Here is a 56,352-nt window from a genome sequence, read left to right on the forward strand (position 1 = left end):
AGCGCCTGCAAGGCTACTGGCATGGCATCTTGGCCCGCTGCCGCCACCCATTGAACACCAGCGTGGTCGAAGGCATCAACAACACCATCAAGGTCATGAAGCGCCGCGCGTACGGCTATCGCGACGAGGAATACTTCTTCCTCAAAATCCGCGCAGCCTTCCCCGGAATTCCTCGATGAACCTAATAAAATGGGGCGCAAATTTTACTCAAAGGCTGCGACAGCAAGACTCGCGTGCCCCGGTTGGCGCGGAAAGGTGTCACTGGACAGTCGACTCGTGGCAGCCCACTTCGCGCCGAGACGCCATCGCACGACGCGGAGGCTTCGGCTTGGTAAGGCGACTTAACTAACGCCACAAGCTAATTAAATTATTCGCCATAAATTTTACTTAGATGGTGTCCGCCGACAACCCCGCGCGCGTTGCTGCGCCCAGTCCCGTGAACGTCCCGGTATTGCGGTTAAGGCAAGTTACGCCAAGAGCGTGCAACTCAGTCGCAGGGCGGGCTTACATAACGGCAGGGATGAGCGGTCACACGGGCGGCGATCGGTCCTGCCAGGCTGCCCCGCTCTGACCCGTCCCTCACTCTGCCGTTGTCGTTGAATGGGGCGGGCCCGGGGCCGAAGGTGCTTCGCTCCGGTCGCTTTAGCGTGCCCGCCCGCGTGGCTTCAAGCCGAAAGTGGGATGAGATGGAAAAAATGCAATAAATAGAGCACATCCCGAATATTGCCTGATAGCTGGTATTATCAGGTTTAATTTTTTCGATACTATACGGGGTTTCGCACACTTCACTTGGAGTTTGGACCGGTAGAAGGGATGCCGGGAACGGCGCTGGGGATCGGAAGAAGGGACGTCCAGGCCGCGTATGAAGAGGCATTTCAGCGCCGGACATGAGAAGTCTAGCGGGAAAATGCGCCGACTTCCAGCACTTGGCGGACAGCGTTGCCCTCACCTTCCCCAAGCCCCGCCCGCTACGGCCTTGTTTGCGTTAAATGTTATCAGGTAAGAAGGGCCCACCGACTAAAGCCTCAACCCTCTGTTATGGCTCAACACAACCACGTCGCTGCTGACACCCCGCGCTATACCCGGGCCGACTTCACGGCGCTACGCTTTCGGCTCAACCGCATCCCGACCGCAGACATCCTGGTGCGCGTCTATGACGAAGACGCTTTGCTCGCCGCCGGCATCGAGACCTCGGCGCAGCTGGAAGCCAGGCTCGACGCCATGCGCGACCATCTGGTCGAGCGCGTTTGCCTCAGCAATCCGTATCTTTCGGCGAGCCTGGCAGACGCCCGCCGTTTCAATCGCTGGCCTAAGACCGCCATCGACTATTTGGTGCGTGCCGCCGACCAGGATTTCTCCCAGCCGAAGCCTGATGATCCGGTGTCGGCATGGCTGCGTCCCATCGTCTTCCAAGCGTTGCGGCACGAGAACATCCTGACTGTCGCCCAGCTGCATGCCTATATCGCGCTGCGGGGTAGGCGCTGGTATTTGCCCGTGCCGCGGCTGGGTGCCGGCAAGGCCCGTGCGATCGAGCGCTGGCTGCAGGCCCATGCGGCCACGCTGGGCCCGCTCGTCATCGTCGACGACACGCCCCAGTCCGGATCGGTCGACCTGGGCGCCGAGCTCGCGCGCAGCCTGGTGCCACTGGAGCGGATACAACGGATCGTGCCGGCGCTCGACGGCAGCCAGGGCCGTAACCGGGCGCCGGGCTTCTGCCTGATTGCTGCGCGTCATGATTTGGAGGCTATCCAGGCTTACCTGTACCGGTTCCGTGACCGGGACAAAACCGCGCGCGCCTACCAGAAGGAATTGGAGCGCTTCCTGCTCTGGTGCGTGGGTGTGCGCCGCACCGCGTTGTCCAGTGTCGGCGCCGACGATTGCGAGCACTACAAGGATTTCCTGGCGCAGCCAGATCCATCCTGGATTGGCCCCAAGGCGCCACGCACTTCGGCGCGCTGGCGCCCGTTTGCCGGCGCCCTCAAGCCGGAATCCCAGCGCTATGCGGTGCTGGTGCTGCGAGGCTTCTTTGCCTGGCTGGTAGGCGTGCGATACTTGGGCGGCAACCCCTGGCTGCTGGTTCAGGACCCGGTGACGGCGCGCCGGGAAGTGCCGATCGCCGTCGAAAAGGCCCTGCCTGGCCAGCTGTGGGAGGCCCTCATACGGCCCGAAGGGATCCTCGACCGGCTCTGCGCGAAATGGTCCTCGCCGCCGCAGGCAGCGCCGCTGGCTGCAAAAGACGGCGATGCACCAGGTGCCCAATACCGTCTGGCGCGCGCGGCGGTGTTGCTGTTGGGGTGCAGTGGCGCTCGCCGCGAGGAGGCGGCCCGTGCGCTTCGATGCCACCTCCAGCCGGTCCCGGAACAGGCCGGCATCCCCGCTGGGCTGTGGGAACTGACCCTGCTGGGTAAGCGCAACAAGTGGCGCACCGTGTTCCTTCCAGCGCGAGTCATCGACGCCTTGCGCGCGCACTGGGCCGACCGCGGCCACGATTTCGAGAATCCAGACCAGCCGTTGGCGCTGCTCTCGCCAGTGGTGGTGCCTTTGACGCGTACGGCGCAGGCGAAGCACCTTAGCCTGGAGGACGGCGATCCCGTGCTGAATGGCAAGGGATTCACACCCGATGGGCTGTATCAACTGCTGACGACGACACTGCTGCGTATCGCCGACGACGCCACGCTTCCGCTGGCCGCGGCAGAGCGTGAACTTCTGCGCCATGCGGCGCCTCATGCGCTGCGGCATACCTTTGCCACCTATGCGGTGGCAAACGAAATGCCTGCGGACGTCCTCCAACGGCTATTGGGGCACGCCTCACTGCAAACGACCTCTCTGTATGTCCGCGCTGAACGGGCGCGAGGCCTCGCCGCAGTGTCGAAGCTCTTCCCCAGTTAGGGTGCCTCGGCCGAAGCCTTCGATTAGCGCTGAGGCCTCTGCCGTGTCCACCAATGTCTTGCGTGCGATCGTTGGTGGCTGCGGCGTAGGACGCCATTCGTCTGTGCCCGCACCACCAGCTGGCGCTTCCTCTAAGCGGTTGGCGCCAAGCCCGTTCCTCATCGCTGAGGCCGGCCCGTTGACCGTATGTCGGGGAAACCGCGCTGTGTTCAGGTTAATGTGGAGTTGACGCGCGCTACGTCAGTCGCGACGTGGGGCCTGCGGTGGCCATCCGCAGCTGAGCCGGGGCGCGACTGTCCCGACTTGGGACAACCGCCGCCTCCCAATTCGAACAACTTGAGACATCTTTGCCACAAGCAAAGGTTGCGCCCTAGAGGCGACCGGCCGACAAAGATTCCGCGCCGAAGTGTCGCAACTTGGGACAGCAGCCCGGGACAGCGGCGGCACACCGCGTATCGGGATGCCCTTGTGTCAGTGTCCCAAGTCGGGACAGTCTCGGCTGCATCGGTCTGCCGCAGCCGTGGGACGGCGAGGGTCCCGCGCTCTAGGCAGGGAGTTGGACGCGGCTAAGCCGACTCAGGTCCCAAGTTGGGGCAGATACTCTCGCGCCGACGCGTGTCACCATGCGGCCTGTCACACGTGGCTCAGAGGGTGGGATCTAGCGGCAGGCACCACGCTGGTCAGCCGAGCCGGGGCGCAGATGTCCCAACTCGGGACAGTCGCCGCCTCCCAATCCGAACAACGCCAGGACATCATTGCCACAGGCAAAGATTGCGCCCGGGATGCGACTGCTGGCAAGATTTCCCGCCGAGGTGTCCCGACTTGGGACAGTGCAGGCCGGGACAGCGGGGCGGCACACCGCGTCTCGGGAAGCCCTAGTGTCAGTGTCCCAAGTCGGGACAGTTCAGCTGTTCGCCTCGCCCGTGGGACAGCGAGGGCCCGCGCTCTAGGCAGGGAGTTGGACCCGGCTAAGCCGACCCAGGTCCCAAGTCGGGGCAGCTGCTCTCGTGCGCAGAGGCGTGTCACCTTGCGGCGTGTCAGACGTAGCTCATAGGGCGACATCGATTGCCGGATCCCGCGACATCGCACTTCAGCCCATTCCCGGCACAAGGCCGCTTGACCCCTGTCGCCTCGGCTGCCGCAAACGGGGACTGCCCTTCGGAAGTCTTTGCACGGGTACAGGACGTAACAACCGCGTCGAATCTCTTCCTCAACAAGTGTCCCAAGTCGGGACAGGTTTGGTTGCTGCCCGCGGCGGTGCAAGTGCGATGCTGGCCTGCAACGAGCCCGGTCGTTGCCGTCGTTTAGGGCAAGGCGCGACCGAAGCATCGGGTTGTAGTCGCAGTGATAGCAGCTGAGGGTTCATCGGCGACAGGCAGTCGCACGTTTCACCGGGGGCAGACAGGGTCTCCTAGCGGAGCGTTTCTCAGGGAGCGAAGTCCAAGCGGACCATCTGGCGCCCACGCCGCTGCAGGCAAAGGCAGCACGGCTACAGCAGCGGCCCGCGCGTCTCAGCGCGAATTTCCCAATCGCCACCCTTCGACGACTGTCCCAAGTCGGGACAAGCTTCGCCGGCATGTCCTTGTTCCACGCGGGCACATCGCGGCAACCACGACGGATCGCACCGTGGATTGGCTCGCGGAGACTCGAACCTGATGCCCCAAGTGGGGGCAGTCCCTTCAATGCAACGTTGGTGGACCACCCATTTTGGCAACCTTCGTTGATCGGCGTGATTCGCGTCAGGGGGACATTTGGCTGCGGTACGACATGGGGTTAGCCGTCGCCCTGCATGAGTCTTGGGGGTTCGGCGCCGGCGCTTCGTGGCGCTGCGGCCTACCCACGGGCAGCCCGGCGCTTCGGAATATAGCTCGCGGCAGCGCGGCTGCAACGATGCCAGTGTCCCAAGTTGGGACAGTTTCTCGCCAGTTCCGTGGCGGGTCGCCTTGCCGTCTGACAGGACAATGCCCACGCAGCGAATGCCGTGGGCAAGGCGCAATCAGTCCAACCCGAGGCAGCACCCACGACAGGGCGCGGCCCGTGAGGCTTGGCCCTGCGATTGTCCAGACTTGGGACAGTTCCTGCGCGGCAGCACACCCGGTTCAGTGCCCCCCGTACCTAGCTGTCCCGAGTTGGGACAGTTTCGGCGTCTGCATGGCATCGGCTGCCGAAGGCAGAGCTGAGATGGAGCGGCCCGTGCCTGGCGTTGGAATCGCTGGCCTCGACCCGGTCCGGCGGACAGACCCCGCGTGAAACACTGTTGGGCACGATCCCAGTTGTAGCAGACTCCGAGTGTCCCAAGTCGGGACAGTTTCCCCGCTTTCGGTCGCAACACACTTAGCCCGCCTGGCGGCAGGTTGCCGGACCGCTTTGGTCTCACAGCTTGCACGATTGACAGCGATTCCGCATGCCGCCCGCCTACACTCCATCGGCGCCCGGCAGTGGCCCCGTTGGGATGCAGGCGTTCGTTCGTCGTCGCAGCGCGATCGAGTCCCCCAGTCATGCTGTGGGCGGGTGTCCTAACTCGGGACAGTCTCGCGCTCTGGCCTTCCGGCCACCGTGCGGTGGTCAAGGCCACCACCAATGGTGCCACCGCCCGCCTGCGTAGGGTCACGCTGAGACGGCACGCCGGAACAGAGCCGACTGTCCCAACTCGGGACAGCTGCCCCGGAGCGTCGCACCCAGCGCCCTCGCACCTTCGGAAACGTCCGTACAGCAAAGCGCCAGTCGACCATCCACTTCCCAAGGCATGTGGCCGGTGTCCCAACTCGGGACAGTTGCGCAATCCCTAGCGACCTTATCATTGCAGGCGAAACGAAGCCTGCCTGATACCACAGCACCATGTGCTAGCGGGCTCGCCGTTGGCGGCCAAACAAAAAGCCCGCCATGTGGCGGGCTTTTTGTCGCGTCGCGTCAGACTACTTCGGCTGGTGGTGAAACGTCTCGCTGATCAGCTGGCGGATCTGGGTCTCCAGCGCCTCGCTCAGTGCACCGAGCTTGATCTTAACCGTGAACCCATTGGCATCCTTGGTAATCGAACCGGCGTGCTCTTTGCCAGCAAAGAACTTGTCGATGCTTCGTTCGCTCGCGGAATTGGGGGCAACAACTCGACGGGTTGCCAGCGCTTTGATTGCCCCAGCCACTTTACCCTGGTCCATCTTGCCAGCCGCCACCAGCGGCCAGATTTCCTTCGCCGCTGCATCGCCCGCCTCACCATACTTGCGGATGGTCATGACGATCGCTTCGGCGGCCGTCCCGCCGAGCAGGGTAGGCTGAAGGTCCAGATCCCGGATCACATAGTCGGGAAGTTGCGCGAAGCTCAGGAATCGGTAGAGACCGCTCCTGGACAGCCCGAGGGCCTCGGCCAGTCGTGAGCGGGATGGGAACTCCTTCTCGGTTTGGCGAATGGAAAGCGCAATCTCATAGTCAGAGAGATCGTCACGGCTAACGTTCTCTACGAGGGCCAGCACCGCCATATCGGCGTCAGACGGATCAGCGACCACCGCTTTGATGGTATCGGCACCAAGCATCTTGTGGGCGCGCCACCGGCGTTCACCTGCCACGATCTGGTAGCCCGCTTCGGCGCGGCGCACCACGATGGGTTGCATCAACCCCACCTCGCGGATGGACTCAGCAAGGTCCGAGAGTTTGGAATCGTTGAAGACGCGCCGAGGCTGCCAAGGGTTCGGCATAATGTCAGCGACAGCTAGTTGCGATGTTACCCCTGCGGCCTCCAGTTCCTGCACACGCATCTGTGCCACGGCCAGTGCCCCAGCCAGGCCAGGTGCGGTCTGCGTACGGTCGTTACGCTTGATCTCGTCCTGTTGAATTGCCGATGTCTTCCGGATACCAGCCGTCTTCGCCAACAGCTGCTCTCGCATATTGCTCATTGCGCGCTCCTCCATTTTTCTGCGTAGATTTCATCCAACCATCGGCAATAGTCCACAATCGGCTGGCGCACCCGCTGCAGCGATTTTGCTGCGCTATGGGTACTACTCACGTCGAATACGGTCGAGAACGCCAAGGCGCCCGTGCTCATCACAGAACTGGCTGGCACCTCGATTGAATGCAGCCAGCTTTCATAGGCGCTCTGCGCCCACGCCCGAACAATCGGTGCCGAGGACGTACGCCCATAATCGACCCGCGACAGCAGCAACGACACAAAGTCGTACTTCTTGTCCGCTTCGTATTTGATGAAGCTCTTGGAGACATCCGAGAACAGACGCCAGAACGACAGGGAGCTAATGAAGTCCAGGTTCTCCGGGACCATCGGCATGACCATCGCGTCCGCCGCTAGCAGGGCATTCAAGTTCATATAGGAAAGCGACGGCGACGTGTCCATGAGGATGTAGTCGTAGTGCCTCCGTAACGGCTCCAGTCCCTCCCTGAGGACGGTCCAGAAGCGGAAGCCCGGCTTGACCTTCTGCATGGCAGGCAAATGGAACTCCGCGCCGATCAATTCGGTGTGCGCGGGAATCAGATCTAGGCCGTCCCAGTACGTCGATTGCACCTGGCCGAGCAAGCCGCCCTCGATCTGCTGATCGTAGATATACGGCAACACGGAGTCTTCCGGCGAGACGTCTTTCTCGGCGTACAGCCCACATAGTTCGGACAGCGACGCCTGTGGATCCAGGTCCACCACCAGCACTTTCCTGCCGCGCAACGTCAGTCCTTGGGCGAGGCACATCGTTGTCGTAGTCTTGGCCGACCCGCCCTTTAGCTGCGCCGTGATGATGATTTTCCCCTCGGGCTCGCGCGTACCGGTGACTAGCGGTGTCTGATAAATGTCCGAGACTTTCTGCACCCACGTGCGAGCTTCCTCCAAGGTGAAGGTGCGGGTGCGTCCGGTCCCCGCCGCAGTGCCTGGCGGCAACTCGCCATCGCCCTTGGTGGCAAGGTATTGCACCTGGGAATGCGAGATGTTGCACATCTCGGCGATCTCCCCGGTCTTGAATACCGGCGCCGTTTTTCGAGGGCGCGGCGCAAGAATCGTTTCGCGAAGTTCATCCGTAAAAATGGTGACCTTTTCCGCGAACTGGGAGATCTGCTCTAGCGGGACAGTCCGGTCGACTGCAGGAAGTTGGCTCGTTTTCACCATTCTGAGGTTTTTCCACAAAATTCTGGAAAGCTCAGAATACAGGAAATGCTTGAGTAATGCCGCATAAACTGTTGTTTTTGAAGCCAACTTTTCTAAAAAAGCCCTCGTTTTGCTCAAATTTTAGGCAAATAAGGGGCGCCTAGCCCTGCACAACCAGTTACGGCAGGTTTCCACAGGCAGTCTCTACGTATGCCGGCGCGGCAACCGAGCACAAATGACCTCACCATGCCCGGCCGAAGCCAGCGAACGGTGCCGCTAATTGCTTGATGCCGGAAGCCCAATTCTCGGATTCTGCACAATTGACCTCACCTTCCGCGCGACCCCTGGTCAGTCGCGTCCGACTGAGCTAGGCCTTCGCGGCGTCAGAGTCCGCCAACATCCGCTTGGTTTGCGATGGATCCGGGACGAATTTTGCGCAGGGACGGCAAAGGTGAGGTCCATTGTGCGCGCTGCGCACGGGAATTTTCCGCGTCGCACAATGAACCTCACCCTGCGCGAAAAAAACCTCAGCGGCGACTTGCACAACCAACCTCACCTTCGGCGCAGCACAAAAAACCTCACCATCGGATGGTGCTACACGGATGACAAATCGAGCGCAGGGGGCCGCGATTGCGAAGCATTGGACAATGCGGGCAATGCGGTCTGCCCAATCCACGGTATCGCCGGCTCGGCGAATCGGGACGTCATGACCAGATCTCTCCGTTGTTCCCTGTGTTTTGAGAGCGACAGCAACTTGTGCGAGCGCGTGCGCGTGCCTCCTGCTGGTTTGTTCGGTTTTTTTTGAAGTAAACCCACCGACAAACAAACAGAAGAAACCAAAGCCGTTTCACATCAAACACTTAATGTCGGCAAGGTGAGGTGCAATGTGCCAAAGGTGAGGTGTGTTGTGCCGCGACAGTGCGGTTTGTTGTGCGACCTAGGTGAGGCCCATTGTTCCTCAAGGTGAGAGTTCTTGTGCCGAGCCAACAAAGGTGAGGTACGTTGTGCGGGACCTGTGGATATCCCCGCCGGGCATCGGCTGGACGCCACGGTAGCCGCGGCTCGCCTTGCGCAACGGTGAGGTCCATTGTGCGTAGGGTGAGGTTCGTTGTGCTGGCACCGTAAGGGCAAGATCAGGACCCTCCTACCGGGTCTCTATGGTGAGGTTCATTGTGTTGAGAACCTCACCATCACGTGCTAGAGTCACCCCAGCCCAAAAGAGTGGAACCAAAAGTATGGCGGCCGAGAATCCAGTGGAGATCAAAGCGAGGACCACGCCTCGGCAAATGGCGCTCGCGCTGTTCGAAGACATGTTCGACCTCGGCATGTCCGTCAACGAGGCGAACCGCGAAATCGGCTATCAGCGCAATAACTTCTTCACGGAAATCGTGAACATGGGACTGGCGGCGCGGCGGTTCCTCGATGCCGCCTACTTCATCGTCGCCCAAGAGCCGGAAATCCCCGATCAGTATGACGTTGAGCTGAATTACTTTAAATGGCTCATGCGCTATGACAGCCGCAACCTAAAGCATCTGCGCACTATCGCCGATGAAGCCCAGAACGCGAAAATCCGCGTTACCAACACGCCCTCGGACCGTGAGCCGGCCGAGGATGACATCTGGGTACAAGTTCAGTTGATCGGCATGGTGGCGATGCACCGTGGCCGTATCCGCTTCGATGTGCACCACAGCCTGATCCCACATATTCGGGACCCACGCAAGTCACACTGGCTGAGCCTGCGTATCTCGACAGCGTTCACGCGTAGCCTGGCGCGCGCCATCTACGACAAGGTATTACCCAGCGTGCCGGCAGGGCGCACTGACTGGATCAAGCTTGACGAGATGCGGACCTGGCCCGGCAAGATGGGCGCGAACGCCAGCATCTTCAAATACTTCAAGCGCGACTGGCTCGAGCCGGCAGTCCGGGAAATTAATGAGATCTCGGACATCGAACTGTCCTACGAAACCAGAACGGAATCTACCTCGTCGAAGAAGGTGGACCGGATCCGCTTCCAGTTGCAGCGCAAGGACACGGCGGACGCAGTGATGGCGAGCCTGTCTGACGCGAGCCAAATCTACAAGATCCTGAAAGACGAGTTCAACCTGTCGACACGCCAGTTCACCGAGATCTCTGAGAACCGGGAAACATGGAATGATGACCGGATTCTGCAAGCAATCGAGTACACGCGGTTCAAGCTCAATCGCGGCCAGGTGAAGAAGAGTCCGTCCGGCTATCTGATGAAGGCGTTGCGCGACAACTGGCGCATGTCCGAAGCCGAGCGGACCATGGTGCAGGTTCAGACCAAGCTACTGACAGAGGAAACGGAGCAGGAAGCCCTCAAGGCCGCCGTAAAGACGTCCGTGGAGCGTAGCGTCGCTTCGCGAGAGGACGAAACGCGCGCGCGCATGAATGATGAATCTCGCCAAGGACGCGAGCACTTCACGGCGTCTGATGCCAAAGCTCGCCGCGAGCATGTCCGGGCCTGGCTTACGTCGAGGGAGGGCAAGCTTGTGCTGAGGCGGATGAAGCTGGAGGCGTCGTCCATCACGGAGGACATCATACTGACAACGCCCGATCTGTCCTGGTACCTGGGACAGTTTGTCTTTGGCCGAATCAAGTCCCAGGTCGCGCAATGACCCCTGCTTTGCGGCGGGCGACTTCCGCGCGTGCTCCTCAGTGCCTTGTGCTTCGAGATACGCGCGTACGGTCTCCAGCGTGGCTCCCCCCACGCTTCCAACAAAATAGGCGCGACTCCAGAACAAAGGCTTTCGATAAAACGTGGCTAAGTGCTCGGCGAATTGGTTGCGAGCCCGACGCGCGTTCGCGGTCTTGAGGTTGTTGACCAGGACTGATATGTCGAGCGCCGGGTGGATATCGATCATTACGCGAACTATGCGGACAAGCGCCGCGCGGGACAAACGAACAGCCGGACTGCCGTCAAGGCGGTCGGCTGACGGGAGCCAACTGGGTCTGTTTTACTTCGGCGATTCTTGGGAAAGTGGGTCAGTTTTAAATCGGCGTTGCCCCTTTGCTGGCAAGGCGACCAGCAGACCATCCGCTTAACTATGCATGGTTAAGGAATAAGTCCACAGGCTCCAGGTCTTTTTTCGTTTGTTAAAATCGCTACGGGCTCTCCACTTTTCCTTGCAAATCCGAGTGCCGCGTCGTACTTGTGCGCGGCGGACATGTCGAGGACTGGCGCGCAGGTCGATTTAGGGCACTTTTGAGCAATGTCATCCCTTCTTGCACTTGCTCCCGTTTGCAGCAGCAAAAATACCGGATCACTGCGCCACATCTCTGGCGTCGTCATGTAGTGGTCGACGCATCAAGGCCTGCCTCTAAGACAAAGCGAGAGGTGGGATTCTTCTTGGCCATCGATAGCCGCAGATCTTCCCGCGCTCTGGTCACCGCCACATAGAACAGGCGACGCTCTTCCGATTCGGTGCTTTTCTCATCGGGCACCACGGTTTCCTCGGCCCGGATGATCCATACCCGATCCCACTCTAGCCCCTTGGAGCTGTGCATGGTTGTTAGGATCAACGCATCCGGCGCCGGCTCATTGTTGCTGCGGCGCAGGAACTCCAGCCTGTCGGAAAATGGACCATTGAGTCGGGACAGTACGTCGAACGTCGTGGTCGTGGCACGACGGGCAGGCTCCGAGTCGGTCTGGTGCATCATCCACCCGTACACTCCTTCCAGCACCAGCGAATAAAATTGCCTGTCGCAGAGCGATCGCCACTCGACAAGCCGTTTCATAAGTTCCCGATAGCGATCCGCCGACGCCTCGGAAAGGCCCAGTTCCAGGAGCTCTTTTCTTTGGCGCTGTTCTGTATTTGCGCGGCCCTTGCTGTGCAGGAGCCGTAGTTCTTGGGTATCAATCCCGACAAAGGACAGCAGCGCGTCCACACCGGTACTCCTCGTCTTCTGGACCAGTTCCAGAAGATTGCACATGAGGGCAGCTTCCGGCCGGTTCAGAATCGACTTGCCGGACGCCCGAAAATACTTGACGCCATGCGATCGGCATATCGCCTCGACGGGGTCGAGAATGCGGTTGGTACGCGCAAGGACTGCCGCCGATTGGCCATTCCTTACCGCCGCCGTCAGATGCTCCATCGCTGCGACAGCCTCGGCATACTCATCAGCGAACCGCTGGAACTGAACCAGCCCGCCGGGGCCCTTATGCGCAACCAGTTCCTTTGGGATCCGGTCGCGGTTATTCCGGATGATTCGGTCCGCCGCCCCAAGAATCTCTGCGTGGCAGCGATAGTTGTTGCCTAACACCACCGACTGCGCGTCAAACTGACGAATGAAGGACTCCATTCCGCGGAAGCCCAGCGCCGACCTGAAGCCATAGATGCTCTGGTCGTCATCGCCAACAACGGTCACAATTGATCCGGCCTGAGCATGCGAGGCGATCCATTGATATTGGAGAGGGTCAGTGTCCTGAAACTCGTCGACCAGAAGGTACCTGAACCGATACGGCTCGATGGTGCCGTTCTGCATACCTTCCACGGCTAGTCTAAGCACGTCCTGGAAATCAATCTTACCGTTTCGCTCCAGTGAATCCTGGTAGCCACGGTAAAGCGCTTCTTCGGCGGTGCCGTCTGCACATGTCCTGCGCGGTCAGGCCGGTTTGCCGGGCGGCGCCTTCAATGGTCTTGCCGAGGCGGTCCGTATTGAACGGCCCCGGCAGCATGTTGTTCACCGTCACCCCGTGTTGCGCGACCGCGCGCGCCAGTCCTGCGACGAAGCCTGTCAGGCCAGAGCGCGCCCCGTTGGAGAGACCCAGCACGTCAATCGGCGCCTTGACTGCGCCGCTGGTGATGTTGATGATGCGGCCCCACTTGCGCGCGATCATGCCGTCGACGGTGGCCTTGATCAACTCGATCGGCGTCAACATGTTGGCGTCGAGCGCGGCCATCCACGCGTTGCGGTCCCAGTCGCGGAAGTTTCCCGGCGGAGGACCTCCGGCATTGTTGATGAGGATGTCGAGATTGCCGAGCCCAGCCACCGCGTCCAGTGCCGCGGCGCGGCCCTCGGGCTTCGTGATGTCGGCAGCCACGGTGATCACGCGGTGGCCATGGCGCGCACGGAGCTCGCTGGCGGCCTTCCCCCAGCGATTCGGCGTTGCGCGCCACGATCACCACGTCTACGCCCTCGGCGGCCAGTGCGTCGGCAAGGCAAAGCCGAGGCCCTTGCTCGCGCCACACACCAGCGCGCGCTTGCCTTGCAGTCCCAGATCCATTTCGTTGCTCTCTCTTGCTGCTTGGTTGACGGTATTCGTTGGCAGTCGCCTTACAGGCTAGCCGTGCGAACGCGGCCGGTAGTCGATCAGGCTCGAGAACACCGCGATCAGCACCGCCATGACGACGAAGAACAGGAGCGCCAGAAAATACGAGCCTGACCACTGGACGATCCCGCCGATCAATATCGGCACCACCACGCCGGCCATATTGCCGCAGAAGTTCATGGTGCCGCCCAGCACGCCGCTGCGCTCGGGGCCGCCGACGATGGCCGGCAGGCTCCAGTACATGCCGCAGAACCGGATGAAGAACATCGCCACGCACAGCAGCAGGACGACCGTGCCGGAGCTGGCGATGTAGGCTGCAGCGAGGATGCAGGCCGCTGCCACCAGGGACGATCCGCTGAACATCGTGCGCATTACAACATTGGGCGATGCGCCCGAGGCCTTCCACCGGTCGCCGATATAGCCGCCGATGAGCTCGCCGACGAAGCCCGACATGAAGATGATGAACGTGGCGCCGCCCATGGCGGCGATGTTGAAGCCGTGCGCCTTGTGCAAATAGCTCGGCATCCACGTCAACAAGCCATAGAAGACCGCGAGGATGCAGCTGTAGCCGGCGAACATCGCCAGCACCGAGCGGTCCCGCACCAATTCGCGCATTGGCACGCGCGTGGTGGCGGCGCTGGCTGGCGCGTTGCCGCGCACGATGTGTTCCAGTTCGGCCGCGTTGACGCCCGGGTGGTCCGACGGATGGTTGCGGATGTAGCGCCACGCCAGCAAGCCCGCCAGCATGGTACCGACGCCGGCGATCACGAACGCGATGCGCCACGAGCCGAACCAGGCGATCAACCCCGAGATCAGGATCGCTCCCAGGGCGCTGCCAAGCGGGGCGCCGCCATCGACGAGCACGGCGCCGCGACCGCGCTCGTGCGGGGTCAGCCATGTGCCGATCAGCTTGGCACCGGCCGGCATGATCGGCGACTCGGACACGCCTAGGCCCATGCGCGTGAGCAGCAGCACGATCCAGTTGTGGGAGGCGGCGCCCAGCGCCTGGAAGGCACCCCAAGCAACCGTCGCCGTGGCGATGATGCCGCGCGTATGGTACCGGTCCAGCAGCACGCCGGCTGGGATCTGCATCAGTGCGTACGACCAGAAGAATGCGCTCAGCATCAGGCCTTCTAGCGCCGGAGACAGGTTGAATTCTGGCGCGATCAAGGGCAGCGCGACCGACAGTGAGGCCCGGTCGATGTAGTTGATCGCTGTCAGCAGCAGCATGATCAGGAAGATGCGCCAGCGCACGCTGGTGGGGCGCACGGCCTCGCTGACCGTTGGCGACGACAGGGCAGGGGAGTGTAAGGACGGCATGGTTGTCTCGCGTCGTTGTAGTGGTGCGGCGTGTTGGTTTGTTTCCGCACGGCACTGTAGGGTCGCCGCCAGCCCTTGCCAAATGACTCTTTGTGATTGCGTGATAACGAGCGGGATCGGCATGCACGGACAGTCATCCGATCGGTGTTTCCCTGCATGGGTTGTCCGCCTGGGTAACCGCATAAGGGGCCGTTATCAGCCAATCCAGTCTTTTCATTACCGGGATCGCCCGGGGCTTTGTACTGTTCGGGGCACGGAGACATCGAACGGAGAATGCCCATGATTCCATTCCAATATTTCTTCCCGACCACGCTCAAATTTGGCAATGGCCTGGCCAGTCGGGCCGGCGAGTTACTCAAGCCCTTGTTCCGCGGCAAGCTGCTGGTGGTGACTGACGAAGGCCTGATCAAGAGTGGTGTGCTGGAAGGATTTTTTTCCTCCCTCAGCGCAGCGGACGTCGCCTATGACGTCTTCTCGGGCGTCGAGGCCAATCCCAGCACCACCGTGCTGGAGCGCGCCGTGGCCTTCCTGAAGGACCATGGTTGCAGCGCAGTGATTGGCGTCGGCGGCGGCAGCAGCATCGATACCGCCAAGGGTGTCGCCGCGATGGCGACCAACGAAGGCACCATCCTCGACTACGAAGGCTACGACAGGATTCCTAACGCACCGCTGCCGATTTTCGCGATTCCGACGACGTCGGGCACCGGCAGCGAATGCACCGCCTCGACGGTTTTTACGAACAAGGAGACGCTGTTCAAGACCGTGATCATCAGTCCGCGGCTGTTTCCGCAACTGGCGATCCTGGACGCCGAACTGACGCTGAACCTGCCGCCGGCCATCACCGCCGCGACGGGCATGGATGCGCTCACCCATGCGATCGAATCGTATGTATCGAAGCAGGCGAATCCGGTCAGCCAGGCGCTGGCGCTGGGCGCCGTGCGCCTGATCGGGCGCAGCCTGCGTAAGGCCTACTACGTCGGTTCAGACCTCGCGGCCAGGGAGGACATGCTGCTGGGGTCGTTTCTTGCTGGCGTGGCCTTCTCGCAGTCGAAGCTGGGCAACGTCCACGCGATATCGCACACGATGGGCGGCGTGTTCAACATCGCCCATGGCATCGCCAATGCGGCGCTGCTTCCCTATGTGATCGCGTTCAACGTGCCCGCATGTCCGGAGCGCTACCGCGACATCGCCGAAGCGCTCGGTGGGGAGGCGGCGGGCGTCGATGTCGAAACCGCTGCGCGGTGCCTGGTGGCGCAGATCGTCGAACTCAACCGCGCGCTCGGTATTCCTTCAAACATCCGCGAGCTCGGTGTTGACCTTGAGTACCTGCCGCAGATGGTTGCCGACTCGATGCGTAGCGGCAACGTCCTGGTCAACCCGCGCCTGACCACGGCGGGAGATATCGAGGGAATCATCGTGGCGGCGCATGCTGGCAACCTTTGAGCGGCCCGCAGCGGCCCCATCATCCTGGAACAGGAGTCTCCATGTTTTATGAAATGCGGACCTATACGGTCCGGATCGGCAAGATGAAGGAATACCTGCAGCACTTCGAACAGGAAGGCCTGCCGGTGATTTCCCGCTACGCCACGCTCGTCGGCTGGTGGTACACCGAAATCGGTGAACTCAACCAGGTGGTCCATATCTGGGCCTATGAAAGCCTGGACGATCGCATAAAGCGGCGCGCGGCACTTTATGAAGACCGCGACTGGCTCGAGAAATTCATTCCCAAGGCCTTCCCGATGCTCGAGGAGATGGAGTCCAAGCTGCTGATGCCGGCTGCGTTCTCACCGATCAGATGAGGTGTTGCTGCAGCGCCTCGGCAAGCAGCGCTGCACCCGGTGAAAGGTGCGCGCCGGCACGGTTCACCACGCCGTAGGGCTCCTCGATGGCCGGGATCGCGACCGGTAGGCGCGCCACCAGCCCGAACTGCTCGCCAAATGCCGCCACTTCGCGGGGGATCACGGCGACCAGCTCGGCATTCGCCTGCAACATGGTGAGGGCCGCGAATGTCGATGCGGTTTCGATCGGATAGCGTGGCACGTCGATGCCGGCGTCGGCGAGCGCGCGCTCGAGCGCGAACCGCATCGGTGTGTTGACGGGGTAGGCGACCCATGACGCATCCGCGAGGTCGCGCAGGGTCAGCGTCTTCCTGCGGGCGAGGGCATGCGTGCGCGCGACTACCACCGCAAGCGGCTCGGGTTCGAGCGGCACGCAGTCGTAAGCCTCCGGACGCCGGCTGCCGCCGCTGCGGCAGATGGCCAGATCGAGCCGCCCCTCGTCGATCAGCGCCAGCAGGCTGGCGCTGGTCCCTTCCACGATCTCGATCGAAAGATGTGGCTGACGATGGCGCAGGTCGGTCAGCGCCCGCGTCAGCAGCGGCACTGCCCCCATGATGACGCCGACCGCAAGGTGGCCCCCGTGTCCCTGCGTCAGCGCAGTGACCTCGGCATGCAGGTGTTCCAGGTCACTGTAGATCAGGCGCGCATAGCGCGTGATGCAGCGTCCGAGATCATTGGCGACCAGTCCTTTCGGCTGCCGTTCGAACAGCGGCATTCCGAGAATGTCCTCGATCTCGCGCAGCACCTTGGTCGCGCCGGGTTGCGAGATGGCGATTTCCTCGGCTGCCTTGTGCAGCGAGCCATGGTTCTCGAGCGCGATCAGCAGCCGCAACTGCTTGAGGCGAAGACGCGATGCAATGTTGGCGAGGGTAGGAACAGCCAGCGGCTTCATGGCAACGACAGGACCGAAAGGCGACACTATAGCCTTTTGCGGCGTTGGACGGTGGTCGCCTGCACCTCCTCACGCCATCTCAGGGAGCGACGGCGCGTCGGCCCGCCTGCGCCGTTGCGATCTCCGGCACCACGCCGCTCGCCTGCAGCAACGTCTTACGGAAGATCTCCACCAGCGGTCGCAGGTTGACCCTGTGCCACGCCGCCCACAAGGGCGTACGGTAGCTGAACCACGATAGCTCGTGCAGCACCACGCCCGCCGGTGCCTGGTGGCGCAGGCTTTGCTGGATCGTGGTCACGCCGAGTCCCGCGGCCACGAGTCCCAGGGCGGCCAGCGGTTCGGTCGCCTCCATCGTGATCGTTGGCGTGAAGCCGGCCCTGGCGCAAGCGGCGATGAACGTGTCATGCCGCAGCGCGGTTTCCTGGTGCATCACGCCGATCCACTTCTGCGCAGCCAGGTCGTCCGGGCTAAGCTGCTCCGCCCTGGCAAGCGGGTGCCCCTCAGGCAGCGCCAGCAGCATCGGGTCATTGAGCACCTGTGCGGCCTCGAGATCCGGATCGTCGCGCGCCGGCGGCTCGCACACGAGTGCGATATCCAGGCTGCGCTGGCGCAGCCCTTCGAGTTGGGCGCCTGACTGCTGGTTGTACAGCGCGATGTGCACGGCGGGCCGGTCCTGGCGCAGCGCGCGCAAGGCGTTCGGCAGGATGCCCGAGTGCATCGCGTATTCCAGATAGCCGATGCAGAGACCGCCTTCGTCGCCGCGCCCGAGCCGGCGCGCCAGCGATTCGAGCCGGTTGGCATGCGTGAGGAAGGCGCGGGTCTCGGCCAGGAACGTGCGGCCGTCGCGCGTGAGCCGGATGCGTTGCTGGGAGCGCTCGAACAGCACCAGGCCGAGCTTTTCCTCGAGCTGGGCAATCTGCCGGCTAAGTGGCGATTGGGAGATATGGAGCCGTTCTGCCGCGCGTCCGACGTGCTCGTCTTCGGCCACGGCCACGAAATAGTGAAGTTGGCGGATATCTAGCATGTCCAGTCCTGAATTTCAGACCTCTGAGGAATCAAGTCTCGCCAATTCTGTCTTGGACAGACTTAACTTGGCAACCCTAGACTGCCTTCACCCCAACTTAAACTTGTGGAGCAGTCATGAGCATCAAAGACATTCTCGCCGGCAACGTGCTCGGCTTTGGTACCGCCCCGCTGGGCAATATGTTCCGCGACATCCCGGAAGCGGAGGCGCAGGCCACTGTGGACGCGGCCTGGGCGCAAGGCGTGCGCTACTACGACACCGCGCCGTTCTACGGCGCGGGCCTGGCCGAAATCCGGCTGGGCGACGCGCTGTCCCGGCGCCCGCGCGATGAATACGTGCTCAGCACCAAGGTCGGGCGCCTGATCCTGGACGAAGTCGAAGACGCCAGCGCGCGGGCGCTGGGCGAGAAGAGTGGCCTGTTTGCCGCCGGCCGCCCGAACAAGCTGGTCAACGACTACTCGGCGGATGCCACGCTGCGCTCGATCGAGGACAGCCTCAAGCGCATGAAGGCCGACCGCCTCGACATCGTCTGGGTCCACGACATCGCCCAGGACTTCTACGGCGACGAATGGCTGGCTTACTTCGAGACCGCCCGCAAAGGCGCTTTCCGAGTGCTGACCCGACTGCGCGAAGAGGGCGTGATCACGGCCTGGGGCTTGGGCGTGAACCGCGTAGAGCCGATCGAACTGACGCTGGACCTGACCGAAGCAGAGCCCGACGGCTTCCTGCTGGCGGGCCGCTATTCGCTGCTCGACCACGAGCGCGCGCTGCAGCGCCTGATGCCCAAGGCCGCGGAGCGCAAGCTTGAGATCGTGGTCGGCGGCCCGTACAGCTCGGGCATCCTGGCCGGTGGCTCGCACTTCGAATACCAGAAGGCGCCGCCCGGGATCATCGACAAGGTCGAGCGCATCAAGGCGATCGCGCAACGCCACGGCGTCGGCATCAAGGCCGCTGCGCTGCAGTTCGTGCTGGCCAACCCGGCGGTCGCCGCCGTGATCCCGGGTGCGAGCCGGCCCGAGCGCATCGCCGAGGACACCGCCGCGCTGAAGGCTGTCATCCCTGCCGATTTCTGGCGCGAACTGCGCGAGCAGCGCCTGGTTGCGGCAAACGCGCCGCTGCCTGGCGACAGCAACTGATCCAGGACCACATTCGATTCAAGGAGTCCACCATGGCACAAGCTTCTGCAATGATCACGCTGGCGGTTGCACCGGACCGCGTCTGGCAACTGATTGGCGGCTTCGATTCGCTGCCCGACTGGCTGCCGTATATCCCCAAGAGCGAATTGAGCGAGGGCGGGCGCGTGCGCCGCCTCGTCAATCCGGACGGCGACGCCATCGTCGAACGTCTCGAGGCCTTTGACCAGAGCGCGCGCAGCTACACCTACTCGATCCTGGAGGCGCCGTTCCCGGTCACCGGCTACCGCGCCACGCTGCGCGTGGTCGGCATCGACGGGGGTCAGGCCTCGCGCGTCGAATGGTCTGGCCAGTTCAGGCCGGCAGGCGTGAGCGATGACGATGCATCGCGGCTGTTCGAGGGCATTTATCGGGATGGCCTCAAGGCACTGGAAGCAACGCTGGCCGCAGCCGCATCATGAAACGCCTGTTGGCCTTGTCGATCGCCTTCGCGGCCATGATCGGCCCGCTTGTGCCGGCGCAGGCGCAGGCCGCTACCAGCGTACCTGGCGAAGGGCGCGTGTCGTACCAGTACGGCGAGTAATTCTGTGAGATGGCGACGCCGTCGCGCCGCGTCGCTGCACCCCATTAGCCGGAATTCAGGCACCGGGGTGCAGTGTCATGACGACGGAATCTTCATTAGACCGTTATCGATGGAAATCCGATTTGCGTCGACGGCGCGAAGCTGCAGAAGGGAGCGACTCTGCCGTGGTCGGTGCGGCTTGCCAGGGCCTGCCGTCATGGAGAACGGGATGAATCATATGACTGTCCGGCAGCGGCTTGGCGCCTGAAGCAAGGTTCTCCCTGGCCGGCAAGCGAGGTTCGTCACCGGCTCGGGAGGCTTGCCATTTCACTGGATTGGAACGACGCGCGTGGACGCTCGCACGGCGCTCACAAAGCAGCCAGGGCGCGCCTTTCTGCCCTGCTGAGCCACACCATCAGGAATCCCGCTGCGGCCAGCAGGCCGCCAGCGACCGGCACTGCGCGATAGCCGAGGTCTAGGCTGATGACCCCGCCACCGAGTGCGGCGCCCAGGGCATTCCCGAGATTGAACGCCCCGACGTTGATCGATGAGGCGAGTCCTGGTGCTTCCGCGGCGGCTTCCATCACCCGCATCTGCACCGACGGCACGACGGCGAAGGTCGCGGCTCCCCAGACCAATAATGCAAGGGCCGCAGTGAGGTGGTGGGAGAGGGCAAAGGGGAGCACCAGCATGATGATGGCGAGCGCTGAGAGGACGATCTTCGTCGCGCCGTCGAGCGACCAGTCCGCGAGCCGTCCCCCTACATGATTGCCGACTGTGAAGCCAACGCCGATCAGGACGAGCGATAGTGTGACAAAGGTGCCGGATGCGCCGGTGAGATCGGCTAGCACCGGCGCGATATAGGTGTAGAGCGTGAACATGGCGCCAGCGCCCAGGACCGTGGTCGCCATCGCCAGCAACACAGGCGGGCGGGTGAGCACGGCCAGCTCCCGACGCACGTTGAGCGGGGTTCCGCTCTCGCCCTGCGGCAACGCCAGCCAAAGCGCAGCAATGGCGACCAGCCCCAGCACAGCGGTGCCGGCGAACGCCAGGCGCCAGCCGACCTGCTGGCCAAGCCAGGTTGCCGCCGGCACGCCAGCGATATTGGCGATGGTCAGACCCATGAACATTGTTGCCACGGCGCTGGCCTGCTTGTCCTTCGGCACCACGCTCGCGGCCACCACGGCGCCGAGGCCGAAGAAGGCGCCATGGTTGAGACTGGTGACCAAACGCGATGCCAGCAGCGTGGCGTAACCCGGCGCGAGCGCCGACAGCAGGTTGCCAAGGGTGAAGATGGCCATCAATGCCATCAGTGCGGTGCGCTTGCCGAAGCGGCTGAACAGCAGGGTCATCACCGGTGCGCCGACCATCACGCCAACCGCGTACGCGGTAATCAGCATCCCCGCGGTGGGGATGCTGACGTTGACGCCTTCGGCGATCACGGGGAGCAACCCCATGGGCGCGAATTCAGTGGTACCGATCCCGAATGCGCCGATGGCGAGCGCAAGCAGTGCGGTATTGGATTTCATCGTGGCAGATCCTTCAGAATGTAGTCGGCGACAGAGCCGTGGACAGGCGTCCAGCCCAATTCGTCTCTGGCCTTGTCCGCGCGAACGCGGCAATTGGAGCCAAGGCTGAATACGGCCATGCGGCGCCCCCAATGGGCGATGGCCGCGTTCGCGGTCCAGTCCTGCGCCGGGGCGAGATCGAGCCTCGTGCCGATGGCATCGGTGATTTCCTTGAGCGAGGCTTCACCGTTCTCGACAAAATAGAAGCTGCCTGCCGGGGCCCGTTCCAGGGCCAGCAGGTAGAGGTCGACGAGATCGGCGATATGGACGTTGGACCAGCGGTTGAGTCCACGCCCGATATGGCGCGCAACGCCCGTTTCCTTGGCCAGCGCCACCAGTGCCGGGATCTGGACGCTCTGCGCTGCGGGACCGAGATGGTTCCCATAGACCAAGCTGTTGCATAACACGACCGTATGGACGTCCGATCCTGCGTCCTGGATGCGCTGGTTGATGGTGAAGCGGGGCACTTTGTCCGGCGCCGGCACGAACACGGTGTCCTCGGAGAATATCGCGTCGGAGGGCTCGCCCAACGCTTCATCGCCGACCAGACTGGTGCCGCTGGTGTGGACCAGGCGCTTGCCCGAGCCGGCAAGCGCCTGCAGGAGCGCTTCCACCGCTGCGCGATGATCGCTGTCCGCCGCGTTGACGACAGCGTCGGCGGCTTCGGCTTCGACCGCCAACAGTGCGCTGTCGTCGAGTGTGCCGACTACCGGCTCGATGCCGAAGGCGCGCAGTTCATCGGCACGTGCGGGATTGCGGATCAGGCCCCGTACCGTGTGGCCTTTGCGTGCGAGTGCCGCGGCGACCGAGCCGCCGATATAGCCGCTGGCGCCCGTGACGAACAACTTCATGCCGCGGCCCTGCCGTCGTAGTCGGGATAGTCCGTGTAGCCCTCGGCACCACCGCCGTAGTGGAGGGAGCGAATGGATGTGGCAAGGGGCCAGTCATTCTGAAGGCGTGCGACCAGGTCGGGGTTGGCAATGAACGGCTCGCCGAATGCCGCAATGTCGATCCGACCATCGGCGATGAGATCCTCGGCGCGCGCGCGCGTCATGCCGCCCGCCAGGATCAGCACGCCCTTGAATCGACGGCGGAACTTTTCCAGGAAATCACCCGGCGTGGCCGAACTGCCGCGCGTGCTCTGATCCATCAGGTGAACGTAAGCGATATTCCGCTTGGAGAGTTCATCGGCAAGATGGAGATAGGTGTCCTCAAGCTCAGGGTAGGCGGCCATGTCGCCGAGGCCGCCATAAGGCGACAAACGGATGGCCGTGCGTTGCGAACCGATCCGCGCCGTGACCGCGTCGATGGCTGCCAAGGCGAAACGGGTGCGGCTTTCCAGGGTGTCTCCGCGGAATTCATCGGTGCGATCGTTCACCGTCGGGTTCAGGAACTGCTCGATCAGGTAACCATTGGCGCCGTGCAGCTCCACGCCGTCAAAGCCGGCCTCCATTGCATTGGCGGCAGCCTCGGCAAAATCGGCGATCACGCCATAGACCTCGCCGGTCGTCAGTGCGCGAGGCTCGGACACATCGACCGCACCCGGCGTGCCGTCGGCGGTATAACCCCAGGCCTTGGTGTCTTTCGCGGTCTGGCCGGTTGCACTGACGGGCTGAATGCCACCGGGCTGGATCGAAACATGGCTCACACGGCCGACATGCCAGAGCTGGGTGAAGATCGTGCCTCGCTTCGCATGGACGGCATCCGTGACCTTGCGCCAGCCTTGCACCTGTTGCGGTGTGTAGAGGCCGGGGTTGAACAGGAAGCCCTGTGCACTGGGCGATATCACCGTCCCTTCAGTCACGATCAGGCCAGCGTCAGCACGTTGGCTGTAGTACAGCGCGTTGAGATCGTTCGGAACACCATCCGGATTCCGGGAACGGGTCAGCGGCGCCATGGCGATCCGGTTAGCAAGCTGGCGCTCGCCCATGGTGAAGGGCTTGAACAGTAGACTCATTTGTGGACCTTGGTCAGGGAGGGGTGCGGCCACTGGGGTACTTGGCCGCGGGCTCGGGAAGTTCGTCGATGGACCGCAGTTTGCGCGGTTTATATTTGTTGATTAAGCCGTGTATGCGTCAAATACTTTTGATTTCATATCAAATGTCAGGGCCCGTCGTGCCAGGAGGGCAGCGCGGCATGCGAGGCCGCGGCCCAGATAAGCACGGTGCCCGCGATGGCCAGGCACCTATGCCGAAAAGTGCTCACCGGCGCCATTGGCGGTGCGAGCCCCGTCTGAATAGGCATCGCGCGGGCTGTTGCCGCGCGCACCATCCAGGTACGGGTCTGCCTTGCGCGCAGGACTGGCCGAGACACCGGTCCGGTCGAGTCCGGCTACCACTTTAAGGTCGGGATGCGATTCGGCTGCGTTGGCGCCATCGTAGAACGGGTTGCGACGGTCATTGCCACGCGCACCGTCCAAGTAGGGGCCAAGCTTGCGGGTGGCAATGTAGCCATCCCGATTGGTGATTCTTGCGCTATCGGTATTGCCGTCCCGGTTGCCGATGCGGGCGCCGTCCGTGTAGGCGTCACGAGGCGTGTTCACGCGGAACGCGTTGCCGGCGGTTTCCGGCTGGGTGGCTGCGTGGGCCACGCCGACTGTCAGGGCGGCGGCCAATGTGATGGCCGTGAGGATGGTCTTGGCTTGCATGTTGCTCTCCTGTTTAATCCGATCGGCCGGGCAACCGTTGGGTTTGGTCGCAGGGGCTGTCATCGAATTGCAGCTTTTAAGCGATATATCTACTGATAGATAGATTGGTGGATCAAAAAAACTGCCTGGTTTCCCTGTTAAGGATCCAGGCATTGCCCCGGGGGTGACTGGAGTCTAGGTAGGGGCGGTATGTCTGTCCAAGACGGAATACGTCAGACTTAAGACCTTGTAGGTCTTGGGGCCGGCTTGCTAGGGGTCGGGGGTGAGGGCCGGCGCCTCAACGAAAGCCTGATGCCGCCCGCTCTAACCCCGTCCCAGTCCGGCAGATCAGCGATGCCCGCCTACTTTTCGACGAGACGGCCCATTGTCTCCGGCACAACCGCTGCGCCAACCAGATAGACCAGCGTGACGGCCGCGAGGAAAACACCAAGGATCACCGGCAGGTCGGCGGGTGTGCCGGCGGCGAGCGAGGCCAGCGTCGGCATCATCCCGCCGAGAGCGAACCCGATGTTCCACGACAATCCTGTGCCGGAGGCGCGAATGCTGGTGGGAAACCTCTCGTTCAGGAAAATGAGGATGGGCGCGAAGCCGGCGCACCCTAGCATGCTGAGCGCCACCGCATAGGCGCCGCGCAGGGTGGCGGTTGGCGCGGCCGGCATCCATTGGTAGAGCAGCGGCATCAGCACCAGGCTGAGCGCGCCGATCAGCAGGAAGGCGCGCTTGCGGCCTACCAGCGTGCTGAAATGCCCCGCTGCCACCGATGCGACGATCACACCGAGGCTGCTCAGCATCAGGATGGCCGAAGACTCGCCGGGGGATGCCTTGACCACGACCTTGAGAAAGGTGGGGAGATATCCGGAAGTCAGGTAGTAGGCGCTGCCTGCGCCCACGGTCAGCAGGATGTTAACCAGCAGGATGCCACGATACTCGCGCGAGAACAGCGTGCGCAGCGGATGGGCTTGCGGCTTGGCGTGGCCGCTTGCGGCCTTTGCCGCCTGCAGCTGCTTCCACAGCGGCGACTCTTCCAGCGAGTTGAAGATGACCAGCCCCAGCACCGAGCTGACGATGCCGGCAAAGAACATGCAGCGCCATCCCCAGACCTCGAAGGCGTCGCCTGGGAACAGCGCCGTCATTGCCATGTACGTGATCGACGCCAGCAGCGCGCCGATGCCCGCGCCGCCGCCGCCTACCAGGCCGGACACCGCGCCGCGCCACGACGGCGGCACCGATTCCGTGCCAATGGTATGCGTCGAAGCGACCACGCCGCCGACGAACACGCCCTGCACCAGCCGCAGGAGGATGAACAGCGCCGGCGCGAAGAGGCCGATCTGGGCCACCGTCGGCAGCAGCCCGAACGCCGCCGTCGACAGGCCGACGCCGGTCACGGCCACCACCATGGCACCCTTGCGCCCGTGCCGGTCCGCGTAGGCCCCGAAGATCGCCGAGCCGAGCGGGCGCATCAGCAGCGTCACCGCGAACGACGCGTACACCGCCGCCAGCGACAGCATCGCATGCTCGGACGGAAAGAACAGCTTGCCGATCACCGGCGCCACGAACAGCAGGATAAACAGGTCGAACAGGTCGAGCGCCCATCCCATGCACGAAGCCGTCACCGCGCCCAGCACCTGCCGGTTGTTTGCGGCCAAGGACGCCGCGTCTTGCACGCCGCTGGTCGGCACCTTGTCATTTGCCAGCACTTCCATCGTTGTCTCCTCATCTTTTGAATGAACGGTTCCCCGCGATGCCCCGCCGGGGCCATCGTCGATGCGTCCGTCTCTCCGGCTTGGCAGGCGGGTCAGCCCCGCCCGCGCCCGCGCTCAGCTGCCGCGGAATTCGGGATTGCGCTTCGCGTGGAACGCTTCCACGCCCTCGCGGAAGTCGTCCGAGCTGCGCAGGCGGCTGTAGCAGTGCCCTTCCAGTTCGATGGCGATCGACAGCGGTGCGTCCTCGGTGTCGTTGAGCAGCTTCTTGGCGGTGCGCTGGGCCAGCGGGGAGAAAGCGCGCAGCTCGTCGACCAGCGCATCGGTGGCGGCTTCGAGCTCGGCGTCGGCCACGCAGTCCACGGCGATGCCCCACTCGTACGCCTGGCGCCCCGGGATGCGGCGCGAGCGCATGACGATGTCCTTGGTGCGGCCCACGCCCACCATCTTCTGCAGCCGCGCCGAGCCGCCGGATCCAGGAATCTGGCCAAGCTTCTGCTCGGGCAACGCGTATTCCGTGGAGTGGGTGGCGATGCGGAAGTCGCACGCCAGCGACAGTTCGAAGCCCACGCCGAAGCAGTAGCCCTGGTTGGCCGCGATCACCGGCTTGCCGCAGCGCGCCGGCGCTGCAACGTTCCACGCGAGGTTCGACACATGCTCCGGCGACGCTTCCAGGAAGCCCCGGATGTCGCCGCCGCTTGAGAAATGCTTGCCCTGCGCGCGCAGCACGATGACGCGCACGCGGTCATCGGCGTCCAGCGCCTCGAACACGGCACGCAACTGGTCGCGGGCCGCCATCGAGATCACGTTGTACGGCGGGCGATGCAGGATGATGTCCGCGCGCTCGCGGGCCGGGTCGACCTCCACGGAAAAGCCGTCGAGGTCCTGCAGGCGCTGCTGGTCGGGATGGGTCAATGCGAAGGCTTGGGTCATGTCGTTACTCCTTGATGGGGTCGCTGTGGGGAAGAGAGGAAAGCGCGTTGTATTCGCCCGCCGACAGCTTGCGGCGCAGGATCTTGCCGACCGGCGATTTCGGGATGTCGGCCACGAACACGTAGTCGCGCGGTCGTTTGAAGTTGACGAGGTCGGAGCTGCGGCAATAGTCGTCGAGCGCCCCGGCGTCGACGCAGCCGCGCGGCTTGACGAATGCCACCACCTTTTGGCCCCAGCGGGCGTCGGGCACGCCGGCTACCGCCACCTCGTCCACGGCGGGGTGCAGGGACAGCACCGATTCGATATCGGCGGGCGAGATGTTCTCGCCGCCGCTGATGATCATGTCGTCGACCCGCCCGGTGACGAACAGGTCGCCGTCTGCGTCGAGGTAGCCGATGTCCCCGGTGAAATACCAGCCGTCGCGCAGGGATTTGGCATTGGCGTCGTCGCGGTTCCAGTAGCCCTCGAAGGCCTCGTCGCCGCGCAGGTCGGCGATGATCTGGCCTTCCTCGCCAGGCGCGGCCAGCTCGTCTGGCGAGGCCGCGTCGAGCCGCGCCACGCGCAGCCGCGTGTTGAGGCCGGCGCGGCCCGCACTGCCGGGTTTGCGCGCCGCATGCTGGTCGACGCTGAAGGTGTACACCTCGGACGAGCCGTAGTGGTTGACGAACAGCTCCGGGCAGAACACCTGCTCGAGACGGGTCAGCAGGCCATCGTTCATGGCGGCCCCGGCGAAGCCGAGCTTGGTAACGGTGCGAACGTCGATGCTGTCGAAATCCGGCTCGGCCAGCAGGTCATGGTAGAGCGTGGGCACGAGGTAGAGGCAGCTGACTCGATGGCCGGCAATCGCCTGCAGCGCCTGCGACGCGCTCCAGCGCCGCACGCAGACAAAGAGGCCGTCCACCAGCGCCATGGCCAGCAGGGACCGCACGCCCATCGTGTGGTACAGCGGCATCACCCCCAGCGTCCGTTCGCCGCGCCGGTACAGGTTCTGCGCGACGTGCGCCAGCGCGGCCGCGCGCTCCTGCCGGTGGCGGCGCGGCACGCCTTTCGGCTTGCCGGTGGTGCCGGAGGTGTACAGCATGAGCGAAATGTCGCCAGCTTCAGCCAACGTGGTGTCCCGCCGAGGCGTGGCACGGAGCAGGGTGTCGAACGACAGCGAGCCGCCGGGCGCGCCGTCCAGCGCGATGCAGGGAATGTCCTGCGCGGCGGGGCTGTCCAGCACAGCGTCGGCGCTGACCGGTTCAAACACCAGCGCTTTGACGCCAGCGTCGCGCACGCAGTAGTCCAGGTCGTCGGGCTTGGCGCGCCAGTTCAGTGGGACGATGACCACGCCGGCGAACTGGCAGGCCCAATGCAGCGTGGCCAGTTCCCAGCGGTTCTGCAGGATGGCGAGCACGCGGTCGCCCGGCCGCAGGCCGAGGTCAAGCAAGCCGGCGGCCACGCTGCGGATGCGCGCGAGCCATTGCGCGTAGGTCAGCAGCAGGTCACCGTCGACGATGGCGGGGTCGTGGGGACTGCGCTCCACGCTCTGCAGGAAGGTGCGGCCGAGGTCAAGCATCGCAGCACTCCTCGGCAACCGGTGCTGCATGCCGGTGCGAGCGCGCGCGGCTGGCGGCCACGTCGAGCACGGCAGCGACGATCGGCGTGTAGCCGGTACAGCGACACAGGTGGCCGGACAGCATGTCGCGCACCTGCGCTTCGGTCGGCTCGGGTACACGCTCCAGGTAGTCGGCACACGACATCAGGATGCCCGCAGTGCAGAAGCCGCACTGCAGCGCATGGTGGCGGCGGAAGGCTTCCTGCAGATCGCTCAGGCCTTCGCGCGGGGCGAGTCCTTCGACGGTATCGATGGCGCGGCCATTGGCCTGCACCGCGAGCATCAGGCAGGAACGCGCGGCGACACCGTCCACCCGCACTGTGCACGCGCCGCAGACGCCGTGCTCGCAGCCGACGTGGGTGCCGGTGGCGCCGAGTTCGTGGCGCAGGAAGTCGGACAGCAGCTCGCGTGGCGCGCACGAGGCGCTGCGTTCGGTGCCGTTCAGGGTCAGGGTGACGCGGTGGCGCTCGTCGCGCCGCATCACCGGGGGCGCACCCGAAGCTGCGCCATTAAGGGTCTTGCTCATTTTGCCTCCTCGATTGCGCGCATGCCCAGTTGCCGCACCAGGTGGCGGCGGTACTGCGCGCTGACATGGGCGTCGTCCTGCGCGCCCAGCTTCCAGCTGAAATCGTTGATCGCTTCCGCCAGCGCCTTGCCCTGGAGGCGCGGCCAGGTCTCCAGCACCGCCCGGTCGGCCACGCCCCCCACGGCCAACGCAATGGTGTCGTCCGTGACGATGGCGGCGCACGCCACCAGCGCGAAGTCGCCATGGCGGGCGGAGAACTCGGTAAAGCCGTAGCGCGCGCCGGGCCGCCGCAGGGGGAAGCGCACCGCTTCCACCAGCTCGTCGGGCTCGCGCGCCGTCATCAGCATGCCGCGGAAGAATTCGGCGGCCGGCAGCACGCGGCGGCGGCGCAGCGAGCGCAGCACCACCTCGCCGCCGAGGGCAGTGAGCACCAGCGGCAGCTCGGCGCTCGGATCGGCGTGGGCGATGGAGCCGCACACCGTGCCGCGGTTGCGGATCTGGAAATGCGAGATGTGCGGGAAGGCGAGCGCGAGCAGGGGCACCTCGTCGGCCAATGACGGGCGCCATTCCACGCTGCCTTGCGTGGCGGCAGCGCCCACCACCAGATGGCCGCCCTCCACGCGCACGGTATCCAGGTCACGGGTATGCGAGATGTCGACCAACAATTGCGGCTGCGCGAGCCGCATGTTCAGCACGGCCATCAGCGACTGTCCACCGGCCAGCACGCGGGCACCGTCGCCGGCATGGGCCAGCGCTTCTAGCGCATGCTGCGCGGATTCGGCGCGCAGGTAGTCAAAGGCGGCGGGTTTCATCGACGGACTCCAAGGAGCGCCAGCAGGCGCGCGATCCAGCCCGGCTTGCGCGCGGGCTTGCCCCCGGCCTGCCGGCCGAGCGCTTCGAACAGCTGGCGCAATACCACCTTGGCCGCGCCTTCGAGCATGCGGCCACCGACCGCGGCGACCTTGCCGGACACCTCGGCCTCGTAGTTGTACGTGAGACGGGTGCCGGCGCCGTGCGGGGCCAGTTCAACCAGGCCCGCGCCGCGCGCGCTGCCGAGCGACGACAGGCCGGCGCCAGCCAGCAGCAGCCGGCGCGGCGGCTCCAGGTCGGACAGCGCGATCTCGGCTTCGTAGCGGGCCTTGATCATGCCCACGCCAACGGTCACGTCGGCGCGATAGCGGTTGTCGCCGATGGGCACGAGCGCGTGGCAGCCCGGCACGACGCTGGCCAGCGCCTGCGGGTCGAGCAGGACGGCAAATACGGCTTCAGGCGTGGCGTCCAGTTCGACCGTTCCGCGCGCACTGAGGGCCTTGCCGGCCTTGCCGCCGCTCTTGCCGTTCGCCGAGGCCTCTCTTGCTGCCTCGGCCAGTTCCGGACGCGATGGCGGCGGGTCGTCGAAGCCGATCATCGCCATCACCTTGGCGGGGGTGAGCGGCAGGCGGATGTCGCGTACGCCAAGGGCATCGGCCACCGCGTTGGCGACGCACGGCGGCGTGCTCATGTTGTTGCCCTCGCCGAGCCCCTTGGCGCCGAGCGGCGTGAACGGGCTCGGCGTCTCCAGATGGACGATGAGCGGGTCGGGCACCTCGCACGTGGTGGGCAGCAGGTAGTCCGCCAGCGTGCCGGACTGGAAGCTGCCGTCCGGCCCGTAGCGGAATTCCTCCATCAGCGCCGCGCCCAGCCCCTGTGCGAAGGCGCCGCGGATCTGGCCGTCGGCCAGCGCCGGGTTCAGCAGCTTTCCGGCGTCGTGCGCGGTCACGTAGCGGTCAATTCGCACGCGGCCGGTGGTGCGGTCGATCTCCACGCCGCACAGATCGAAGGCGAAGCCGTAGCAGGCGGAGGTGTTGATGCGGTCCTGCTCGTCCGGGGCGTCGAGGTTGGGGGGCGACCAGAATACGGTTTCGCGCAGGCCGGGCTCCTCGCCAGCCGGCAACAGCTGTGGCGACCAGTGCGGCGCATTGCTGGCCGCACGTGAGAACGGCAGCGCGGTATCAGGCGCGCCCCGTTGCACGATGCGGCCGTCCGCGAAGACGAGTTCAACCGGGTCGCAGCCCAGGTGCGAGGCCACGATGCGCGCCAGCTTGTCGCGTACGCGCGTGGCGGCCAGGTGCACGGTGCCGGCCACGGCGCCCGCGAAGCGGCTGGAGTAGTTGCCGGCCGCCACGGACCAGGCATCCTTGTGCGTGTCGAATTCGACGTTGACCACGACGTCACCCGGCTCGATGCCGAGCACGTCGGCCACGACCTGCGCCGACACGGTCATGTGGCCCTGTCCCGCCGGCGTGGAAGCGATGGTCACCACCACGCCGCCAAGCAGGTCCACGCTGACTGTGGCGCTGGCGATGGCGCCGTTCTTCGGGCCTGCCTTGCGGCGCGCCTCGGCAGGCGCCGCGGTGGTGATGTAGCCCATGTTCGATACCGAGGGCTCGACGATGGCCGCAAAGCCGATGCCGTATAGCCTTCCCTCGGCGCGCGCAGCGTCGCGCCGGCGCTGCAGCTCCCCGTAGCCGCCCGCTTCCAGCGCGCGCGACAGCGCCAGCTGGTAGTTGCCGGAGTCGAGCAGCGCGCCGGCCGCCGCGCGATAGGGAAAGGCATCCGCGGGCACGAAGTTGCGGCGGTAGACGTCGAGCGGATCGAGGCCGAGCTCCACCGCGATCCGTTGCACCAGCCGCTCGAGCGCGAAATACACCTGCGGTCCGCCGAAACCGCGCACGAGGCCGGTCGGCGTCTTGTTGGTCAGCACCACGCGGTTGCGCACCAACAGGTTAGGAATCGCGTAGGCACCGGTCAGCAGGCCATGCATGCGGTAGAAGGTGGCGGGCTCCGGCGCACGCAGGTAGCCGCCGCAGTCCTCAAGCTGGTCGTACGAGAGCGCAACGATCCGACCGTCCGCCTCGACCGCGGCTTCCACGGTGGAAAGCCGCGCCGTAGCAGAAGTGGCGGCGCTCAGGTGCTCGAGCCGGTCTTCCACCCACTTCACGGGCGCGCCAGCCTTGCGCGAGGCGAGACACATCAGCACCACGTAGGGGAACACCGCCTGCTTGACGCCGAAGCTGCCGCCCGAGTCGCGCGGCGCGACATGGCGCAGGCGGTTGGCCGGGACCTGCAGCGCCATCGCCATCACGGCGTGCAGCGAGAACGGTCCCATGAAGTTGGAAGTGACCTGGTAGCCCTCGTCGCCCGGCAAGTGTTCGGCAACCACCACGCCGCACTCGATCGGCGTGCAGGTGTTGCGCGGGTAATGGGCGGTCAGCGCCACGTGGTGCGGCGCCGCTGCAAAAGCGGCCTCGGGGTCGCCATAGCGGAAATGGCGGTCGCTGGCCACGTTGCTGCCGAGGCCGGGATGGAGCACGCTCGCGTCCTCGGCGACGGCGGCCTCGATCGACACCACCGGCGGCAACACGCGGTACTCCACCCGCATGAGGTCGAGCGCATCCTCCGCCAGCGCGCGGCTCTCGGCCACCACCACGGCCACCGGTTCGCCCACATAGCGCACGCACTCCATGGCCAGTGCCCATTGCTCCATCGGCGCCTTCACACCCACCACGAAGGGCTTTGACCAGGCGGGCAGGTCGGCCCCCGTCAGCACCGCACGCACGCCCGGCGCCTGCAACGCAGCGGCGCAGTCGATGGCACCGAGTTCGGCGTGCGCGTGCGGCGAGCGGAGGATGGCGGCGTGCAGGGTGCCGGGCCTGACGCCGAGGTCGTCGGCGTAGCGGCCGCGCCCGGTCAGGATGGCGGCATCCTCGACGCGCGGCATCGGGCGGCCGACATGTGGCGCCGGCCGGGTCTGCTGTGTCTCCACCGTGCCGGTCGTTTCGCCAGCATCGAATCTTTTCATTTGCGACTCCGTTCCATGCGACGGAACCGGCCCGGAAGGCGGGCGGGATCGTGCAACGTCAAACGGAGATTAGTGACATCGCGATATAACTTCTAATATTGATTTCTGATACGCGTCATCATTTTTGCTGATGCAGAAATGTCGATCCGTGGTGGAGCCTGGATGGGCAGAAGATGGTTAAATCTCCCGTGTTTCTGCGCCGGGAGCCGCCGCGCCTCTCATCACAAGTGTTGATGCCGGCACGTCAGTGTCATTGATACCAAACCGCCCATGGACCTCAAGCAAATCCAGTACTTCATCGCGCTGTTCGAGGACGGCTCCGTCACGCGCGCGGCCAAGCGGCTGAATATCGTGCAGCCGGCGCTCAGCATGCAGATCGCCCGGCTGGAAGAGGAATTCGGGCAGAAGCTGTTCGATCGCATCCCGCACGGCATGGTGCCCACTGCTGCCGGCCGGATGATGCACCGGCTGTTCCTGCCCATCGTGCGCGACCTGGACAGCGCGCGGCAGCAGATGATGCAGCGCGAGGAGCAGATGGCCGGCCGCATCACGCTTGGCATGGTGGCCTCCGAGACGGAGAGCGTGCTGGTGGGATCGCTGGCGCGCTTCAATGCGCGCTATCCGAACGTAGAGGTATCCGTGGCGGACGGCTTCAGTGCGGCACTGATCGACCTGGTTTCCGCGGGCCAGCTTGAGGCGGCGGTGGTCCATCGCCAGCGCGGCCGCCTGGGGCTGCAGGTGCAGCCGATGCACGACGAGGAAATGGTGCTGGTGACCAGCGTCGCACACGGCCCCGAACTGCCCGAATTGGTAGAGATGGCGAAACTGCCAGGACTGGAACTGGTGCTGCCGACCAAGCGGCATGGCCTGCGCGTGGTGCTGGACACGGCGACGCAGGCGCAGGACGTCACCCTTGCGCCGAAGTTCGAGATCGACATCCTCGGCACCATCGTCCAGTTCGTGCAAGCGACACGCTTTGCCACGGTGCTGCCGCGCATCGTGGTGCAACGTGCCGTGGAAGCTGGGCAGCTGCGGATGCATACCATCATTGCGCCGCGCATCGTGCGGCATCTGGTTTGCGTGAGCCATCCGCAACGGCCGCTGAGCACGGCGGCCGAGGCCCTGATCGCGATTGTCGCCGAGGAAATCAGGCGGGTTTGCGGGGTGACGTAACCGGGTGACGTAACGGGCGGCATAACGGTGGAGCGGGTTGATCGCCTGAGCACTGACGCGCAGCGGTCAGTGCGGCTGTCGCAGGCGTTATCGGTCAATCCAGTTTTTTCATTACCGGGATCGGCCTGGGCCTCTGTACTGTTCAGGCCACGGTCCGACGACACGCGGCGAGTGCCGCGCGTGCAAGACGCCGACCTGGCCCGCCTCCAATGGCTTGTGAAAGGAAGAATCGAATGCTGAAACGCCTCTGGAAATCTCTCGGTGTCGCACTGGCCCTCTGTTGCGTCTTTGGCCCGGCCCATGCGCGCTCCGATGTGCCCATCACGATGGGCCAGATCAACCTGACCTTCTACGTGGCCACGGGCGCCGTGATACAGGCCGTGCTCGAGGAGCTTGGCCATGACGTCAAGGTGACCGAGGGCAACCATCCGGCCATTTACGATCGCCTTGGCAAGGGGGAGGTCGACATGCTTGTCGCGTCGTGGCTGCCGCATGCGCATGGCAAGCTGCAGTCACCACTTGCCAGCCAGCTGGTAGAGGCGGCCACGCTCTACGAGGGGGCCCGTCTGTACTGGGCGGTACCGGCCCATGTGCCGGCATCGGTGGTGCGCTCGGTAGATGACCTGAACAAGCCCGATGTCATCGCCCGTATGGACAAGGAAATCGTCGGCGTGGGGCCGGGATCGGGCCTGATGGTCGGATCAGCGGAAATCATGCAGCGCTACGGCCTTGAATCCGCCGGCTACCGGTTGAAGCTGGGCAAACCCGATGAATGGGCAAGGCGGCTTGCGGACGCGACGGCGTCCGGCAAATGGATGGTGATGCCGTTGTGGCAGCCGCAGTACCTTAACGCGCTCTACCCGGTGCGCGTGCTCGACGAGCCCGCGGGGATCTTCGGCACCGACCGCGCGGTGGTGGTGGTCCGCAAGGCCGTCTGGGAATCGTGGCCCGCGCGCACCCGTACCGTGCTGTCGCGGATCCAGCTGGGGATTCCAGTCGTGACGGAGCTTGAACGGCAGATCGTTGTCGACCGGAAGCCGCCGGCGGCCGTCGCGCGCGACTGGATGAAGGCAAATCCGGAGATCGTCCGCGCATGGTTTGCCTCCTAAACGCGCGGCTCGTGCCTGGGTTTCTTTCGCTCTTTTTCGCTACGCAGGAGTCGAGACCGCGGGGCAGGCCTGAGATTCGGCGAGGTTATCGATCCGTCCAGGCCGACACCCCACGCCCGCCGCTCCCACTGCCGAGCATTTCGAGCAGATACTCGACGAACGACGCGATCCGCGACGAAATAGCCGTGTTCCTGTAATAGACAGCATGCACCGGCTGCCGCACGTCCTGCGTGTGGCGCGCAAGGACCTGCACGAGGCGCCCGGACTCGCGATCCAGCGCGGTCATGAAATCCGACAGACAGACGATGCCTGCCCCTTCTAGCGCAAGTTGCCTGAGTGACTCTCCGCTCGACGACCACACGGCCGGCGCGATCCGGTACGGCTCGCCATCCGCACCAAGAATAGGCCACACGTTCAGCGACTCGGGTTGATTGAAACCGAGCAGCGCATGCCCGCCAAGATCCTCGACCTTGCGAGGCTGGCCGTGCGCGTCGAGATATGCCGGACTGGCGAGAATGCGCACCCGGCTGTTGCCGATCAGCCGGCTATGCAGCGTCGAATCTTTCAGGCGCCCGATCCGGATCGCGACGTCGGTGCGCCGCTCGAGCAGGTCGATGATACCTTCGTTGCTGTTCAGCTCCAGTTCCACCTGCGGATAGCGCTCGCGATAGCCTCGCACGAGCGGCAAGATCACGTGCAGCATGAACGGCGTCGCGGCGTCGATCCGCAGGCGCCCCGACGGCTTCTCGCGCCGCGCGAGCATCTGCTCTTCGGCGCTTTCGACCGAGTCGATGATTGCCCGCGCATTCTGCAGGAATGCCCGGCCTTCCTCGGTTAGCTCCAGGCGGCGCGTGGTCCGGCGCAGCAGCGTGGTCTTCAGCTTGTCTTCGAGCCGCGCGAGCGTGCGGCTGGCGGCCGATACGGTAAGGTCCAGCTGCTGCGCGGCCGCCGTGATCGAACCGGTGTCGACGACGGTCGTAAACGCTTGGAGTTCGTCGAGCGTGATATTCATTGTTGATATGAAATCAAGACGGTTTGGTTTATAAACCACTTTTTGTGCAAAAGTATAGCGGGCAACTGCGGTCCATCCTCACCGGACCTCGGATGCCCATCATGCCACTAGCCTTACATGCGCTGACCATCAGCGCCTTCTCCATCGGCACGACCGAGTTCGTGATCGTCGGGCTGATTGCAACGATCGCGTCCAATCTCGGCGTGAGTCTGCCCTCCGCGGGCCTGCTCGTCAGCCTTTATGCGCTCAGCGTCGCGAGCGGTGCGCCGGTGCTAACCGCGCTCACCGGCCGGATGCCGCGCAAACTGCTGCTCGCCGCGCTGCCATTGCCGCATTCAATCTGGGCGTCGCGGGCGGCTCGTCGCTCGGCGGGCTGATCGTCGCGCACGCCGGCCTTGGCCATACTCCGTGGATCGCCGCGACCGTGACCCTCGGTGCCTTAGCACTGACCGCGTTGAGCGGCGCCCTCGATCAGCGCGCGGGCCTGGTTCGTTCTTCACCGCGCTGTCACTGGACTTCTATCGGCTTGAAGGCAGCCTGCGCGCCCTCTGAACGGATGTCAAAGCCGGTTCCGAGTGACATCAATACTTGATTTTAAATCAAATAGTTTTGTCCAGTAACGGCGTTTATTTCATCAATATTCCCCGGCAGAATTTCCTGCAGATCAAACCAGTCCCTTCCAAGGAGCACACCATGCGCAATATCCCCGCTTTCGGCCTCGGCACGTTCCGCCTGCAAGGCCAGGTTGTCATCGACTCGGTCCGCAACGGCCTCGAACTCGGCTACCGCGCGATCGACACCGCCCAGATCTACGGCAACGAAGCGGACGTGGGCGAGGCGATCGCCGCTTCCGGCGTGCGCCGCGACGACCTGTTCCTCACGACGAAGATCTGGGTCGACAACTACGCCAAGGACAAGCTCGTGCCCAGTCTCGAGGAAAGCCTGGCAAAGCTGCGCACGGACTACGTCGATCTGACCCTGATCCACTGGCCGGCGCCCGGCAACGGCGAACCGCTCGAGGCATACATGACCGCGCTGGCCGAGGCGAAGGAAAAAGGCCTGACGCGGCAAATCGGCATCTCAAACTTCAACATCGAACTGACAAAGCAGGCGATCGCCGCGGTCGGCAAGGACGCGATCGCGACGAACCAGATCGAGCTGAGCCCCTATCTGCAGGGCCGCAAGCTGGTGGACTTCCTGCAGCGCGAGGGCATCCACGTCACGTCGTACATGACGTTGGCGTACGGCAAGGTCCTCGGTGACCCGGTGATCGGCGCGATCGCGCAGCGGCACCATGCGACGCCGGCCCAGGTCGTGCTGGCCTGGGCGCTGCAGCTTGGCTACTCGGTGATCCCGTCGTCCACCAGGCGCGAGAACCTCGCCAGCAACCTGATCGCGCAGACGCTGCGCCTGAGCGACGACGATATGGCGCAGATCGCCGCGCTCGAGCGCAACGGCCGTCAAGTCAGCCCCGAAGGCCTCGCGCCGCAGTGGGACTGAACGCGCAGGCATCCTCCTCGATCCGTCTTTCTTCGAATCCTCCGCGGCCCGCAGGCCGCGGATCCGACAGGACAAGCACCATGACCCAGGATCCGCTGTTTCAATCGCTTCAACTCGGCGGGCTGACGCTGCCGAACCGCATCGTGATGCCGCCGATGACGCGCTCGCGCGCCAGCCAGCCCGGCGATGAGGCTAACGACCTGATGGCCGCGTACTACGCGCAGCGCGCGGGTGCCGGACTCATCGTCAGCGAAGGCACCTACATCGCGCCGCTCGGCAAGGGCTACGCATGGACGCCCGGCATCCACACGCTCGCGCAGGTGGCCGGATGGCGCAAGGTGACCGGCGCCGTGCATGCCGCCGGCGGCCGCATCTTCGCGCAGCTCTGGCACGTTGGCCGGCTGAGCCATACCAGCCTGCTTGCCGGACAACAGCCTGTATCGTCGTCACCGATCCAGGCGCAGGGCGTAAACGTGTTCATCGCCGGCGAGGACGGCAGCACGCCCGGATTCGTCCAGGCCTCCGCCCCGCGCGCGCTCACCGTCGACGAGATCCGCGAAGTCGTGGACCAGTATCGCGCTGCGGCCCGCAACGCGATCGATTCCGGCTTCGACGGCGTCGAGCTTCATGGCGCCAACGGCTACCTCGTGAACCAGTTCATCGACTCGAACGCCAACACGCGCACGGACGCCTACGGCGGATCGCTGGAGAACCGCTTGCGTTTCCTCGGCGAAGTCGCGCAGGCGCTGATCGAAGGCACGGGCGACGCGTTGCGCGTCGGCATCCGTCTCGCGCCGCTGACCACCCTGAACGGCTGCGTCGATGACGATCCGGAAACGACATACCTTGCCGCGGCCGGGCTGCTCGGCGAACTCGGCGTCGGCTACCTCCACATCGCGGAAGCGGACTGGGACGATGCGCCGCTGATGCCGGCGGCATTCAAGCGCAAGCTGCGCGAAGCATTCCCTGGCGTGCTGATCTATGCGGGCAAGTACACCGCGGAGCGCGCGCGCGAAGCGATCGCCGCGGGCCACGCCGATCTGGTCGCCTTCGGGCGTCCGTTCGTCGCGAATCCGGACCTTCCTGAGCGCCTGCGCGTTGGCGCGCCACTAGCGGAGCATGACCGCGACACGCTATTCGGTGGCGGTCCGCAAGGTCTGACCGATTACCCAACGCTCACCGCAACTGCAGCCTGAAAGGGACTAGGAGATCGATGATGAAGACAACGCTTGCGAAACTTGCATTGGCCGCCATGCTGCCACTTGCCATGCACGCTGCCTCCGCGGCGGACTGGTACCCGTCCGCCTACGGCCCGAACGACGAAATCGGTGCGGCAAATTTGCTGACCTCCGATGTGGTCAGACAGGCCGTCACGCTGGTGAGGACTGGCAAGACGTATCCGCTGGCCGTGCCCGTGGACAAGGACCTGCCCGCGTTCCGCCACCGCAGCTTCCGGCTCTACAACGTGCAGGTGGGCCAGCAGGCTGGAAAGTCGCTGGGGCCCAACAAGTTCACCTTCAACGACGAACTCGTTAACGCCTGGACGGGTGTCGGCACGCAGCTCAACGGCATCGGCCACATTGGCATCGATAACGTCTATTACAACGGCAACAGGGCTGCGGACTTTGTCGCCGTCGATGGCGTGAAGAAGCTCGGCGTCGAGAAGGTGCCGCCGATCGTCACCCGCGGCGTGGTGCTCGACATGACCGCGCACTATGGCAACGCAGTTGTCCCGGGGGGAACCGAGTTCACCATCGCCGACATCCAGGCCGTTCTCAGGAAAGAGAGCCTGACCCTGCGCAAAGGGGATGTTGTGCTGTTCAATACGGGGTGGCTGGAGCTTCTCGGCAAGAACAACAAGCAGTTCCTGGAGGTAGAACCCGGGATCGGAATGGAAGCCGCGCAGTGGCTGGCCGACCAAGGCATTGTTGCATTTGGCGGGGACACGTGGGCGTCCGAGGTCTATCCGAATCCGCGCGGCAAAGAGGAATTCCCGGTCAACCAGTACATGCTCGCGAAGCGCGGCATCTACAACCTGGAACTGATCGACAGCCGGGCTCTAGTGCGCGACAAGGCTTGGGAGTTCCTGTTCGTGCTGGGCCAGCCACTATACGTTGGCTCTACGCAGGTCAACGTCAACCCGGTAGCCATCCGGTGACGGCGCCAGGGTGAAACGAGGGACATTATAGGGTTGGGGCCGGCCGGCATTCGGCCGCCCCCAACGCCGCGTCTCATCAGTGGTTATCGCGCAATCCCAGCACGTTGGCGCCGATCTTGGGGTCAATGCCGCGTTCCAGTTGCTGCGGATAGGCCGTCACCGTCACTTCCAGCGAGCCCGTGCCGACTTCCATCGACAGGATATGGCCGCCGTAGGTATCGAAGCTGCTGTCTCCCGCCACGCCATGCGCATGGATCGAGGGCTTGCCTTCCTTCCAGGCCAGGCTGCCGACGATGCTGGCCATCTCCACGTTGCGGAAGGTGCGCGGGTTGAATTGCTTCTTGCCTGCATCCCAGAAGCCGAACGTGACATTGGCGAAGCCGATCGCGGACAGGCTGGCGCTGGGCACCTTCTCGCAGATTGCAAAGGCTTCGATCTGCTCGAAGACGTTGTCGCCCATGCGCAGCACCAGCAGGTAGCCGGTGGGGGTCTTGATGTAGCGCGGCACGGTGTCGCGCGGATAGTTGGCATTCTGGGCGCGGGCGTCCAGCGCCGCCTTGCATTCGGCGGACGGGGCCGGCTGCGCCGCGGCGGGCGCGGGCACCAGGGCGGCGGCGCCGAAGGCGGTGCCGGTTGCGAGCATGGCGAGCGCCTGGCGGGCGCGCAGGGTTGTGCGAAGGATCATTGGTTGTCTCCTGACTGGTTTGTTTGTGGTTGGGTTTGTGGCTACCACACGCGGATTACGAGGACTACGAGGATTACGATGCGGGCGGATGTGGCGGCAGCAGGATGTCCTTGCCGACCGCGCGGATGTCGGTGTGGCCGCAGAAGGCCATGGTCAGATCCAGTTCCTTGCGGATGATCTCCAGCGCGCGCGTCACGCCGGCCTGGCCCATGGCGCCCAGGCCATACAGCATCGAGCGGCCGATATAGACGCCCCTGGCGCCGAGCGCGACCGCCTTGAGCACGTCCTGCCCGGAGCGGATGCCGCCGTCCATATGGACTTCGATGCGCTCGCCCACGGCCTCGGCGATGCCGGGCAGCGCGCAGATCGACGCCGGCGCGCCGTCGAGCTGGCGCCCGCCGTGGTTGGACACGATCAGCGCATCCGCTCCCGACTGGCACGCCAGGTGCGCATCCTCGACGTCCTGGATGCCCTTGAGCACCAGCTTGCCGGGCCAGCGGCGACGGATCCATGCCACGTCGTCCCAGTTCAGCGTCGGGTCGTACTGGCGGCTGGACCAGTCGGCCAGCGAGCTCATGTCGTCGACGCCCTGCACATGCCCGATGATGTTGCCGAAGGTGCGCCGGCGCGTGCTCAGCATGCCCAGGCACCAGCTCGGCTTGCCCATCATGTTGAGCAGGTTCCACGGCGTCAGCCGCGGCGGTGCCGACAGGCCGTTGCGCAGGTCCTTGTGGCGCTGCGCGCTGACCGGCAGGTCCAGCGTCAGCACCAGCGCAGGGCAGCCGGCGGCGCGGGCGCGGTTCATCAGCCGCTCGACGAAGGCGCGGTCGCGCATCACGTAGAGCTGGAACCAGAACGGATGCCCGCCGGTGGCCTCGGCCACGTCTTCGATCGAGCAGATGCTGACGGTCGACAGCGTGAACGGCACGCCGAAATCGCGCGCTGCGCGGGCGGCCAGGATCTCGCCGTCGGCATGCTGCATGCCGGCCAGCCCGGTCGGAGCGATTGCCACCGGCATGGCCACCTCCTGGCCCAGCATCTGCGTGGCAATGCGGCGCTCGTCGATATCCACGGCCACGCGCTGGCGCAGCAGGATGCGGCCGAACTCATGCTGGTTGGCGCGGTAGGTAGATTCGGTCCACGATCCCGAATCGGCGTACTCATAGAACATGCGCGGCACGCGCCGCCGGGCGAGCCGGCGCAGATCCTCGATCTCGTTGATGGACGACATGGTGTGTTGGGCGTAGAGGAGGAGATCAGTGCAGCCACGCGGCCGGCACCAGGATCAGCTGCGGGAACAGCACGAACAGGAACATCAGCGCAGTCAGGCTCAGCAGGAAGGGCCAGACCCCGCCGATCACGCTGTCCAGGCTGCAGCGCGAGGTGCCGGCCACCACGTTGAGCACCGTGCCGACTGGCGGCGTCAACAGGCCGATGGCGTTGTTGAGCACGAACATCACGCCGAAGTACACCGGATCGATGCCGGCCTTGGTGATCACGGGCATCAGGATCGGCGTCATGATCAGCACCGTCGGCATCAGGTCGAGCGCGGTGCCGACCGCGATCACCAGGATCATGATGACGAACATCAGCAGGATCTTGTTGTCGATGAAGGGTTCGAGCAGGTCGGTCACCTGCGCCGGGATATTGGCGATGGTGATCAGCCATGCCGAGACCAGCGCGCACGCCACCAGGAACAGCACGGTGCTGGAGGTCTTGGCCGCCGTGACGATCAGCCCGGGCAGGGCGCGCAGCTTCAGTTCGCCGTAGACAAAGCGGCCGACCACGATGGCGTAGACCACCGCCACCACCGCGGCCTCGGTCGGCGTGAACGCGCCGATCTTCATGCCGCCGATGATCACAACCGGCAGCACCAGCGCCCACACGCCGTCGAGCGCGGCCTTGGCGAGGCGGCGCGCACTGAACGGTTCCACCGGCGCCAGCTTCTCCTTGCGCGCGCAGAAGTGCCAGGTCACGGCAAGCGTCAGCGCCATCATGGCGCCGGGCGCGATGCCGGCCAGGAACAGCTTGGTGATCGACACCTGCGCGACCACGCCGAACACGACGATGGCGATCGACGGCGGGATCACCGGCGCGATGATGCCGCCCGCTGCGATCAGCCCCGCGGCGCGCGGCACGTTGTAGCCGGCGTTGCGCATCATCGGGATCAGCAGTGCGGCAACGGCGGCGGTATCGGCCACGGCCGAGCCGGAGATGCTGGCCACCACCGTGGCCGCGATGATCGCCACGTAGCCCAGCCCGCCGCGCACATGCCCGACCCCCGCGTCGGCCACGCGCACAATGCGTTGCGACAGCCCGCCGGCATTCATCAGCTCGCCGGCCAGCATGAAGAACGGCACCGCCATCAGCGGATAGTTGTTGACGCCCTCCAGCATGTTCTGCGCGAGGATCTGCGTATCGAAATTGCCCAGGTGCAGCATCAGCGCGACACCGGAAGCGAGCAGCGCAAAGGCGATGGGCATGCCGAGCGACATCGCGCCCAGCAGCGAGCCAACAAAGACAAAGATGGTCATGATGGATTCCTTGCGCTTATTCGCCGGTGGCGCCGGACTGCGGCACCAGCTCGTGCTGCTGCATGCGGCCGCTGACCAGCCGCCACAGCCCGTGCAGCAGCATCGCCGCCATGCCGACGCTGCATACCAGCAGGCAGGCATAGACCACGCCCAGCGGCACGCCGGTGACGGGGGCACGGTCGTCCATGCCGATCGTCACCAGTTGCCAGGCGCCGTGCGCGAGCAGCAGGCAGCAGCCCAGTGCGCCGGCATCGGCGAGCAGGCGGCAGGCGCGCTGGCCGTTTTCGCCCAGGCGCGAGACCACGGTGGACATGCCGAGGTGGGCCTTGTCGTGCATCACCAGCAGCGCGCCGATCAGCGTCAGCCACATGAAGACAAAGCGCGAGGCTTCCTCGGAGAAGGCAATGCCGGAATTGAAGACGTAGCGCAGGACCACGTTGCCGAAGACCAGCACGATCATGGTTGCCATCATGGCGACCATGGCGCCCTGGGCCAGGCGGAGCGTAATGCGGTTCATGACTTGGAACTCCTGGTTGGACGGGCGTCAGCGCAGGGTCGCTGCGGGCGCCTCGATCCGGTAAAAGCGCATGGCGTTGTCGTGCCACACCGCTTGCGCGGCGGCGTGGGGCAGGCCTTCCAGCCCGGCGGCCACGGTATTGACGATTTCGTGCAGCGACGCGCGCAGGCCGGAGACCGGCAGGTTGCTGGCGAACATGCAGCGCTGCCAGCCGAAGATCTCCAGCGCCTGGCGGATCACGCCGACATTGCCGGCGCGGTCCCATGCCGCGCCGGGCAGGCCGAACTCGGACAGCTTCAGGTGCACGCCTGGCTGGCTGGCCAGCGCTGCAAGTCCGCGGCGCCAGCCGGCCAGGCCCGCTTCCGAGCGGTCCCATGGCAGGCCGGTGTGCTCGACCACCACGGCGAGCCCCGGCACGGCCGCGATCGCCTCGGCGGCTTCCTCAAGGTGCCACCACGGCACGCGCAGGTCCCACGCCAGGCCATGCTCGGCCAGCCGATGCAGGCCAGTCAGCCAGCGTGGGTCCTGCAGCGTGCCGGGCTGCCCGTGCACGCTGCCATCGGCGGTGCGGCTGGTGCGCGGCTTGCACCTTACGCCCCGCACCAGAGGAAAGGCCTGGTGCGCGCGCAGCTGTGCGGCCAGCGTGTCGCTGTTGAAATCGGCATGCGCCACCACCGCATTGGGAAAGCCGTGGCGTGCGTGGACCCGATGCAGCCACGCGGCCTCGGCCACCGACTCGTCGGCGTGCCGTTCGGCTTCGACATGCACGCTGGCGGCCAGGTGCAGGCCGTCCCATTGCCGCAGGTAGTCTCGCGGGTCGAAGTCCTGCCGCAGCGGGGCGTAGTCGCCGAGAAAGAAGGCGGCAGGGTCGTATCCTTCCTGCAGCCAGGGATGGCGCGCCGGGCCGAGCCGCCACAGGTGGTGGTGGGCATCGACGATGGCGGTGGGCATGGCGGGCATGGCGTGGTTCTCCTACCGCTGGGCGTCCATGGCGCGCAGCACGGCGTCGCCATTCTTCTGCACGAACAGCTGGCGCGTTTCCTCGCGCACTGCCTTGCGGATGCCGGCGTTGTCGGGATGCTCGTTGACCTGCACGCCCTTGGCGCGCAACGTGGCAATCGCGGCGGCTTCGTTGTCGGCATTGAGCTTGCGCTGGTAGGTGGCAGCGGCCGCGGCTTCTTCCAGCAGCACCTTCTGGTACTCAGGCTTGAGCGAGTCGAATTTCGCCTTGTTCATCAGCACCACCAGCGCGGTATAGGCGTGGCGCGTCATCGAGACATACTTCTGCACCTCGTACATCTTGGACGACACCATCAGCGTGGGCGGGTTCTCCTGGCCGTCGACCGCGCCGGATTCCAGCGCGCCGAAGACCTCGGCGAACGGCATCGGCTGCGGGCTCGCGCCCAGCAACTGGAAGGCCTTGATATGCGAGGGGTTGGGCGTGGTGCGGATCTTCAGGCCGCGGATGTCCTCGGCCTTGTTGATCGGCCGCTTGTTGTTGCCGAGGCTGCGGAAGCCGATCTCCCAGAAGGCCAGGCCCTTGATGCGGTGGGCGCCCAGCTCGTCGAGCAGCGAGCGGCCGACCGGGCCGTCCAGCACCTTGTAGGCCGACGGGCCATCCTCGAACTGGTAGGGCAGGTCCAGCACGTTCAGGCGCGGTGCCAGCCCGGTGACAAAGGGATTGCCGGTGGCACCGATGTCGATGGTGCCGCTGCGCACGCCGGTGACCAGCGTGGTGTCGTTGCCGAGCTGGCTGTTGGCGAAAACCTGGATCTCGACGCCGCCCTGGGTGCGCTCCTTGACCTTCTTGCTGAAGGCGAGCGCGGCATGGTGCTGCGAATCGGTTTCCGGAACGGTATGGGCAAAGCGCAGCTTGACGGGTGCCTGCGCGGCGGCCACGCCGGCGACGAACAATAGCGCCGCCAGCACGATATGCGGGATAACGTGTTTCATGGTGTCTCCTGGGTTGTCATGCGGCCCGGTCGGGTGTGCCGGGCTCTGTGCGCCCCGTGCGGGGCAAGTAAGGATCAGGGAGGGGGATGCAGCAGGCCACGCCGGGCCAGGTTGGCCATCAATGCGCCGATGCCGAAGGTCCACGGCGGCAGGTCGTTGCTGTTACCGACCCAGTTGATCAGCCCGCCGAGGTGCGACGCGGAAATGCTGACGCGGTCGCGCAGGTGGTGGGTAAAGCCGGCGCCCGGCGCGTCGCGGTCCTGCACCGGCGCGAACAGCGTGCCGCAGAACAGCATCATGCCGTCGGGGTACTGGTGGTGCGCGCCCATGGCATGTGACACCAGTTCCTGGGGCGAGCGGCTGATCCGGGTCATGGCGCTTGCGCCGTGCAGCACGAAGCCATCCTCGCCTTCGATGGTGAGGTCGACTTCGGTGTGGGCGATCTCGTCGATGCCGAAATGCGTATCGCACAGGCGGATCCACGGGCCGATGCCGCACGATGCGTTGTTGTCCTTGGCCTTGCCCAGCAGCAGCGCGCTGCGGCCTTCGAAGTCGCGCAGGTTGACGTCATTGCCAAGCGCCGCGCCGACGATCTCGCCGCGCGGCGAGACCGCCAGCACGACCTCAGGCTCGGGGTTGTTCCAGGTCGATTGGGGGTGCAGGCCGACATCCACTCCGGTGCCCACCGACGACAGTGGCGCGGCCTTGGTAAAGATCTCCGCATCCGGGCCGATGCCGACTTCCAGGTACTGTGACCACAGCCCTTGCGCTACCAGCACTTCCTTGATGCGCATGGCTTCGGGCGAACCCGGGCGCACCGACGCAAAGCCCGGGCCGACGATGGCGCTGACGTTCTCGCGCACGGCCGCGGCGCTGGCCGCATCGCCGCGTGCCCGCTCCTCGATCACGCGCTCGACCAGGCTGGCGGCAAAGGTCACGCCGGCGGCCTTGACCACCTGCAGGTCGTTCGGCGCCAGCAGGTGGCGGTGCGCAGGGTCCGGGCCATGCGCACAAGTCGCATCGAGCCAGTCCTGCAGTGGCCCCAGAGAAGACCCGGTGGCGTTCCGCACGCGTTCGGCGCAGTCTGGCCGCGCGAGCAGCCCGGCAATCGTGGGCGCAGTGGCGCTGATGTCGAACAGCTCCGCGCCGCGCACGACTACCGTGGCGGGGCCGCCGTTCGGGCCAGGCAGCCAGGCACGCCCGACCAGCAGGGCCCGCTCCGCGTCGCGGGGCAAGGTTTCCTCAATCGTGATGCGTCGGTTCATGTCACACCTTGACGTTGGCGTCCTTGACCACGCGCGCCCACTTCACGCGCTCCGCTGCGATGAACTGCGCAAAGCGCGCCGCCGTGCCGCCGCCGTCCTCGGCGCCGAAGCCGGCCAGCTTGCTGGCGACATCCGGCATCGCCAGCACCTTGTTCATGTCCGCATTCATGCGCTCGACCATCGGCGCCGGCAGGCCGGCGGGGCCCACCAGCCCGTACCACGTGCCGGCATCGAAACCGGGGAAGCCGGACTCGGCCAGCGTCGGCACCTTGGGATAGCTGGCCGCGCGGCGCGGGCGCGTCTGCGCGATCGCCACCACCTTGCCGCCCTGGATCTGCGGCGTGGCCGAGGTCATGGTCTCGAAGCTGAAATCGATCTGGCCGCCGATCAGGTCCGTCAGCATCGGCGCCGAGCCGCGATAGGGCACATGCAGCGCATCGACGCCCGCACGCAGCTTGAACATCTCCAGCGCCAGATGCTGTGCCGCGCCCGCGCCGGACGAGCCGAAGGTGATCTTGCCGGGCTGGCTGCGGCACAGCGCGACCACGTCGGCAACCGAACGCGCACGCCCCCTGGTGTTGCAGATCAGCAGGTTGGGCGTGACCCCCACCAGCATGATCGGCGTGAAGTCCTTCTCCACCGAATAGCCGAGCTTGGGATACAGGCTGGGCGCGATGGCATGGTTGCTGATATTGGTCATCAGCAGCGCGGTGCCGTCGGGCGCCTGCCGCGCGGTGTATTCCGCGGCGACCACGCCGGCCGCGCCGGGGCGGTTCTCGACGATCACCGACACTTGCCACAGTGTGGAGAGCTGCTGCGCGATCACGCGGGCCATGACATCAGTGCCGCCACCCGGCGGGAAGCCCACGATGATCCGGATCGGTCCGGCCGGCAGCGGCGAGGCGGCCCCCGCCAGCGGGGCGGCCAGCGCGGCGGCGCCCGCCCACAGGAAGGTGCGACGTTGCATGCTTGGTCTCCTTTGTAATTTTGTTTTGCTGTTTTGCTCGTGAAGCCGGCTTGGCTTACAGCGAATCCTGCAGCATCGCCAGGTAGTCTTCGGCGCTGGCCTCGCGCGGATTGGTCTTGTGGCAGTGGTCCGCCAGCGCATAGTCGATCGCGCGCGGGAACAGCGCCGGGTCCACGCCCATCTCGCGCAGCCCCGGCGGCAGTCCCAGGCGGCGGCTCAGGTCGCTGATCGCCGGCCCGATGGCGTCGGCATCGGGTAGTCCCATTGCCTGCGCGATGCGGGCCAGCTTGCTGTCTGCCTGCATCGACGGCGCGTCCGCGTTGAATCGGATCACCGCCGGCAGCAGCACCGCGTTCAGGGTGCCATGGTGCAGCGTCGGCATCAGTCCGCCGAGCGCGTGGCTCAGGCTGTGCACGCAGCCCAGGCCCTTCTGGAACGCGAGCGCGCCCTGCATCGATGCGCTCATCATCGCCAGCCTTGCGTCACGGTCCTGCGGATCGCGGCGGGCGCGCTCGATATGCAGCCACGCGCGGCGCAGGCCATCCAGCGCTATGCCGTCGGCGGGCGGATTGAACGCGGGCGCCATGAAGGTCTCCAGGCAATGCGCGATGGCATCCATGCCGGTGGCCGAGGTCAGCATCGGCGGCAGGCCCAGGGTCAGCTCGGGATCGCAGATCGCCACGCGCGGCACCAGGTAGGGCGAGAGCACGCCCACCTTGCGGCCGTCGTCGAGGATCAGCACCGCGCCACGGCCGACCTCGCTGCCGGTGCCGGCGGTGGTGGGGATGGCGATGACCGGCGCGGTGGCGGCCGTGATGCGCGCCACGCCGCCTTCGATCGCGGCGAACTGGCGCAGCGGCCCCTCGTGCGTGGCGCACACCGCCACGCCCTTGGCCAGGTCGATCGGCGAGCCGCCGCCCACCGCGATGATGCCGTCGCAACGGTACTCGCCATAGAGGCGCATGGCCTCGCGCATGGCGGCTTCGGTCGGGTTGGATGGCGTGCCGTCGTAGATCACCGCCTCGCAGCCGGGGCGCAGCTGCTCCAGCACGCGCTGCACGATGCCGGCGGCCTTGACGCCGGCATCGGTGACCACCAGCGGGCGGTTGATGCCGATGCGTTCGCATTCCTGGGCCAGCAGCCCGATCGCGCCGAAGTCGATCTGGATCTGGGTGATGTAGTGGATGAGGGCCATCTTGTCTCCATGCTGTGTGGGGTGCGCCGTGTGCCTGTGGGCGGGCCGGCTGCATTGGTGACGAAGTCTAGGAACAAGGCCCGCGGGTCACAACGTGGAATTACTTGAAGGCTGCCCAAGAAAAACTCACAGCACCGGATGCCTAGTTTTTCTTGAAACGGCGCTGAGATTTTCTCGTTTTGCGGCGCGCGGCGCGGGCCCTAGACTGGCGCAGACCAGCCGGATTCCGGACCACCGCCCGCTGCCGGACTACTGCCCGCTGCCGGGCCTCCTCCACACCAACGACAACCATGAGACAACCGATCCTGATCGAGCGCGACGCGCAGGTCGCCACCATCACGCTGAACAACCCGGACAAGCTCAATGCCATGGACCTGTCCATGTGGCAGGGCCTGACCGAAGCCATCCAGGGCCTGTCGGCCGACGGCACGCTGCGCTGCGTGGTGCTGCGCGGCGCTGGCGACAAGGCCTTTGCCGCCGGCGCCGACATTGCCGAGTTCGACACCATGCGCGCCAACGCCGCACAGGCGCAGCAGTATGGCGAGATCACCAATGCCACCATGCGCGCCATCGCCGAATGCCGGCACCCGACCATCGCGCTGATCCAGGGCGCCTGCGTCGGCGGCGGGCTGGAGATCGCGTCGATGTGCGACCTGCGCATCTGCGGCAGGTCGAGCCGCTTTGGCGTGCCGGTCAACCGGCTCGGTCTGGTGATGTCGTATGGCGAACTGGGCGGGCTGGTGGCGCTGGCGGGGCCGGCCACCGCGCTGGAGATCGTCCTGGAAGGCCGCGTGTTCGATGCCGACGAGGCCCTGCACAAGCGCCTGGTCAATCGCGTGGTGGCGGACGAGGCCGTGCCGGACGAAGCCTATGCGGCGGCACGGCGCATCGCCGCTGGCGCGCCGCTGGTGGCGCGCTGGCACAAGCAGTTCGTGCGCCGGCTGCTCGATCCCACGCCGCTGCGTCCGGAAGAGCATGCCGAGTCCTATGCATGCTTCGATACCGAGGATTTCCGCATCGGCCACCGCGCCTTTATCGACAAGACGCGCCCGCAGTTCGTGGGCCGTTGAAAGCACCTACTTTCCAAGCATCGCGGCGCCGCCATTCCCATGCGGCCGCCCCAACCTCAGGTGGTATCCATGAATTTGCCGTTATCGAAAATCAAGGTCCTGGACGTCAGCCAGATCATGGCCGGTCCGTTCTGCTGCATGCTGCTGGGCGACATGGGCGCCGACGTCATCAAGGTCGAAGCGCCGGGTGCCGGCGACCAGACCCGCAAGTCGATGGGCTTCCGGCTCAAGGGCGATGACAGTGGCGGCTTTCTGGCGCTGAACCGCAACAAGCGCAGTGTCGAGATCGACCTGAAGAACCCGGCCGGCCTGGAGGCCTTCTATGAACTGGTGCGCGGCGCTGACGTGCTGGTGGAGAACAACCGTCCGGGCGTGGCCGCTCGCCTGAAGATCGACTATGCGGTGCTGCGCGAGATCAATCCGCGCCTGGTCTACGCCAGCATCTCCGGCTTCGGCCAGACCGGGCCATGGTCGCGGCGCCCGGGGCTGGACCTGATCGCGCAGGCCATGTCGGGCGTGATGAGCGTAATGGGCCATCCGGACGCGCCGCCGGTCAAGGCCAGCGTGCCGATCGCCGACCTGGGGGCCGGGCTGTTCACCGCCTATGGCGTCCTCAGCGCACTGATGGGGCGCGAGCACACGGGCCAAGGGCAGTATGTGGATGCCTCGTTGTTCGAGACAGCGCTCGGCCTGTCGGTATGGGAGTCGGCGGAGTACTGGGGCACGGGCGAGGTGCCGGTGCCGATCGGCAGCGCCAACCGGATGAGCGCGCCGTACCAGGCGGTGCAAGCGGCGGACCGGCACTTTGTCATCGGTGCGGCCAATCCCAAGCTGTGGGCTGCGCTGTGCGATGTGATCGAGCGGCCGGACCTGCTCGCCGATCCGCGCTTTACCGACAATGCGGCGCGCATCCGCAACCGCGCCGGGCTGATCCCTGAAATTGAGGCAGAATTCGCGCGCAAGCCGGCGGCGGAATGGGTCGACGCGCTGCTCGCGGCCGGCGTGCCGGCGGCGCCGATCTTCACCTACGACGAAGCGCTGTCCAGCGAACAGGCGGTCGCGCGCGACATGGTGCTGGAGATCGAGCACCCGGTCGAAGGGCGGGTCAAGGCGCTGGGCTTCCCCGTCAAGCTAAGCGGCACGCCGCAGCAGGTGCGCTATCCGGCGCCGTTGCTGGGGCAGCATACCGACGAGGTGCTGGGCGAATTCGGCTTCGATCCGGCCACCGTCGTGCGGCTGCGTGCGCAGGGTGCGTTCGGCGCCCCGGTGCGCTCGCAAGAACTGGAACGCGGCGCCGCCTGAGCGCACCGCGGGATCATCTATACCGATAAGAGACAGGAGACAACCATGCAGATGTCACGTTTGCTATTGCGGCGCTGGGCGATGCCGGCGGCCGTGGTGCTAGGGCTGCTGGGCGGTACGGCCGCGGCGAGTGCGGAAACCTACCCCAGCCGGCGCATCGAACTGATCGTGCCGTGGCAGGCCGGCGGCGGCGCCGATGTGGTGGCGCGCGCGCTGTCCGCGGCGGCGGCCAGGCACCTGCCGCAGCCGATCGTGGTGATCAACAAGCCGGGCGCCACCGGCGCGGTGGGGTTGGGCGAAGTGGTCCACGCCAAGCCGGACGGCTACAAGCTGGTGCTGTCGTCCAGCGAGCTGACCTTCCTGAACTACCTCGGACTGGCCAAGTTCACCTACCAGGACCTGGTGCCGATCGCGCGCCTGAATGCCGATCCTGCCGCCGTGGCAGTACGCGCGGACGCGCCGTGGACAACGATCGAGCAGTTCGTTGCTGATGCGCGCAAGCCGGGAGCCAACATCCGCGTGGGGAATGCGGGGCAGGGCTCGGCGTGGCATATGGCTGCCGCCGCGCTGGCCGACAAGACCGGCGCGAAGTTCAACCATATCCCGTACGCCGGCGGCGCTCCCGCCACGCTTGCGCTGTTGGGCGGACATATCGATGCAGTCACGGTCAGCACGGCAGAGGTCTTCACGCACGTGGCCGCGGGCAAGCTCAAGGTGCTGGCGGTAATGGCCGACAAGCGCGTCAGCGGCTTCGAGAATGTGCCGACGCTGAAGGAGCGCAATATCGACCTGTCGATGGGGATCTGGCGCGGCATCTCGGCGCCCAAGGGCACACCGCCCGAGGTGATCGCAGTACTGAAGGCGGCCATTGCCAAGTCCGTGCAGGAGCCGGTGATGCGCCAGACGCTGGAGAAGCTGCATTTCAGCACCGATACCTATGCCGACGACGTGACGCTGCAGGCCGCCATGGTGAAGGAGTCAGCGCAGTTCAAGCAGCTTGCCACCCGCATCTCCGTCAAGGAGTAGGCCCATGCGCGACGAACAAGCGGCGCCTGTCGAGCCCTTTATCGATGCGCACCAGCATTTCTGGGACCTCGGCCGCAATCCATATCCGTGGCTGCAGGACGAAGCGGTGCCGAACTTCCGCTATGGCGACTACTCGGCGCTGCGCCGGAATTACCTGCCGGAGGATCTCGCCCGCGACACGGCCGGTTGCGCGCCCGTCAAGACGGTGCACGTCGAGGCAGAGTGGGCGCGCGCCAATCCCGTCGATGAGACCGCATGGCTGACGCAGCTCGCTGCGCGGACGGGGAGGCCGACGGTAGTCGTCGGTCATGCCCAGCTTGACCGCGGCGATGTCGAGGAAGTGCTGGCCGGCCATGCCGCCTACGCCATGATGCGCGGCATCCGCAACAAGCCGGTCACCGCCGCCCGGCGGGAGGATGCGCGGCGTGGGCTGCCGGGCTCGATGGACGACGAGCGTTGGCGGCGCGGCTACGCCTTGCTGGCGCGCCATGGCATGTCCTTCGATTTGCAGTCGCCGTGGTGGAACCTGGACCAGGCGGCGGCGCTGGCGCGGGATTTTCCCACCCAGCTGATCCTGAACCATACCGGGCTGCCGGCTGACCGCAGCGAGGCGGGGCTGGCCGGCTGGCGCGCCGCGATGGCCGCGCTGGCTGAACAGCCCAATGTCGCCTTGAAGATCTCGGGCCTGGGTTTGCCGGGCAAGCTGCGGACGCAGGCCGACAACGTGCCCGTGATCCGCGACGCCATCGCCATCTTTGGCGCCGAGCGCTGCATGTTCGCCAGCAACTATCCGGTGGACAGCCTGGTGGCCAGCTACGACACCATCGTGGCCGGCTTCCGCGCCGCCATCGCTATCTGTTCGCCGGAACAGCAGCGCGCGCTGTGGCACGACAACGCCCAGCGCATCTATCGCCTGTAGCCACACAAACCCATGGATACGCCACCGGCCCGCGCATACCGCGCCGGGTTGGATGGCTTCGTCCGCAACATCAAAGGAATCCCTGATGAACAACGGATTGCAACCGGGCGCGACCTGCTCGCGCACGCTGACGGTCGACCGCCAGCGCACCATCGATTTTCTGGGCGAAAGCCTGCGCATCTACGCGACGCCTGAACTGGTGCGCGATATCGAGCAGACCTGCCTGGATTTCCTGCAAGGCTATCTCGACGACGGTGAAAGCTCGGTTGGCGCGGAGGTCTCGGTGCAGCACAGCGGGGCCACGCCGCTTGGCGGGGAAGTGCGCATCAGCGTGGAGGTGACCGCTATCGACGGGCGCAGTGTCACGTTCGGCGTGACTGCCGAAGATGCCGCGGAGACGGTGTGCAGCGGCACGCATCGCCGCTTTGTGGTCGATATCGAGCGGCTGCGTGCACGCGTGCAGAAGAAGACGGCATTGATGCAGGGCGCGGCATAACGTTGCGCGGCATGCCTGCCGATCGGGGCAGGCCGTGCGGTACGCGGGCGTCGCCCGCGCCGCCCTCAGGCGGGGGCCGGCTGCTGCTGGTCCGTCGCCACTTCCGCGCGGATCCAGTCGGTAAAGCTGCGGATGCGGCGGTCTTCCAGCCGCTCCTTCGGGAACACCACGAAGTAAGAAAACTCCACCGGCAGCCGGATCGATTCGAACAGCCGCACCAGCCGGCCTTCGGCCAGGTCCTGCTCGATCCAATTCTTCTTCACCAGCGCCACCCCCAGGCCGCTGAGCGCCGCGTTGATGACCAGGTGGCTTGGCCAGAACGACGGGCCGCGGCTGGCATCGACATCGGTGACCCCGGCGTGCTCCAGCCACATCGCCCAGTCCGGGTTGCTGACGTCCGTGTACGTGCTGTCGTCGTGCAGCAGCGTATGGTGCTTCAGGTCCGATGGCGTTTCCAGCGGATTCGGCCCCTGCAGCAGTGCAGGGCTGCAGACCGGGATCACTTCTACCGCCAGGCACAGCTCGCTATGCAGTCCGGGATAGTCGCCGCGGCCGTAGCGGATCGCCATGTCGAAATCATCCCGCTCGAAATCGATGCGGTGGTTCGACGTCGACACCTTCAGGTCGATATCCGGGTGCGCCTTCATGAAGCGGTCCATGCGCGGGATCAGCCATTTGACCGCGAACGTGGGCGGCATGTTGACCTTCAGCGCCGGGCGATCCTTGCTGTGCAGACGGTGCGTGGCATCGGCGAGCTGCTTGAACGCTAACTGGACGCTAGGCAGGTAGGCCGTGCCAGCCGGCGTCAACACCAGCGCCTTGGCCTCGCGGATGAATAGCTGTACGCCCAGGCTTTCTTCCAACGCCTTGATCTGGTGACTGACTGCTGATGGCGTGACGAACAATTCCTCGGCAGCCCGCGTGAAGCTCAGATGCCGGGCGGCCACTTCGAAGGCCCGCAGCGGGTTAAGTGGAGGAATCTGTCTCGACATATTGGGGGTTATCGCAGAGTGGCAACGTTTCACTCGATGTGGGCGCCTTGCCGGCATGCTGCATGTTGTCTCATGGCAGGCCGCAGCACAATAGCATCCGTGCAATGGCGTATGAATAGGAGGCTGTCCCGTGTAGGGGAATCCGTGGGCCCTATATCTTGCCCATCTCGGTGACCACCGGGCAATCCGGAATATCATGCCCTGGGTAATGGCGATGTGCACGATACGACCCTCGCCGCTGGCGCCTTTGCGCGATCGCCGCTCAGTGGCTCGCGACGTAATTGACGAGCGGGATTTGACCGACGCCGCGGAGCAGGCCGCCAAGGCCACCGACATTGCCGAACTGCTCACGCGCTTCCCCGAAAAACGCACGCTTTACCGCGAGGTCTGCGGCTTGCTGGTCCTTCCGCTACTGGGGCACTCCAACCGCGAACAAGTTACAGCCTAGTGCGCACGGGCAGCATGGGCACGTCGGCGGAAGTGCTGCAAGCATTTTGGCAAGGAGTTGCACCGACCGCGGATCGCGCACTGCGAACACGCTCCATGCCTGTCCAGCTTGCTTGGTGCGCCGACCCGGTCCAGGGCCATCGTCTCGCAGTCCTATTTGTCCTGCTGGGCGGCGTGGAAGCATTCTTTACCGCCATGGAAGGCGACGGCAAGCGCTGCCCGTTCGGGTTGTTTGGCTGCTTGGTCTCGCCGATTGCCGCGCGGTTGTACGTAGAGATTGGATTATTTGTCTGAGTGGTAGCGGAGAGAATAAATAAAAGCCCCGGAATCGCGAGATTCCGGGGCTTTTTCTTTTGCATGCGTGAACCGGTGCGTTTACATCGCGGCGTCCTTCAGTTTCTTCATCGCCCGAACCTTCACCTTCACGGCGGCCGGCTTGGCCGCGAACCATTGCTCTTGGCCAGTGAACGGATTTTTGCCGAAGCGCTTCTTCGTGGCCGGAACCTGGATGGCCGAGACCTTGAACAGGCCCGGCAGGGTGAATTCGCCAGCGCCCTTCTTGTGCAGGGCGTTCACCATGGTGTTTTCCAGGTGGACCAGCACGGTCTGGACAGCCTTCTTGTCCAGCTGGGTCTGTTCCACGAGGTGTGCCAGCAGGGTGGACTTATTGAACGTGTCCTTGATCGGCTTGGCAACCGGTGCAGCAGCGGCTGCCTTCTTGGCAGGAGCGGCATTCTTGGCAGCAACGGCCTTCTTGGCCGGGGCAGCCTTCTTAGCTGCGGTCTTCGTTGCAGTCTTTGCGACAGGTTTCGCTTTCGTGGCCATAGTCGTGTCTGATGAGTAAAGTGCGCGCCCGACAGCGATCTTTAGTTGGCGCACGGGCGAAGCATAGCAAAAGCGGCCGCGTATGCAAGCGGGTATCGGGATTTCCATGATCTCCCGTTTTGCTAGCCTTTGCGCTCGGCTTCTGCGTCTTCTTGAAGCGCTTGGTATGCAGGTGTCAGGGTCGCGGCGATCCGGTCGCAGGTGCGATTGCTGGCCAGCCCCAACATTTGGCTCACGTCATCGCGAGAGTGACCGGCCAGGAGGTGGCGCCGGCAGAACGTATTGCGCAACGTGCGCGGGCTCATTTCGACGTTAGTGGCGCCGATCGCGTTGAGGATCTCGGACACGATACGGCCGAAGCTCATGTCGGTGA

At 65.1% G+C, this 56,352-nt stretch carries 48 protein-coding genes and 5 pseudogenes (1 of these 53 only partly in view); 22 read left to right on the top strand and 31 right to left on the bottom strand.

Going from position 1 to position 56,352, the window contains the following annotated elements:
• Both AB1I47_RS00005 and AB1I47_RS00010 read left to right on the top strand, forming a co-directional pair.
• On the top strand, positions 1–179 hold a 179-nt coding region (locus AB1I47_RS00005), incomplete at its 5' end, for a transposase (RefSeq protein WP_354681959.1).
• A gap of 859 nt (positions 180–1,038) precedes the next feature.
• Complete coding sequence (locus AB1I47_RS00010) at positions 1,039–2,889, top strand: phage integrase family protein (protein WP_354681752.1); 1,851 nt, start codon at positions 1,039–1,041, stop codon at positions 2,887–2,889.
• A gap of 2,915 nt (positions 2,890–5,804) precedes the next feature.
• Here AB1I47_RS00010 and AB1I47_RS00015 read toward each other — a convergent pair.
• Entirely contained in the window at positions 5,805–6,776 is a 972-nt protein-coding gene (locus tag AB1I47_RS00015; protein ID WP_354681753.1) for a ParB/RepB/Spo0J family partition protein, read from the bottom strand.
• The gene (locus AB1I47_RS00020) at positions 6,773–7,984 is read right to left on the bottom strand and encodes a ParA family protein (protein WP_354681960.1); all 1,212 of its coding nucleotides are present in this window, start codon (positions 7,982–7,984) and stop codon (positions 6,773–6,775) included. The genes AB1I47_RS00015 and AB1I47_RS00020 overlap by 4 nt, the downstream gene beginning before the upstream one ends.
• Positions 7,985–8,462: 478 nt before the next feature.
• Here AB1I47_RS00020 and AB1I47_RS00025 point away from each other — a divergent pair, with 478 nt between their 5' ends.
• On the top strand, positions 8,463–8,768 hold the full coding sequence (locus AB1I47_RS00025; protein WP_354681754.1) for a hypothetical protein: 306 nt from the start codon (positions 8,463–8,465) through the stop codon (positions 8,766–8,768).
• Positions 8,769–9,198: 430 nt separating this feature from the next.
• The gene (locus tag AB1I47_RS00030) at positions 9,199–10,599 is read left to right on the top strand and encodes a replication initiation protein (protein WP_354681755.1); all 1,401 of its coding nucleotides are present in this window, start codon (positions 9,199–9,201) and stop codon (positions 10,597–10,599) included.
• Positions 10,600–10,656: 57 nt separating this feature from the next.
• Here AB1I47_RS00030 and AB1I47_RS00035 read toward each other — a convergent pair.
• The 4 genes and pseudogenes from AB1I47_RS00035 to AB1I47_RS00050 form a co-directional block, all read right to left on the bottom strand.
• Positions 10,657–10,845 (bottom strand): annotated as a pseudogene (locus AB1I47_RS00035) (transposase); the annotation flags it as partial.
• Positions 10,846–11,269: 424 nt separating this feature from the next.
• Positions 11,270–12,565, bottom strand: a pseudogene (locus tag AB1I47_RS00040) (ATP-dependent helicase); the annotation flags it as partial.
• Positions 12,555–13,208, bottom strand: a pseudogene (locus tag AB1I47_RS00045) (SDR family NAD(P)-dependent oxidoreductase); the annotation flags it as partial. The pseudogenes AB1I47_RS00040 and AB1I47_RS00045, both read right to left, overlap by 11 nt.
• A 57-nt stretch (positions 13,209–13,265) precedes the next feature.
• The gene (locus AB1I47_RS00050; RefSeq protein WP_407935784.1) at positions 13,266–14,573 is read right to left on the bottom strand and encodes an MFS transporter; all 1,308 of its coding nucleotides are present in this window, start codon (positions 14,571–14,573) and stop codon (positions 13,266–13,268) included.
• A 279-nt stretch (positions 14,574–14,852) separates the two neighbouring features.
• Between AB1I47_RS00050 and AB1I47_RS00055 the strand changes: the two genes are divergently transcribed.
• Positions 14,853–16,016 carry an iron-containing alcohol dehydrogenase gene (locus tag AB1I47_RS00055; protein ID WP_354681961.1) on the top strand — a complete coding sequence of 388 codons (1,164 nt, stop codon included), beginning with the start codon at positions 14,853–14,855 and terminating at the stop codon, positions 16,014–16,016.
• Between the two features lie 41 nt (positions 16,017–16,057).
• A complete protein-coding gene (locus AB1I47_RS00060) occupies positions 16,058–16,372 on the top strand; it encodes an NIPSNAP family protein (protein WP_354681757.1) in 315 nt (104 codons plus the stop codon).
• On the opposite strand, the gene AB1I47_RS00065 is transcribed toward AB1I47_RS00060, so the two are convergent.
• Positions 16,365–17,303, bottom strand: coding sequence for a LysR family transcriptional regulator (locus AB1I47_RS00065; protein WP_354681758.1), 939 nt, complete (start codon positions 17,301–17,303; stop codon positions 16,365–16,367). The two genes, AB1I47_RS00060 and AB1I47_RS00065, sit on opposite strands and share 8 nt — an antisense overlap.
• 79 nt (positions 17,304–17,382) lie before the next feature.
• Positions 17,383–18,327 carry a LysR family transcriptional regulator gene (locus AB1I47_RS00070; RefSeq protein ID WP_354681759.1) on the bottom strand — a complete coding sequence of 315 codons (945 nt, stop codon included), beginning with the start codon at positions 18,325–18,327 and terminating at the stop codon, positions 17,383–17,385.
• Between the two features lie 116 nt (positions 18,328–18,443).
• Here AB1I47_RS00070 and AB1I47_RS00075 point away from each other — a divergent pair, with 116 nt between their 5' ends.
• Genes AB1I47_RS00075 through AB1I47_RS00085 form a run of 3 tightly spaced genes read left to right on the top strand, consistent with a single transcriptional unit; the run spans position 18,444 to position 20,043 of the window.
• Positions 18,444–19,463 carry an aldo/keto reductase gene (locus AB1I47_RS00075; RefSeq protein ID WP_354681760.1) on the top strand — a complete coding sequence of 340 codons (1,020 nt, stop codon included), beginning with the start codon at positions 18,444–18,446 and terminating at the stop codon, positions 19,461–19,463.
• Between the two features lie 32 nt (positions 19,464–19,495).
• Positions 19,496–19,921 (top strand): SRPBCC family protein, encoded by a 426-nt coding sequence (locus AB1I47_RS00080; protein ID WP_354681761.1) that lies wholly within the window; start codon positions 19,496–19,498, stop codon positions 19,919–19,921.
• Positions 19,918–20,043 (top strand): hypothetical protein, encoded by a 126-nt coding sequence (locus tag AB1I47_RS00085; protein ID WP_354681762.1) that lies wholly within the window; start codon positions 19,918–19,920, stop codon positions 20,041–20,043. Before AB1I47_RS00080 ends, AB1I47_RS00085 begins: the two co-directional genes overlap by 4 nt.
• Before the next feature lie 347 nt (positions 20,044–20,390).
• Here the strand turns inward: AB1I47_RS00085 and AB1I47_RS00090 are convergent, their stop codons facing one another.
• The 10 genes from AB1I47_RS00090 to AB1I47_RS00135 form a co-directional block, all read right to left on the bottom strand.
• On the bottom strand, positions 20,391–21,551 hold the full coding sequence (locus tag AB1I47_RS00090) for an MFS transporter (protein ID WP_354681763.1): 1,161 nt from the start codon (positions 21,549–21,551) through the stop codon (positions 20,391–20,393).
• Entirely contained in the window at positions 21,548–22,441 is an 894-nt protein-coding gene (locus AB1I47_RS00095; RefSeq protein WP_354681764.1) for an NAD-dependent epimerase/dehydratase family protein, read from the bottom strand. The genes AB1I47_RS00090 and AB1I47_RS00095 overlap by 4 nt, the downstream gene beginning before the upstream one ends.
• Complete coding sequence (locus tag AB1I47_RS00100; protein ID WP_354681765.1) at positions 22,438–23,547, bottom strand: alkene reductase; 1,110 nt, start codon at positions 23,545–23,547, stop codon at positions 22,438–22,440. Before AB1I47_RS00100 ends, AB1I47_RS00095 begins: the two co-directional genes overlap by 4 nt.
• A gap of 228 nt (positions 23,548–23,775) precedes the next feature.
• A complete protein-coding gene (locus AB1I47_RS00105) occupies positions 23,776–24,237 on the bottom strand; it encodes a copper resistance protein CopQ (RefSeq protein WP_354681766.1) in 462 nt (153 codons plus the stop codon).
• 341 nt (positions 24,238–24,578) lie between these two features.
• On the bottom strand, positions 24,579–25,940 hold the full coding sequence (locus AB1I47_RS00110) for an MFS transporter (RefSeq protein WP_354681767.1): 1,362 nt from the start codon (positions 25,938–25,940) through the stop codon (positions 24,579–24,581).
• A 114-nt stretch (positions 25,941–26,054) separates the two neighbouring features.
• Entirely contained in the window at positions 26,055–26,870 is an 816-nt protein-coding gene (locus AB1I47_RS00115) for an enoyl-CoA hydratase/isomerase family protein (protein ID WP_354681768.1), read from the bottom strand.
• 4 nt (positions 26,871–26,874) lie between these two features.
• A complete protein-coding gene (locus AB1I47_RS00120) occupies positions 26,875–28,428 on the bottom strand; it encodes an AMP-binding protein (RefSeq protein ID WP_354681769.1) in 1,554 nt (517 codons plus the stop codon).
• Positions 28,421–28,993, bottom strand: coding sequence for a (2Fe-2S)-binding protein (locus AB1I47_RS00125; RefSeq protein WP_354681770.1), 573 nt, complete (start codon positions 28,991–28,993; stop codon positions 28,421–28,423). Before AB1I47_RS00125 ends, AB1I47_RS00120 begins: the two co-directional genes overlap by 8 nt.
• Positions 28,990–29,805: an FAD binding domain-containing protein gene (locus AB1I47_RS00130; RefSeq protein ID WP_354681771.1), complete on the bottom strand. Its 816-nt coding sequence runs from the start codon at positions 29,803–29,805 to the stop codon at positions 28,990–28,992. The genes AB1I47_RS00125 and AB1I47_RS00130 overlap by 4 nt, the downstream gene beginning before the upstream one ends.
• Entirely contained in the window at positions 29,802–32,834 is a 3,033-nt protein-coding gene (locus AB1I47_RS00135) for a xanthine dehydrogenase family protein molybdopterin-binding subunit (RefSeq protein WP_354681772.1), read from the bottom strand. The genes AB1I47_RS00130 and AB1I47_RS00135 overlap by 4 nt, the downstream gene beginning before the upstream one ends.
• 270 nt (positions 32,835–33,104) lie before the next feature.
• On the opposite strand from AB1I47_RS00135, the gene AB1I47_RS00140 reads away from it, so the two are divergent.
• Positions 33,105–34,007 carry a LysR family transcriptional regulator gene (locus AB1I47_RS00140; RefSeq protein WP_354681773.1) on the top strand — a complete coding sequence of 301 codons (903 nt, stop codon included), beginning with the start codon at positions 33,105–33,107 and terminating at the stop codon, positions 34,005–34,007.
• Between the two features lie 233 nt (positions 34,008–34,240).
• Positions 34,241–35,116, top strand: coding sequence for a glycine betaine ABC transporter substrate-binding protein (locus AB1I47_RS00145; RefSeq protein WP_354681774.1), 876 nt, complete (start codon positions 34,241–34,243; stop codon positions 35,114–35,116).
• Between the two features lie 85 nt (positions 35,117–35,201).
• Here the strand turns inward: AB1I47_RS00145 and AB1I47_RS00150 are convergent, their stop codons facing one another.
• Positions 35,202–36,128: a LysR family transcriptional regulator gene (locus AB1I47_RS00150; RefSeq protein WP_354681775.1), complete on the bottom strand. Its 927-nt coding sequence runs from the start codon at positions 36,126–36,128 to the stop codon at positions 35,202–35,204.
• A 101-nt stretch (positions 36,129–36,229) separates the two neighbouring features.
• On the opposite strand from AB1I47_RS00150, the pseudogene AB1I47_RS00155 reads away from it, so the two are divergent.
• The 4 genes and pseudogenes from AB1I47_RS00155 to AB1I47_RS00170 form a co-directional block, all read left to right on the top strand.
• Positions 36,230–36,451: pseudogene (locus AB1I47_RS00155) on the top strand (MFS transporter); the annotation flags it as partial.
• 370 nt (positions 36,452–36,821) lie between these two features.
• Positions 36,822–37,628 carry a 2,5-didehydrogluconate reductase DkgB gene (gene dkgB, locus AB1I47_RS00160; RefSeq protein WP_354681776.1) on the top strand — a complete coding sequence of 269 codons (807 nt, stop codon included), beginning with the start codon at positions 36,822–36,824 and terminating at the stop codon, positions 37,626–37,628.
• Between the two features lie 80 nt (positions 37,629–37,708).
• Positions 37,709–38,824: an alkene reductase gene (locus AB1I47_RS00165; RefSeq protein WP_354681777.1), complete on the top strand. Its 1,116-nt coding sequence runs from the start codon at positions 37,709–37,711 to the stop codon at positions 38,822–38,824.
• 20 nt (positions 38,825–38,844) lie between these two features.
• Positions 38,845–39,786 (top strand): cyclase family protein, encoded by a 942-nt coding sequence (locus tag AB1I47_RS00170; RefSeq protein WP_354681778.1) that lies wholly within the window; start codon positions 38,845–38,847, stop codon positions 39,784–39,786.
• 76 nt (positions 39,787–39,862) lie between these two features.
• On the opposite strand, the gene AB1I47_RS00175 is transcribed toward AB1I47_RS00170, so the two are convergent.
• The 9 genes from AB1I47_RS00175 to AB1I47_RS00215 form a co-directional block, all read right to left on the bottom strand.
• Positions 39,863–40,471: a PPC domain-containing DNA-binding protein gene (locus AB1I47_RS00175; RefSeq protein WP_354681779.1), complete on the bottom strand. Its 609-nt coding sequence runs from the start codon at positions 40,469–40,471 to the stop codon at positions 39,863–39,865.
• 73 nt (positions 40,472–40,544) lie between these two features.
• On the bottom strand, positions 40,545–41,702 hold the full coding sequence (locus AB1I47_RS00180) for an alpha-hydroxy acid oxidase (RefSeq protein ID WP_354681780.1): 1,158 nt from the start codon (positions 41,700–41,702) through the stop codon (positions 40,545–40,547).
• 25 nt (positions 41,703–41,727) lie between these two features.
• Positions 41,728–43,005, bottom strand: coding sequence for a TRAP transporter large permease (locus tag AB1I47_RS00185; RefSeq protein ID WP_354681781.1), 1,278 nt, complete (start codon positions 43,003–43,005; stop codon positions 41,728–41,730).
• A gap of 16 nt (positions 43,006–43,021) precedes the next feature.
• A complete protein-coding gene (locus tag AB1I47_RS00190; protein ID WP_354681782.1) occupies positions 43,022–43,522 on the bottom strand; it encodes a TRAP transporter small permease in 501 nt (166 codons plus the stop codon).
• 27 nt (positions 43,523–43,549) lie between these two features.
• Positions 43,550–44,482 carry an amidohydrolase family protein gene (locus AB1I47_RS00195; RefSeq protein ID WP_354681783.1) on the bottom strand — a complete coding sequence of 311 codons (933 nt, stop codon included), beginning with the start codon at positions 44,480–44,482 and terminating at the stop codon, positions 43,550–43,552.
• Positions 44,483–44,494: 12 nt separating this feature from the next.
• Positions 44,495–45,475 (bottom strand): DctP family TRAP transporter solute-binding subunit, encoded by a 981-nt coding sequence (locus AB1I47_RS00200; RefSeq protein WP_354681784.1) that lies wholly within the window; start codon positions 45,473–45,475, stop codon positions 44,495–44,497.
• Positions 45,476–45,549: 74 nt separating this feature from the next.
• On the bottom strand, positions 45,550–46,740 hold the full coding sequence (locus tag AB1I47_RS00205; protein ID WP_354681785.1) for a fumarylacetoacetate hydrolase family protein: 1,191 nt from the start codon (positions 46,738–46,740) through the stop codon (positions 45,550–45,552).
• A gap of 1 nt (position 46,741) precedes the next feature.
• The gene (locus AB1I47_RS00210; RefSeq protein WP_354681786.1) at positions 46,742–47,707 is read right to left on the bottom strand and encodes a Bug family tripartite tricarboxylate transporter substrate binding protein; all 966 of its coding nucleotides are present in this window, start codon (positions 47,705–47,707) and stop codon (positions 46,742–46,744) included.
• 55 nt (positions 47,708–47,762) lie between these two features.
• The gene (locus AB1I47_RS00215; RefSeq protein ID WP_354681787.1) at positions 47,763–48,902 is read right to left on the bottom strand and encodes an iron-containing alcohol dehydrogenase; all 1,140 of its coding nucleotides are present in this window, start codon (positions 48,900–48,902) and stop codon (positions 47,763–47,765) included.
• 290 nt (positions 48,903–49,192) lie between these two features.
• Here AB1I47_RS00215 and AB1I47_RS00220 point away from each other — a divergent pair, with 290 nt between their 5' ends.
• From AB1I47_RS00220 to AB1I47_RS00240, 5 genes are all read left to right on the top strand, one after another.
• Entirely contained in the window at positions 49,193–49,972 is a 780-nt protein-coding gene (locus AB1I47_RS00220) for an enoyl-CoA hydratase-related protein (RefSeq protein ID WP_354681788.1), read from the top strand.
• A gap of 69 nt (positions 49,973–50,041) precedes the next feature.
• The gene (locus AB1I47_RS00225) at positions 50,042–51,274 is read left to right on the top strand and encodes a CaiB/BaiF CoA transferase family protein (protein WP_354681789.1); all 1,233 of its coding nucleotides are present in this window, start codon (positions 50,042–50,044) and stop codon (positions 51,272–51,274) included.
• A 45-nt stretch (positions 51,275–51,319) separates the two neighbouring features.
• Positions 51,320–52,300 carry a Bug family tripartite tricarboxylate transporter substrate binding protein gene (locus tag AB1I47_RS00230; RefSeq protein WP_354681790.1) on the top strand — a complete coding sequence of 327 codons (981 nt, stop codon included), beginning with the start codon at positions 51,320–51,322 and terminating at the stop codon, positions 52,298–52,300.
• A 4-nt stretch (positions 52,301–52,304) separates the two neighbouring features.
• Positions 52,305–53,219, top strand: a complete 915-nt coding sequence (locus tag AB1I47_RS00235) for an amidohydrolase family protein (RefSeq protein ID WP_354681791.1) — start codon at positions 52,305–52,307, stop codon at positions 53,217–53,219.
• An 85-nt stretch (positions 53,220–53,304) separates the two neighbouring features.
• The gene (locus AB1I47_RS00240; RefSeq protein ID WP_354681792.1) at positions 53,305–53,715 is read left to right on the top strand and encodes a thioesterase family protein; all 411 of its coding nucleotides are present in this window, start codon (positions 53,305–53,307) and stop codon (positions 53,713–53,715) included.
• Between the two features lie 65 nt (positions 53,716–53,780).
• Here the strand turns inward: AB1I47_RS00240 and AB1I47_RS00245 are convergent, their stop codons facing one another.
• Positions 53,781–54,707 carry a transcriptional regulator GcvA gene (locus AB1I47_RS00245; RefSeq protein WP_354681793.1) on the bottom strand — a complete coding sequence of 309 codons (927 nt, stop codon included), beginning with the start codon at positions 54,705–54,707 and terminating at the stop codon, positions 53,781–53,783.
• A gap of 334 nt (positions 54,708–55,041) precedes the next feature.
• Between AB1I47_RS00245 and AB1I47_RS00250 the strand changes: the two are divergent.
• Positions 55,042–55,208 (top strand): annotated as a pseudogene (locus AB1I47_RS00250) (DNA-binding protein); the annotation flags it as partial.
• Positions 55,209–55,250: 42 nt separating this feature from the next.
• Positions 55,251–55,448 (top strand): hypothetical protein, encoded by a 198-nt coding sequence (locus AB1I47_RS00255; RefSeq protein WP_354681978.1) that lies wholly within the window; start codon positions 55,251–55,253, stop codon positions 55,446–55,448.
• Between the two features lie 81 nt (positions 55,449–55,529).
• Here the strand turns inward: AB1I47_RS00255 and AB1I47_RS00260 are convergent, their stop codons facing one another.
• Positions 55,530–55,979: an HU family DNA-binding protein gene (locus AB1I47_RS00260; protein WP_354681794.1), complete on the bottom strand. Its 450-nt coding sequence runs from the start codon at positions 55,977–55,979 to the stop codon at positions 55,530–55,532.
• Between the two features lie 122 nt (positions 55,980–56,101).
• Positions 56,102–56,352, bottom strand: the end of a protein-coding gene (locus tag AB1I47_RS00265) for a tyrosine-type recombinase/integrase (RefSeq protein WP_354681795.1). 733 nt of this gene lie beyond the right edge of the window; only the last 251 of its 984 coding nucleotides appear in the window; the start codon falls outside the window, past its right edge; it ends in the stop codon at positions 56,102–56,104.

It is taken from the genome of Cupriavidus necator (genome assembly GCF_040578825.1).
GTDB classification, from domain to species: domain Bacteria; phylum Pseudomonadota; class Gammaproteobacteria; order Burkholderiales; family Burkholderiaceae; genus Cupriavidus; species Cupriavidus necator_E.

Coding starts and splice junctions, on each gene's coding strand:
- AB1I47_RS00010 (WP_354681752.1), top strand. CDS start 1,039: ATGGCTCAACACAACCACGTCGCTGCTGACACCCCGCGCTATACCCGG.
- AB1I47_RS00015 (WP_354681753.1), bottom strand. CDS start 6,776: ATGAGCAATATGCGAGAGCAGCTGTTGGCGAAGACGGCTGGTATCCGG.
- AB1I47_RS00020 (WP_354681960.1), bottom strand. CDS start 7,984: ATGGTGAAAACGAGCCAACTTCCTGCAGTCGACCGGACTGTCCCGCTA.
- AB1I47_RS00025 (WP_354681754.1), top strand. CDS start 8,463: ATGAACCTCACCCTGCGCGAAAAAAACCTCAGCGGCGACTTGCACAAC.
- AB1I47_RS00030 (WP_354681755.1), top strand. CDS start 9,199: ATGGCGGCCGAGAATCCAGTGGAGATCAAAGCGAGGACCACGCCTCGG.
- AB1I47_RS00050 (WP_407935784.1), bottom strand. CDS start 14,573: ATGCCGTCCTTACACTCCCCTGCCCTGTCGTCGCCAACGGTCAGCGAG.
- AB1I47_RS00055 (WP_354681961.1), top strand. CDS start 14,853: ATGATTCCATTCCAATATTTCTTCCCGACCACGCTCAAATTTGGCAAT.
- AB1I47_RS00060 (WP_354681757.1), top strand. CDS start 16,058: ATGTTTTATGAAATGCGGACCTATACGGTCCGGATCGGCAAGATGAAG.
- AB1I47_RS00065 (WP_354681758.1), bottom strand. CDS start 17,303: ATGAAGCCGCTGGCTGTTCCTACCCTCGCCAACATTGCATCGCGTCTT.
- AB1I47_RS00070 (WP_354681759.1), bottom strand. CDS start 18,327: ATGCTAGATATCCGCCAACTTCACTATTTCGTGGCCGTGGCCGAAGAC.
- AB1I47_RS00075 (WP_354681760.1), top strand. CDS start 18,444: ATGAGCATCAAAGACATTCTCGCCGGCAACGTGCTCGGCTTTGGTACC.
- AB1I47_RS00080 (WP_354681761.1), top strand. CDS start 19,496: ATGGCACAAGCTTCTGCAATGATCACGCTGGCGGTTGCACCGGACCGC.
- AB1I47_RS00085 (WP_354681762.1), top strand. CDS start 19,918: ATGAAACGCCTGTTGGCCTTGTCGATCGCCTTCGCGGCCATGATCGGC.
- AB1I47_RS00090 (WP_354681763.1), bottom strand. CDS start 21,551: ATGAAATCCAATACCGCACTGCTTGCGCTCGCCATCGGCGCATTCGGG.
- AB1I47_RS00095 (WP_354681764.1), bottom strand. CDS start 22,441: ATGAAGTTGTTCGTCACGGGCGCCAGCGGCTATATCGGCGGCTCGGTC.
- AB1I47_RS00100 (WP_354681765.1), bottom strand. CDS start 23,547: ATGAGTCTACTGTTCAAGCCCTTCACCATGGGCGAGCGCCAGCTTGCT.
- AB1I47_RS00105 (WP_354681766.1), bottom strand. CDS start 24,237: ATGCAAGCCAAGACCATCCTCACGGCCATCACATTGGCCGCCGCCCTG.
- AB1I47_RS00110 (WP_354681767.1), bottom strand. CDS start 25,940: ATGGAAGTGCTGGCAAATGACAAGGTGCCGACCAGCGGCGTGCAAGAC.
- AB1I47_RS00115 (WP_354681768.1), bottom strand. CDS start 26,870: ATGACCCAAGCCTTCGCATTGACCCATCCCGACCAGCAGCGCCTGCAG.
- AB1I47_RS00120 (WP_354681769.1), bottom strand. CDS start 28,428: ATGCTTGACCTCGGCCGCACCTTCCTGCAGAGCGTGGAGCGCAGTCCC.
- AB1I47_RS00125 (WP_354681770.1), bottom strand. CDS start 28,993: ATGAGCAAGACCCTTAATGGCGCAGCTTCGGGTGCGCCCCCGGTGATG.
- AB1I47_RS00130 (WP_354681771.1), bottom strand. CDS start 29,805: ATGAAACCCGCCGCCTTTGACTACCTGCGCGCCGAATCCGCGCAGCAT.
- AB1I47_RS00135 (WP_354681772.1), bottom strand. CDS start 32,834: ATGAAAAGATTCGATGCTGGCGAAACGACCGGCACGGTGGAGACACAG.
- AB1I47_RS00140 (WP_354681773.1), top strand. CDS start 33,105: ATGGACCTCAAGCAAATCCAGTACTTCATCGCGCTGTTCGAGGACGGC.
- AB1I47_RS00145 (WP_354681774.1), top strand. CDS start 34,241: ATGCTGAAACGCCTCTGGAAATCTCTCGGTGTCGCACTGGCCCTCTGT.
- AB1I47_RS00150 (WP_354681775.1), bottom strand. CDS start 36,128: ATGAATATCACGCTCGACGAACTCCAAGCGTTTACGACCGTCGTCGAC.
- dkgB (WP_354681776.1), top strand. CDS start 36,822: ATGCGCAATATCCCCGCTTTCGGCCTCGGCACGTTCCGCCTGCAAGGC.
- AB1I47_RS00165 (WP_354681777.1), top strand. CDS start 37,709: ATGACCCAGGATCCGCTGTTTCAATCGCTTCAACTCGGCGGGCTGACG.
- AB1I47_RS00170 (WP_354681778.1), top strand. CDS start 38,845: ATGAAGACAACGCTTGCGAAACTTGCATTGGCCGCCATGCTGCCACTT.
- AB1I47_RS00175 (WP_354681779.1), bottom strand. CDS start 40,471: ATGATCCTTCGCACAACCCTGCGCGCCCGCCAGGCGCTCGCCATGCTC.
- AB1I47_RS00180 (WP_354681780.1), bottom strand. CDS start 41,702: ATGTCGTCCATCAACGAGATCGAGGATCTGCGCCGGCTCGCCCGGCGG.
- AB1I47_RS00185 (WP_354681781.1), bottom strand. CDS start 43,005: ATGACCATCTTTGTCTTTGTTGGCTCGCTGCTGGGCGCGATGTCGCTC.
- AB1I47_RS00190 (WP_354681782.1), bottom strand. CDS start 43,522: ATGAACCGCATTACGCTCCGCCTGGCCCAGGGCGCCATGGTCGCCATG.
- AB1I47_RS00195 (WP_354681783.1), bottom strand. CDS start 44,482: ATGCCCGCCATGCCCACCGCCATCGTCGATGCCCACCACCACCTGTGG.
- AB1I47_RS00200 (WP_354681784.1), bottom strand. CDS start 45,475: ATGAAACACGTTATCCCGCATATCGTGCTGGCGGCGCTATTGTTCGTC.
- AB1I47_RS00205 (WP_354681785.1), bottom strand. CDS start 46,740: ATGAACCGACGCATCACGATTGAGGAAACCTTGCCCCGCGACGCGGAG.
- AB1I47_RS00210 (WP_354681786.1), bottom strand. CDS start 47,707: ATGCAACGTCGCACCTTCCTGTGGGCGGGCGCCGCCGCGCTGGCCGCC.
- AB1I47_RS00215 (WP_354681787.1), bottom strand. CDS start 48,902: ATGGCCCTCATCCACTACATCACCCAGATCCAGATCGACTTCGGCGCG.
- AB1I47_RS00220 (WP_354681788.1), top strand. CDS start 49,193: ATGAGACAACCGATCCTGATCGAGCGCGACGCGCAGGTCGCCACCATC.
- AB1I47_RS00225 (WP_354681789.1), top strand. CDS start 50,042: ATGAATTTGCCGTTATCGAAAATCAAGGTCCTGGACGTCAGCCAGATC.
- AB1I47_RS00230 (WP_354681790.1), top strand. CDS start 51,320: ATGCAGATGTCACGTTTGCTATTGCGGCGCTGGGCGATGCCGGCGGCC.
- AB1I47_RS00235 (WP_354681791.1), top strand. CDS start 52,305: ATGCGCGACGAACAAGCGGCGCCTGTCGAGCCCTTTATCGATGCGCAC.
- AB1I47_RS00240 (WP_354681792.1), top strand. CDS start 53,305: ATGAACAACGGATTGCAACCGGGCGCGACCTGCTCGCGCACGCTGACG.
- AB1I47_RS00245 (WP_354681793.1), bottom strand. CDS start 54,707: ATGTCGAGACAGATTCCTCCACTTAACCCGCTGCGGGCCTTCGAAGTG.
- AB1I47_RS00255 (WP_354681978.1), top strand. CDS start 55,251: ATGCCTGTCCAGCTTGCTTGGTGCGCCGACCCGGTCCAGGGCCATCGT.
- AB1I47_RS00260 (WP_354681794.1), bottom strand. CDS start 55,979: ATGGCCACGAAAGCGAAACCTGTCGCAAAGACTGCAACGAAGACCGCA.